This is a genomic window from Sphingobacterium kitahiroshimense (assembly GCF_025961315.1).
Taxonomy (GTDB): domain Bacteria; phylum Bacteroidota; class Bacteroidia; order Sphingobacteriales; family Sphingobacteriaceae; genus Sphingobacterium; species Sphingobacterium anhuiense.
In genome coordinates this window covers 3633307-3690977 of sequence record NZ_JAOQNK010000001.1, presented here as the reverse complement: position 1 = coordinate 3690977, position 57671 = coordinate 3633307, and the positions used below count along the sequence as shown (strand labels likewise).

General features: G+C 38.5%; 44 protein-coding genes, 6 tRNA genes and 7 rRNA genes (2 of these 57 only partly in view). 26 read left to right on the top strand and 31 right to left on the bottom strand.

What is annotated here, in order from left to right; genetic code table 11:
• From M2265_RS16385 to M2265_RS16370, 4 genes are all read left to right on the top strand, one after another.
• Window positions 1-842, top strand: the 3' portion of a protein-coding gene (locus tag M2265_RS16385; protein ID WP_132770112.1) for a tetratricopeptide repeat protein. The gene continues 565 nt to the left of window position 1, outside the view; 842 of the gene's 1407 nt are visible here — the last part of the coding sequence; its start codon lies beyond the left edge, outside the window; the stop codon is at window positions 840-842.
• Window positions 843-1586 (top strand): shikimate dehydrogenase family protein, encoded by a 744-nt coding sequence (locus M2265_RS16380; protein WP_132770023.1) that lies wholly within the window; start codon window positions 843-845, stop codon window positions 1584-1586.
• An 82-nt stretch (window positions 1587-1668) separates the two neighbouring features.
• Window positions 1669-2310: an MBL fold metallo-hydrolase gene (locus M2265_RS16375; RefSeq protein ID WP_132770025.1), complete on the top strand. Its 642-nt coding sequence runs from the start codon at window positions 1669-1671 to the stop codon at window positions 2308-2310.
• A gap of 5 nt (window positions 2311-2315) precedes the next feature.
• Complete coding sequence (locus M2265_RS16370) at window positions 2316-3545, top strand: FtsX-like permease family protein (protein ID WP_021190736.1); 1230 nt, start codon at window positions 2316-2318, stop codon at window positions 3543-3545.
• 8 nt (window positions 3546-3553) lie between these two features.
• Here the strand turns inward: M2265_RS16370 and M2265_RS16365 are convergent, their stop codons facing one another.
• A complete protein-coding gene (locus M2265_RS16365; RefSeq protein WP_021190737.1) occupies window positions 3554-4186 on the bottom strand; it encodes a hypothetical protein in 633 nt (210 codons plus the stop codon).
• A 62-nt stretch (window positions 4187-4248) separates the two neighbouring features.
• On the bottom strand, window positions 4249-4530 hold the full coding sequence (locus M2265_RS16360) for a NifU family protein (protein WP_021190738.1): 282 nt from the start codon (window positions 4528-4530) through the stop codon (window positions 4249-4251).
• A gap of 229 nt (window positions 4531-4759) precedes the next feature.
• On the opposite strand from M2265_RS16360, the gene M2265_RS16355 reads away from it, so the two are divergent.
• The 4 genes from M2265_RS16355 (at window position 4760) to M2265_RS16340 (ending at window position 7859) form a co-directional block, all read left to right on the top strand.
• Window positions 4760-5701: an outer membrane protein assembly factor BamD gene (locus M2265_RS16355; protein ID WP_132770027.1), complete on the top strand. Its 942-nt coding sequence runs from the start codon at window positions 4760-4762 to the stop codon at window positions 5699-5701.
• Entirely contained in the window at window positions 5685-6014 is a 330-nt protein-coding gene (locus M2265_RS16350) for a DNA-directed RNA polymerase subunit omega (RefSeq protein ID WP_132770029.1), read from the top strand. Before M2265_RS16355 ends, M2265_RS16350 begins: the two co-directional genes overlap by 17 nt.
• 20 nt (window positions 6015-6034) lie before the next feature.
• Window positions 6035-7246, top strand: a complete 1212-nt coding sequence (gene coaBC, locus M2265_RS16345; RefSeq protein ID WP_132770031.1) for a bifunctional phosphopantothenoylcysteine decarboxylase/phosphopantothenate--cysteine ligase CoaBC — start codon at window positions 6035-6037, stop codon at window positions 7244-7246.
• Between the two features lie 223 nt (window positions 7247-7469).
• Window positions 7470-7859, top strand: coding sequence for an SRPBCC domain-containing protein (locus M2265_RS16340; RefSeq protein WP_021190742.1), 390 nt, complete (start codon window positions 7470-7472; stop codon window positions 7857-7859).
• Window positions 7860-7896: 37 nt separating this feature from the next.
• Here M2265_RS16340 and M2265_RS16335 read toward each other — a convergent pair whose 3' ends face one another.
• The 9 genes from M2265_RS16335 to M2265_RS16295 form a co-directional block, all read right to left on the bottom strand.
• Entirely contained in the window at window positions 7897-9201 is a 1305-nt protein-coding gene (locus M2265_RS16335; protein ID WP_207902415.1) for a TolC family protein, read from the bottom strand.
• A gap of 1 nt (window position 9202) precedes the next feature.
• Entirely contained in the window at window positions 9203-12280 is a 3078-nt protein-coding gene (locus M2265_RS16330) for an efflux RND transporter permease subunit (RefSeq protein WP_132770033.1), read from the bottom strand.
• A 9-nt stretch (window positions 12281-12289) separates the two neighbouring features.
• Window positions 12290-13348 carry an efflux RND transporter periplasmic adaptor subunit gene (locus M2265_RS16325; RefSeq protein WP_132770034.1) on the bottom strand — a complete coding sequence of 353 codons (1059 nt, stop codon included), beginning with the start codon at window positions 13346-13348 and terminating at the stop codon, window positions 12290-12292.
• Between the two features lie 219 nt (window positions 13349-13567).
• Window positions 13568-13679 (bottom strand): 5S ribosomal RNA (rrf, locus tag M2265_RS16320).
• 80 nt (window positions 13680-13759) lie between these two features.
• Window positions 13760-13871, bottom strand: a 5S ribosomal RNA gene (gene rrf, locus M2265_RS16315).
• A 93-nt stretch (window positions 13872-13964) separates the two neighbouring features.
• Window positions 13965-16852: ribosomal RNA gene (locus M2265_RS16310) — 23S ribosomal RNA — on the bottom strand.
• Window positions 16853-17115: 263 nt separating this feature from the next.
• A tRNA-Ala gene (locus M2265_RS16305) sits at window positions 17116-17189 on the bottom strand.
• Between the two features lie 79 nt (window positions 17190-17268).
• Window positions 17269-17345, bottom strand: a tRNA-Ile gene (locus tag M2265_RS16300).
• Between the two features lie 125 nt (window positions 17346-17470).
• Window positions 17471-19000 (bottom strand): 16S ribosomal RNA (locus M2265_RS16295).
• Together the 16S, 23S and 5S rRNA genes with 2 tRNA genes alongside form the textbook arrangement of a ribosomal RNA operon.
• A gap of 625 nt (window positions 19001-19625) precedes the next feature.
• Here M2265_RS16295 and M2265_RS16290 point away from each other — a divergent pair.
• A complete protein-coding gene (locus M2265_RS16290) occupies window positions 19626-20651 on the top strand; it encodes a LacI family DNA-binding transcriptional regulator (protein ID WP_021191083.1) in 1026 nt (341 codons plus the stop codon).
• 22 nt (window positions 20652-20673) lie between these two features.
• On the opposite strand, the gene uxaC is transcribed toward M2265_RS16290, so the two are convergent.
• Genes uxaC through M2265_RS16275 form a run of 3 tightly spaced genes read right to left on the bottom strand, consistent with a single transcriptional unit; the run spans window position 20674 to window position 24088 of the window.
• The gene (gene uxaC / locus M2265_RS16285) at window positions 20674-22083 is read right to left on the bottom strand and encodes a glucuronate isomerase (RefSeq protein ID WP_021191082.1); all 1410 of its coding nucleotides are present in this window, start codon (window positions 22081-22083) and stop codon (window positions 20674-20676) included.
• 10 nt (window positions 22084-22093) lie between these two features.
• Entirely contained in the window at window positions 22094-23254 is a 1161-nt protein-coding gene (uxuA, locus tag M2265_RS16280) for a mannonate dehydratase (RefSeq protein ID WP_132773955.1), read from the bottom strand.
• A 12-nt stretch (window positions 23255-23266) separates the two neighbouring features.
• Window positions 23267-24088, bottom strand: coding sequence for an SDR family oxidoreductase (locus M2265_RS16275; protein ID WP_021191081.1), 822 nt, complete (start codon window positions 24086-24088; stop codon window positions 23267-23269).
• Window positions 24089-24249: 161 nt separating this feature from the next.
• On the opposite strand from M2265_RS16275, the gene M2265_RS16270 reads away from it, so the two are divergent.
• Entirely contained in the window at window positions 24250-25239 is a 990-nt protein-coding gene (locus M2265_RS16270; RefSeq protein ID WP_132773953.1) for a sugar kinase, read from the top strand.
• Between the two features lie 8 nt (window positions 25240-25247).
• Entirely contained in the window at window positions 25248-25895 is a 648-nt protein-coding gene (locus M2265_RS16265) for a bifunctional 4-hydroxy-2-oxoglutarate aldolase/2-dehydro-3-deoxy-phosphogluconate aldolase (RefSeq protein ID WP_132773951.1), read from the top strand.
• 41 nt (window positions 25896-25936) lie between these two features.
• Here the strand turns inward: M2265_RS16265 and M2265_RS16260 are convergent.
• From M2265_RS16260 to M2265_RS16230, 7 genes are all read right to left on the bottom strand, one after another.
• Window positions 25937-26010: transfer RNA gene (locus M2265_RS16260), tRNA-Pro, on the bottom strand.
• A gap of 1007 nt (window positions 26011-27017) precedes the next feature.
• Window positions 27018-27129, bottom strand: a 5S ribosomal RNA gene (rrf, locus tag M2265_RS16255).
• 93 nt (window positions 27130-27222) lie between these two features.
• Window positions 27223-30110: ribosomal RNA gene (locus tag M2265_RS16250) — 23S ribosomal RNA — on the bottom strand.
• Window positions 30111-30373: 263 nt separating this feature from the next.
• Window positions 30374-30447: transfer RNA gene (locus tag M2265_RS16245), tRNA-Ala, on the bottom strand.
• Window positions 30448-30526: 79 nt separating this feature from the next.
• Window positions 30527-30603: transfer RNA gene (locus tag M2265_RS16240), tRNA-Ile, on the bottom strand.
• A gap of 125 nt (window positions 30604-30728) precedes the next feature.
• Window positions 30729-32258, bottom strand: a 16S ribosomal RNA gene (locus M2265_RS16235).
• A gap of 141 nt (window positions 32259-32399) precedes the next feature.
• On the bottom strand, window positions 32400-32591 hold the full coding sequence (locus M2265_RS16230; RefSeq protein ID WP_264599357.1) for a hypothetical protein: 192 nt from the start codon (window positions 32589-32591) through the stop codon (window positions 32400-32402).
• A gap of 851 nt (window positions 32592-33442) precedes the next feature.
• Between M2265_RS16230 and M2265_RS16225 the strand changes: the two genes are divergently transcribed.
• Both M2265_RS16225 and M2265_RS16220 read left to right on the top strand, forming a co-directional pair.
• On the top strand, window positions 33443-33577 hold the full coding sequence (locus M2265_RS16225; RefSeq protein WP_259194733.1) for a hypothetical protein: 135 nt from the start codon (window positions 33443-33445) through the stop codon (window positions 33575-33577).
• Between the two features lie 149 nt (window positions 33578-33726).
• Window positions 33727-34338 (top strand): trimeric intracellular cation channel family protein, encoded by a 612-nt coding sequence (locus M2265_RS16220; RefSeq protein WP_132771790.1) that lies wholly within the window; start codon window positions 33727-33729, stop codon window positions 34336-34338.
• A gap of 34 nt (window positions 34339-34372) precedes the next feature.
• Here M2265_RS16220 and def read toward each other — a convergent pair whose 3' ends face one another.
• On the bottom strand, window positions 34373-34954 hold the full coding sequence (def, locus tag M2265_RS16215) for a peptide deformylase (protein WP_132771789.1): 582 nt from the start codon (window positions 34952-34954) through the stop codon (window positions 34373-34375).
• A gap of 93 nt (window positions 34955-35047) precedes the next feature.
• Here def and M2265_RS16210 point away from each other — a divergent pair, with 93 nt between their 5' ends.
• From M2265_RS16210 to miaA, 3 genes are read left to right on the top strand one after another with little or no spacing between them, the layout of a single operon-like run.
• Window positions 35048-35836, top strand: a complete 789-nt coding sequence (locus M2265_RS16210) for a hypothetical protein (protein ID WP_132771788.1) — start codon at window positions 35048-35050, stop codon at window positions 35834-35836.
• A gap of 56 nt (window positions 35837-35892) precedes the next feature.
• A complete protein-coding gene (locus M2265_RS16205; protein ID WP_132771787.1) occupies window positions 35893-37065 on the top strand; it encodes a Gfo/Idh/MocA family protein in 1173 nt (390 codons plus the stop codon).
• Complete coding sequence (miaA, locus tag M2265_RS16200) at window positions 37062-37964, top strand: tRNA (adenosine(37)-N6)-dimethylallyltransferase MiaA (protein WP_132771786.1); 903 nt, start codon at window positions 37062-37064, stop codon at window positions 37962-37964. The genes M2265_RS16205 and miaA overlap by 4 nt, the downstream gene beginning before the upstream one ends.
• A gap of 67 nt (window positions 37965-38031) precedes the next feature.
• On the opposite strand, the gene M2265_RS16195 is transcribed toward miaA, so the two are convergent.
• The 9 genes from M2265_RS16195 to M2265_RS16150 form a co-directional block, all read right to left on the bottom strand.
• A complete protein-coding gene (locus tag M2265_RS16195) occupies window positions 38032-39585 on the bottom strand; it encodes an Rne/Rng family ribonuclease (RefSeq protein WP_021189239.1) in 1554 nt (517 codons plus the stop codon).
• Between the two features lie 318 nt (window positions 39586-39903).
• Complete coding sequence (locus M2265_RS16185) at window positions 39904-40734, bottom strand: tetratricopeptide repeat protein (RefSeq protein ID WP_021189240.1); 831 nt, start codon at window positions 40732-40734, stop codon at window positions 39904-39906.
• Window positions 40735-40753: 19 nt separating this feature from the next.
• Window positions 40754-41038 (bottom strand): HU family DNA-binding protein, encoded by a 285-nt coding sequence (locus M2265_RS16180; RefSeq protein ID WP_021189241.1) that lies wholly within the window; start codon window positions 41036-41038, stop codon window positions 40754-40756.
• Window positions 41039-41315: 277 nt separating this feature from the next.
• On the bottom strand, window positions 41316-42359 hold the full coding sequence (locus M2265_RS16175) for an aminotransferase class I/II-fold pyridoxal phosphate-dependent enzyme (RefSeq protein ID WP_132771785.1): 1044 nt from the start codon (window positions 42357-42359) through the stop codon (window positions 41316-41318).
• 80 nt (window positions 42360-42439) lie between these two features.
• Window positions 42440-42901, bottom strand: coding sequence for a hypothetical protein (locus M2265_RS16170; protein WP_132771784.1), 462 nt, complete (start codon window positions 42899-42901; stop codon window positions 42440-42442).
• Between the two features lie 5 nt (window positions 42902-42906).
• Window positions 42907-43383: a hypothetical protein gene (locus M2265_RS16165; protein WP_132771783.1), complete on the bottom strand. Its 477-nt coding sequence runs from the start codon at window positions 43381-43383 to the stop codon at window positions 42907-42909.
• A gap of 223 nt (window positions 43384-43606) precedes the next feature.
• Window positions 43607-45199 carry a DNA/RNA non-specific endonuclease gene (locus tag M2265_RS16160; RefSeq protein WP_132771782.1) on the bottom strand — a complete coding sequence of 531 codons (1593 nt, stop codon included), beginning with the start codon at window positions 45197-45199 and terminating at the stop codon, window positions 43607-43609.
• A gap of 319 nt (window positions 45200-45518) precedes the next feature.
• A tRNA-Lys gene (locus M2265_RS16155) sits at window positions 45519-45591 on the bottom strand.
• Between the two features lie 225 nt (window positions 45592-45816).
• Window positions 45817-46299, bottom strand: a complete 483-nt coding sequence (locus M2265_RS16150; protein WP_165902487.1) for a helix-turn-helix domain-containing protein — start codon at window positions 46297-46299, stop codon at window positions 45817-45819.
• A 1780-nt stretch (window positions 46300-48079) separates the two neighbouring features.
• Between M2265_RS16150 and M2265_RS16145 the strand changes: the two genes are divergently transcribed.
• The 10 genes from M2265_RS16145 to M2265_RS16100 form a co-directional block, all read left to right on the top strand.
• Complete coding sequence (locus M2265_RS16145; protein ID WP_132771780.1) at window positions 48080-48892, top strand: hypothetical protein; 813 nt, start codon at window positions 48080-48082, stop codon at window positions 48890-48892.
• A gap of 12 nt (window positions 48893-48904) precedes the next feature.
• Window positions 48905-49999 (top strand): hypothetical protein, encoded by a 1095-nt coding sequence (locus tag M2265_RS16140; protein ID WP_132771779.1) that lies wholly within the window; start codon window positions 48905-48907, stop codon window positions 49997-49999.
• 153 nt (window positions 50000-50152) lie between these two features.
• A complete protein-coding gene (locus M2265_RS16135; protein WP_207902476.1) occupies window positions 50153-50761 on the top strand; it encodes a hypothetical protein in 609 nt (202 codons plus the stop codon).
• Between the two features lie 9 nt (window positions 50762-50770).
• Window positions 50771-51877, top strand: coding sequence for an aminotransferase class I/II-fold pyridoxal phosphate-dependent enzyme (locus M2265_RS16130; protein WP_132771778.1), 1107 nt, complete (start codon window positions 50771-50773; stop codon window positions 51875-51877).
• A gap of 66 nt (window positions 51878-51943) precedes the next feature.
• Window positions 51944-52555, top strand: a complete 612-nt coding sequence (bioD, locus tag M2265_RS16125) for a dethiobiotin synthase (protein ID WP_132771777.1) — start codon at window positions 51944-51946, stop codon at window positions 52553-52555.
• 16 nt (window positions 52556-52571) lie between these two features.
• A complete protein-coding gene (bioB, locus tag M2265_RS16120; protein WP_132771776.1) occupies window positions 52572-53564 on the top strand; it encodes a biotin synthase BioB in 993 nt (330 codons plus the stop codon).
• On the top strand, window positions 53549-54817 hold the full coding sequence (gene bioA, locus M2265_RS16115) for an adenosylmethionine--8-amino-7-oxononanoate transaminase (RefSeq protein ID WP_132771775.1): 1269 nt from the start codon (window positions 53549-53551) through the stop codon (window positions 54815-54817). Before bioB ends, bioA begins: the two co-directional genes overlap by 16 nt.
• A gap of 500 nt (window positions 54818-55317) precedes the next feature.
• Window positions 55318-55698 (top strand): hypothetical protein, encoded by a 381-nt coding sequence (locus M2265_RS16110; RefSeq protein WP_132771774.1) that lies wholly within the window; start codon window positions 55318-55320, stop codon window positions 55696-55698.
• Between the two features lie 256 nt (window positions 55699-55954).
• Window positions 55955-56698, top strand: coding sequence for a (Fe-S)-binding protein (locus tag M2265_RS16105; RefSeq protein WP_132771773.1), 744 nt, complete (start codon window positions 55955-55957; stop codon window positions 56696-56698).
• A 12-nt stretch (window positions 56699-56710) separates the two neighbouring features.
• A protein-coding gene (locus tag M2265_RS16100; RefSeq protein ID WP_132771772.1) for a lactate utilization protein B crosses the window boundary here: on the top strand, window positions 56711-57671 show its 5' portion. The gene runs 425 nt beyond the window's last position; 961 of the gene's 1386 nt are visible here — the first part of the coding sequence; it begins with the start codon at window positions 56711-56713; its stop codon lies off the right edge, out of view.

Sequence of the window (57671 nt, the reverse complement as noted above, 5' to 3'; positions counted from 1 at the left end):
GCGTAGAGTTTTATAAAAAATACATCGATTCAGAGCCTTACTCTTATTATGCCTGGTATAACCTAGGTAACGCATATCACAAGCTGACGCAATATCCGGAAGCTATTGATGCTTACGATTATGCTATTTTAATTAAAGAAAATTTTTCTTCAGCATACTTCAATAAAGGAAATGCTTTAGTAAACCTTGATCGTTATCAGGAGGCTCTAGAGGTCTATAAACAAACTTTTGAATATGAAAAACCTAGCGCCGACACCTATTGTGCTATAGGAGAATGCCTAGAAAAATTAGAGCAAATGGAAGAAGCTCGAGTTTTCTATAAAAAAGCAGTCAAAATGGACGGTGATTTAGCTGATGCCTGGTTTGGGATAGGCGTTACACTAGACTTTGAAGAAAGACACTTTGAATCACTCCATTTTTATAAAAAAGCACTTGAACTTGACGATGCTAATCCAGATTACTGGTTTGCAATCGCGGATGCTCGCTATAAATTAAAACAGATTGATCTTGCACAAGAAGCCTATGCTAAGGTTGTCGCATTAAACCCGTTAGATGTTGATGCCTGGTTAGATTATTCTTCGATCTTCTTTGAACAAGATAAAGTAGATGAGGCAATTGAAATTGTATCGGAGGCTATTACGAATAACCCAGAAGCTGCCGAATTATATTTTAGAATGGTAGCCTATTTATTTGCTAATGGCAAGTACAATGATGCTATAGTTTTTCTTGAATTAGGCTTGGCAACCGACCCTGAAAAACATTATATTCTTTTTGATTATCTTCCGCAATTGCAAGGAAATCATATTATTTCAGAAATCATAAAAAAATATACTCCTAAATAAATGAAGAAATTAGGACTCATCGGTTTTCCATTAGGACATTCATTTTCTAAAAAATACTATCTGGATAAATTTGATAAAGAAATTATTACAGATATTAACTATGATTTATATAGTATAGAAGACATTCGGGAATTTGAACGGATTTTTAACGATCAAAACTTTTATGGTGTTAATGTAACAATACCACATAAGATCAATGTGCTACCTTATCTTCAGGAGCTATCTCCTGAGGCCGAAGCAATTCAGGCGGTCAACTGTATTCAGATTAAACATACGCCGTCAGGACCTTACTTAAAAGGCTTCAATACGGATGTTTACGGCTTTAAAGAATCGCTGAAACCACTCCTGGAAGAGCAACATACAAAAGCATTGATTCTAGGCAATGGGGGTGCAGCGAAAGCTGTGGAGTATGCATTAAATGAACTTGGAATTACTTATAAATTTGTTAGCCGGAATAAAAGTGAAAATAATCTGATTTACAGCGAACTTGATGCCGACATCCTCAATGAACATTATATTATTATTAACTGTTCGCCTGTCGGAACTTTCCCTAATATGGAAGATGCGCCCAATATTCCCTATGAATATATTGGCAATAAGCATTTATTATACGATCTTGTTTATAATCCAGCAGAAACCGCATTTCTTAAAAAAGGGAAAAACAATGGTGCAAAAATTAAGAATGGACTGGAAATGCTAGAACTTCAGGCAGAAAAAAATTGGGAAATTTGGAATGAATTGTAATTATAATTATTCATTCACAGTGGCCTTATAGAAGATCAGTTGAATACCTTACATTCGAAATAAAACTTTATTTTTACAAATTATGTTGCAGATCAAGACTTTTACCTTTAACCCTTACCAAGAAAATACGTACGTCATTTATGATGAACAAAAAAACTGTGTCATCATTGATCCCGGCATGTATGGACCTGCTGATGAAAGAACGTTAACAGACTTCATTGAGCAAAATAGTTTAAATCCAAAGATCTTATTAAATACACATTGTCACATTGACCATGTGCTAGGTAATAGATTTATATTTGACACTTATGGTCTTTATCCCCAGTTTCATGAGGGAGAACTTCCGGTATTGATCGAGGTACAGAACTATGCTCCACAAATGGGTTTCAGGTATGATATCTCCCCGATTGGAGAAACATTTCTTACTGAAGAAAATGTGATAAAGATTGGTGATCATGAATTGAAAATTATATTTGCTCCTGGTCATTCCCCTGCTCATTTATGCTTTTATAGTGAGCCGCAAAAATTTCTGATTGGCGGCGATGTTTTATTTAAAAACAGCATTGGTAGAACAGATCTTCCAGGAGGTAACCATGATTTGTTATTAAAGAATATCAAGGAAAAAATATATATACTTCCCGATGAAGTTACTATTTATCCTGGGCATGGATCGACTACGACCATCGGTTTTGAAAAAGCGACCAATCCATTTATTAGAGGCTAATCACAATGAACTTACCATACCTTTTTGCTAAAAGATACTTATTTTCAAAAAAATCTGTTAATGCGATCAACATTATATCAGGTATTAGCATCGTTGGCGTTATGGTAAGCAGTGCGGCACTCATTATCTTACTTTCTTCATTTAACGGTATGGAAAACCTGATAATTTCCATGTACAGCCAATTTGTGCCAGAAATAAAGATAGAACCTGCCCAAGGAAAGCTGTTTGATGCAAATCAACCTCCTATCCTTGCGCTAAAGAAAGATTCCAATGTAATCGATTACACCGAAGTACTGCAGGAAAAGGTACTATTGGAATACGATAACCGCCAGTATATTGGTACTATTAAAGGTATTCAGGCAAATTCAATAGACCATAAAAGCAAAGACAGTTTATTAATAAGTGGAAGTTATACCTTGCAAACTGACAGTATTCCATCTGCCGTTATTGGAGCAGGTGTTCAAGCAAACTTGGGCGTATCTATTCACGGTGGCCTCCGTAATATTGATGTATATTCACCTAGAAAGGGAGCTAAAAATGCAGCAAATCCTGCCGATGAATTTAATATCAGATCTATACAGCCAAAAGGAATATTAAAAAGTCAACAAGATTTTGACAATTTAATTATCACCCCAATTTCCTTTGCACAAGAAGTGCTTGGAGAATATGATCGCGTTTCAGCAATTGAATTTTATATAAAAGACAAAGCAAATCTTCAACATTTCAAAAAGAAACTACAGACGGATCTTGGAGAAAAATATGTTGTAAAAAACAGGGAAGAACAAAATCCGACTCTTTATAAAAATGTTCGCGTTGAAAGATGGGCCGTATTTTTTATTTTGACATTGATCAGTATAATTGCCCTTTTCAATATTGTAGGATCATTAACCATGCTCGTACTAGATAAAAAAGAAGATATGAACATCTTAAAGAATCTCGGTGCTAACAGCTCGTTAATACAAAGAATATTTTTCTATGAAGGACTAATGATATCCTTAGTGGGTTGTGTAACGGGCTTGCTAATTGGTTACATCTTTTGTTATTTACAAATAAACTATGGTATCATAAAAGTGGAAGAGGGAGCTAATATGTTAATTGACAGCTACCCCATTGCAATCCGTTGGACAGACTTTGTCATCGTCTTCTTTACCATAACAAGTATAGCCGGATTAATTGCCTATTTTACTTCGAAAATAAGTGTACTGGAATTAAATAAATTAGAAGCGACAGAATAAAGGATAGTTTACTTCCCTTTTTTCCCTTTGGAAATTTGTTGAATTAAGCTGCCCCAAGCAAAAGGGTTTAATAGAGGATTCGCATACCGCTGATTAATAACTTTATTATTCATACTGCGATGATTATCATTTACATTATAATTATGCATCTCATCGGCAGTTCGAGGTACTCTAGCTGCCAAAGCATCTAAAGATTCCTTCGACAAATTTCGCTTCGCACGAATAATATTGTCTGAATCAACCTCCAGATTCATAAATGCAATGTTAAATTCCTCAATACTTGCCCAAGGATAAGGTGTCACCATCGGTAACTCCGTAATCAGATTTTTCATAACGATCGCAGTGGACAAACGATCACCCTGAATATTTGGAATAACATACCTTAAGGTCTCATAACCGACAGATGTAAAACGGAGCGTGTCTCCGACATGCGCTACAAAAGAGAAAAAGCCCTCGTTATTGGCCATATAGGCTTCATTGCGAAAGCTTTCATTCGTTATAGTTGTATAGCCCACAGGAAGACCAGAGCTAATCGTTTCTACAATACCACTAAACTGCAAGATTTTACGCTCTTGGGAATATGAAGCATACCCAGAGAGGATGAAAAATAGAACAAAAATAAAGTGGTAGTTGAATTTCATAGCACAAATCTAAGACATTAACAGTTACACTGCTGTTAAATTGTGTTAATTAAAGCGGTCAATTATAATGCCTTAGGTGTCGGCAAACTAGCATTAGGGTCATTCATGTCCGTAATATTAATCGCTTCCACAGCAGTAATTTCAGGCACAGCCTTTCTAATAGCTTGTTCAAGACCAGCCTTAAAAGTCATAATACTCATAGAGCATGAAGCACATGCTCCTAATAATTTCAAACGAACAACATTATCTGCAGTGATTTCTTCCACACTAACATCACCACCATCAGTTTCCAAATACGGTCTAATTGTATCCAATGCTTGTTCAACTCTTTCTTTTAATGTCATACTAAAAACAATTTGAATGTAAATATAATCAAAATTTACTAAAATGATAAGAAGACTATCCGATTGATACTGTTTTTAAACAAGCAAATGACAATAGTATTAACATTCCAGAATTTATGGTTAAAAAAAGTTAATATGATTAAATTCATTGTATAGCTTCCAATATTGCACTATATTGCAACATAAAAATTTAATTGATTAGTATTACAAATTCACTTATCTTTGTAAAATGTTTTTAAATAGGCGTATAGCGGCTTTATGTGCCGGAATTTTGTTATTGGTATCGTTCAGTAGCTGTAAGAGTAAGTTTGAGAAGTTGCGAGCAAGCAATAATATCGCTCAGAAGTACGAAGAAGCGGTAAAACTATACGAAAACAAAAAATATAGCAAGGCTTTAATATTGTTCGAAGATTTAAGAACTAAATTTAGAGGACAGGCCGAAGCAGAAAATTTATATTATTTCACAGCTTTTGCAAGCTACAGACTAAAGGATTATACCTCTGCACGTTATCATTTTAAAGATTTCGCAGATGTTTATCCCAATAGTCCTAGAGCCGAAGAATGTCGTTTTATGTCTGCATATTGTTATTATCTAGATTCTCCAAAGTCAAGTCTTGACCAAGAGAATACAAGGAAAGCAATCGATGCACTACAGTTATTTGTCAATTTGTATCCTGAATCTGAAAGGGCAAAAGAAGCTGGTGAATTAATTCAAAAGCTGCGTGATAAATTAGAGCTTAAAGCATTTTCAAATGCTAGGTTGCTCTATGACATGGGATTAAACGATGACTATAGAGCTGCTGTGATTGCATTGCAAAATGTATTGAAAGCCTATCCTGATACCAAGTATGCAGAAGAAATTGAGTACCTTACGGTAAAGTCTCAGTATAAACTTGCAACTCAGAGTAGTCCTGTCAAGCAAGCAGATCGCTTTTCTGAAGTTATTGACTATTATCGCTCTTTTGCAATGTCATTCCCGAATAGCAAATATATGAAGGAAGTTGAATCTCTTCGTGATAGCGCCGAGAAAAAAATGAAAACTGCGGCGACCTACATGGCAACTGTTAATAAAGCCATAGCCGAACAAGAAAAAGAAAGAAAAGCAGCAATAGCCGCTAAAGAAAATAAAGATAATAAAGATAATACCCAAAAAAATGAGTCAAAAAAATAACAGCACTGTAGCAACTTCAACTGTAACTCGTGATTTAAGACAATTAGACACCGTTACCGACAATATTTATGAGTCAATCGTAGTGATCAGCAAACGTGCTAATCAAATTTCTGTTGACATCAAAGAGGAGTTGAACAGCAAACTTGCAGAATTTGCTACTAACAATGATAACTTAGAAGAGGTATTCGAAAACCGTGAGCAAATTGAAATCTCAAAACACTATGAGCGTATGCCAAAAGCTACACTTATTGCGATTGATGAATTCTTACACGATAAGGTTTATTTCAGAAATCCCGCTAAAGAGCAAGAATAATTTGCTTTATCTCAGTTGATATGAGCTTAGCTAAAAAAAATATTGTGATTGCTGTATGCGGTAGTATTGCCGCATACAAAATTGCACATTTGACTAGACTGCTAGTTAAAGAAAAAGCGAATGTTCAGATCATTATGACAAAAGAAGCGGCTGAATTTATTACGCCACTCACGTTGTCAACCCTTTCAAATAACCCCGTTTTAATCGATTATTTCGATCCTAAAACAGGGGAATGGAATAATCATGTCCATATCGGATTACAAGCTGATCTGATACTGGTTGCACCAGCAACTGCCAATACTATTGGAAAACTCGCAAATGGAATCTGTGATAGCTTGTTAACTGCGGTCTACCTATCTGCAAAATGTCCTGTGTTTATAGCTCCTGCGATGGATCTAGACATGTGGAAACATCCCTCGACTCAAAACAATATCCGCTTACTCCAATCCTATGGAAACAGAATAATTCATCCAGGTAATGGAGAACTAGCTAGCGGCTTAATTGGAGAAGGAAGACTTGCAGAACCTGAAGAAATTTTAGATTTTATTACGCAAAGCTTTTCTCCTCAACTCCCTTTAAGCGGAAGGAATGCATTAGTCACTGCTGGACCTACATATGAAGCGATAGACCCTGTACGATTTATTGGGAATCATTCTAGTGGAAAAATGGGCTATGCTTTAGCAAAACAGCTTGTAGCTCTTGGTGCTAAGGTAACCTTAATCAGTGGACCTACCGCTTTAGACGCCCCGCAAAACGTAGATCGTATTCAAGTTACTTCTGCACATGAAATGCTTGAAGCTGTCGTACAACATTTTTCACAATCAGACATTATTGTTATGAGTGCTGCTGTTGCGGATTATACTCCGATCGAAGTTGCTTCGCAGAAAATAAAAAAGAAAGAAGATCAATTCTCCATTGCACTCAAGAAAACGACAGATATTCTAGCATCTATCGGAACTAAGAAAACAGAAAAACAGCTCTTAATCGGCTTTGCTTTAGAAACAAATAACGAAGTTGAGCATGCAAAAGATAAATTAATACGTAAAAACCTGGATTTCATTGTCTTAAATTCAATGCAGGATAAAGGAGCAGGTTTTGCAACAGATACCAATAAAGTAACTGTAATTGACCGTTTTCAGCATATTCAAGAATTTACATTAAAATCAAAAGAAGATGTTGCAAAAGATATTTGTCAACTGATCGTACAACACCCTATTTTAACTCAAAAATAGTACTATTAACTATAGCTTCTCCTCAAAAGCCGAACAAGATACTATTCCATCATAATTAAAACTGATCAGATATTGCACGAGCTCTTACCAAGCTGTTCCCTGTTAGATCACCCCATCATAAAACAAATAACAGTTTTCTAAATATTTTCCAAGAGCCTTTTTCATTCAAGAAAAGATTAAAATAGATGAAGGCACTCTTTCATAATTAACGTATTTTTGTGCTATGAAAGATTTCAAAAAATATTATATAATACCTGCAGAGCCAGAAGAAATATACCTAGCACTGACGACGGACATTACCATACGTCTTTGGACAGGTGATTTAGTAGAAATCGATCCTGTTATCGGTGGTGAGTTCTCGATGTGGGATGGTGCTATCACAGGAAAATTTATCGATTTGGTTCCCAATAAAACGATTGTTCAGCAATGGTATTTTGGAGAAGAAGAGGCTGATTCCATTGTTACCATCAAACTACATGAACACAAAAAAGGAACTTCAGTCGAGATAAACCACGTCAATATACCTGATGAAGCTTATGATGATATTGTTGATGGATGGGATGATCCATACATGAGCTCTTTATTAGACTTCTATACAGAAGATGGACGTTAAGAGCCCTTTTAAGGCTCTTAGCTTATTTATAAAAGAGTTAGAGGTCCAAGTTACCGACTAATTCTTTTAAACCTATCTCAGACAGCTTAGCCTGATAGCTAGCCTCTTTAAGCCTACTCATAGCATTTACATAGTTTTCTTGAGCATCTCTAAATTCAACTGCACTTATCGTACCTATCTTATACTTGTCTAAAGTTATATTTAAATTTTGCTTTGCGATTTTTTCATTTCGCTCTTCCAGTTTAGCTAAGCTGATATTTGTCACATAGCTTTGATATGCTTTCAAAATAGTGGCATTAATGAGTTCTTTGGATCTCTCAATTTGAATCGAGGCTTTTTCCACCATTTGTTTAGCCACTCGCTCACTCCTCCGTTGATTAAAACCATCAAAAATATTCATCGATGCCGTTACACCATAAGTCAAACCTCTTGCATTAGATTGAGAAACAAATCCCAAACTAGATTCTGATGACGAAAAGTTATAGCCAGAATTAAGACGAACAACAGGTAAGCGTTTCGAGCGGACATCCTTTTGCTCCAGCTCGGCCAAACGTTTATCCAATTTGATTAATTGGAGCTCGATGTTTTGATTAGTAGCCTGTTCTAGTAAAGCATTAATTTCCAAATTCTCATTGAATTGAAACTCATATTGAACCTCAAAATCTATCGTTAAATCCCGAGCCATCAATCTATTTAACTCCGTTTTCAAATTGGCAATTGTTTCCAATTTTTTTAATCGCAAGGATTGGTCCGCATTTAAGTTCACCTGTACATTGAGAACTTCCAATTTAGAAGCTTTTCCAATTTGAAAACGATTTTCTGCCGTTTTTAAACGATCAGTGGAAATAACTATTGAAGAATCTATGGTGTGCAAAAGATTCTCTTCCAGAACAATTGTATAATACATATTCAGCACATCGCCAACAGTCGTTAAAATGACCGATTTCAACTCGAGGTCACCCCTTGCTTTCAGTTGATTCAATTTCTCGTACCTCGCAAACATACCAAAGCCATCAAAAATGGTCCAGCCTAAACTAACACCATAATTCATGCTGTTATTTTTTGCGTTTTCCAACTCTCTCACCTCACCTGTACTTTGTGTTTGCTTGGAATTTTGATTACTGTTGCTCTGGCTAAAATTTGCAGTAAGATTTGGTAAGATTCCAGCATTCCCATATGTTGCATTTTCCTTAGCGATGATCACATCCTTCTTTGTCAACAATACATCAAAGTTATTTTCCATAGCTATAGCAACTGCATCGTGAGCAGTAAGTACATTTTGTGAGAAAGCACTGCCTACAGGAATAAAAAGCAAGGCTAGTAGATAAAAAATCTTATTCATATTAATCTTCAATATTCGTCAGTTCAGGATTGTGTTTCTTTATTCTAGACCACATTAAATAGATTGCAGGAATCACAAATAAAGTCAATACGAGTGAAAACATAGTTCCTCCTACGATAACAACGCCCATTCCTATACGACTTGTAGAGGCTGCTCCCAATGACAAGGCAATCGGCAATGCTCCAAGCGCGATTGCTAAAGACGTCATTAAAATCGGGCGTAATCGTCCAGCAGAAGCCTCAACAATTGCATCATATTTAGATTTCCCCTCTTCTCTTAACTGATTGGCAAATTCTACAATTAGAATACCATTTTTCGTTACCAGTCCAATCAACATAATCGTTCCAATCTGACTAAATATATTCCAAGACTGACCAAATAACCAAAGTGAAAATAATGCTCCTGCAACGGCTAGTGGTACTGTAATAATAATGACGAAAGGGTCAATAAAACTTTCGAATTGCGCTGCTAAAATCAAATAAATTAAAAGTAAAGCCAAACCAAAGGCAAACATTGTATTGGATCCACTCTCTTTAAAATCTCTCGACTCACCACCTAAATCTGTCGTAAAAGTCTCATCCAGTACCTTGGCTTTAATCCGGTCCATTGCTTCTATTCCTTCTCCTAAACTCTTTCCTGGGGCTAAACCAGCAGAAACAGTAGCAGACATGTAGCGATTATTATGATATAGCTGAGGAGGGCTGCTCCGTTCCTCAATCTTTACAATATTATCCAGCTGAATCAATTGTCCATCCTTGTTCTTAACAAAGATCGAGGCAAGGTCGAGTGGCGTACTCGTATCTTTTTTATCAAACTGACCAATAACTTGGTACTGACGCCCATTCATCATAAAATACCCAAATCGCTGTCCAGAAAGAGACATTTGTAATGTTTGAGCAACATCTAATATAGAAACACCTAAACTTAGGGCCTTTTCACGGTCAATATTGACATAAAGCTCAGGTTTATTGAATTTCAAATTAACATCAGAGATTGAAAAAGTTGGATCATCATTCACCGCGTCCATAAATTCAGGTATTTTCTCTTCCAACTTCTGAAAATTAGGAGCCTGTATAATATATTGAACAGGTAGCCCTCCTCTTCTATTCACAGAGATAGTCGGTTGTTCCATAACTGAAACCTTAGCTTCAGAAGAAGATCGCGTTAAACGGGACAAATCACGTGCTATTTCCGCCTGCGTACGCTCTCGGTCCTCCTGCTGTACAAGACCAAGACGAATCATACCACTATTAGCCGCGGCTGACCCAAATCCGGGAGAAGTAATCACCAAACTGACATCTTTTTCAGGAACTGAATCATTGACAAGAGTTGTTAATTCAGTCATAAAACGATCCATATAATCATAAGATACACCCTCAGGAGCAGTGACTCGCACTGTCAGATAGCTTCTATCGTCATAGGGAGCCGTTTCCTTTGGTAATAAGCTAAAGAAAAGATAAATAAGACCAAAACAAGCTAAAACAATTGGATAACTGATCCATTTCTTTTTCAAAAATTTTATCAGAGAACTTGCATATCCATCTGTTAGCGCCACAAAATAAGGTTCTGTCCGATCATAAAATTTAGTTTTCTTCTGTTCTCCGCCCTTCATTAAATAAGCATTCAACATCGGAGTTAATGTTAAGGAAACAAATGCTGAGATAAGTACAGCAGCTCCAATAACGATTCCGAACTCCCTAAAAAGCCGACCTACGAATCCCTCTAAAAACACGACTGGTAAGAATACAGCGGCAAGTGTAATAGAAATCGATATAACAGCAAAGAAAATTTCATTAGAACCTTTAATAGCCGCCTGAATAGGAGACATACCTTCTTCCACTTTCTTAAATATATTCTCTGTGACGACGATACCATCATCAACAACAAGTCCTGTAGCAAGAACGATCGCTAATAACGTTAACACATTAATCGAGAAACCACAGAGATACATCACAAAAAATGTAGCAATTAATGAAACAGGTATATCAATTAAAGGTCGAAATGCAATCGACCAATCCCGAAAGAATAAGAAAATGATGAGGACCACCAGTACAACAGAAATCAATAATGTTTCCGCGACTTCTAGAACAGCACGCTTAACAAAAAGCGTATTATCAAGCGCTATTTTCATGACAATATCATCAGGGAGGTCCTTTTTCAACTGATCAAATTCCTTGTAGAAACTTTTTGCAATTTCCAGATAATTCGTACCGGGCTGTGGGATCACAGCCATACTCAACATGGGTAATCCTGAGTCAGACATTTTAGTTTCGAAATTTTCAGCCTCTAGCGCAGCTTTCCCAACATCACTCAGACGGATAATACTATTTCCTGTCGATTTAATAATAATATTATTAAACTCCTCTTCCGAAGCCAAGTTACCGATGGTCTTTACTGTCAGCTCCGTGTTAGAACCCGTTAATTTACCAGAAGGTAATTCAACATTCTGTAGGTTTAAAGCAGATCGCACATCCAGAACAGTAACACCATAAGAATTCAATTTGACTGGATCTAGCCAAAGTCGCATAGCATATTTCTTCTGCCCCCAGATTTGTACCGAACTAACCCCTGGAATTGTTTGAAGACGCTGTGAAATCGTATTTTCAGCATAATCAGACAATTCCAAAATATTCTTTTCAGAACTTTGCACTGTCATGGTAATAATAGGTTCAGAGTCTGCATCAGCTTTTGATACCACAGGTGCTGCATCAATATCCTGAGGTAGACTTCGAACAGCCTGTGACACCTTATCGCGCACATCATTTGCCGCTTCCTCTAGGTTTTTACCTAGATTAAATTCCACCGTTATATTACTAGTACCTTGATTACTCGATGAGGAAATATTTCGGATCCCATCGATGGAATTAATAGCCTTCTCCAAAGGTTCCGTAATCTGAGACTCGATAATATCGGCATTAGCACCAGCGTAACTTGTCCTAACCGATATTTGAGCCGGGTCAATAGAAGGGAATTCTCGTACACCCAAGTAGGAATAACCAATGATACCAAATAAGATCAACATCAAATTCAGTACAATAGTTAATACTGGGCGTTTAATACTTGTTGTAGATAAACTCATATAACACGATTAACGTAATGTAACCTTCACTTTAACATCATTCTTCAGCGACATTACTCCTGTAGTCAAAACAGTATCACCGTTCATTAAACCAGACAATACATTCACCTTATCCTTAGTTCTTCCTCCTGTTTCTACAATCACCTCTCTTGCTTTCCCCTCTTTTACAACAAATACTTTCTTTCCATTCTGTATAGGAATTAGTGCTTCGGAAGGAACCATTAAAGCATCATCAATGCTCTCCAGTGGTAAGATCACATTCACAAAGACACCAGGAACAAATTTATTATTTGAATTATCAGCACGAGCTTTTATTAGTAAAGTTCGAGTTGTCAAATCAACAGCAGGATCAATAGCAAAAATTTCTGCTGCAAAAACCTCCTTAGATTCAGGAATTGTAAATGAAATCTTTTTACCCACCGACACTCTGCTTACATACTTTTCTGGGATCGCAAATGATAATTTAACACGATCTGACTTTACAAGTTTCGCAATAGGGGTAGTAGGAGTGATATATGCGCCTTTAGATACAGATCGCAAACCAATTATTCCAGAAAATGGTGCCCGTATGTATGTTTTAGATAATTGTGCTTCGATATATGCGATTTGCGATTTCGCCGTTCTATAATCAGCACTTGCAATATCATACTCCTCTTGACTAATCGCCTCTTTCTCCAGTAGCAGTTTTGCTCTTCGTTCATTTTCCGAAGTCAATTGCGTTCTTGTTTTAGCTTGCTCTAATTGTGCTAATAAATCTGAGGCAACGATTTTCACAAGTATAGCACCTTTGTTTACGCGACTTCCTTCAGAAAAATTTAATTGATCTATTAATCCAGAAACCTCAGAACGAATTTCCACTTGTTCATCTGGTTCAATGGTACCTGTCAGATTAAGGTTATCAGCGAACGATTCAGCAAAAATAACAGCACCATATACAGACATGGTAGCCGCTTTTCCTTTTCCGGCTGTCGGAACTTCATTCTTCTCTTTATTTGTCGTTATTCTTTGCCAGATCAAGTATCCAAATACAAGAATTAGTAGCGCAATGACAATATATTTAATTTTCATAATCCAGTATAGCATATAGAAATGCGTAAAATACATTTCAATATTCAAGTTTATAAAAATTTAACGACTAAATAAGTAGAACTTCGTAATATTGTTATGATAATAACAGAATAAATAATACCATTATAAATTCCAATTGTACAATTACAGATCTATAAAAAAGCATTATACAGCAAAAAGCCTCTAGAATATAATTCTAGAGGCTTTTTGCTGTATAAAAAAAGGCATCGACCTACTCTCCCACCTGTTACGGCAATACCATCGGCTCTGGCGGGCTTGACTTCTCTGTTCGGAATGGGAAGAGGTAGACACCGCCGATATAGACACCTAAAATATTTTGAATCAACAATGTTGATGTAAACAAATCAGATTAAAGCAAAATAGCCTTGTTAAAAGGCTATTCTGTATAAAAAAAGGCACCGACCTACTCTCCCACCTGTTACGGCAATACCATCGGCTCTGGCGGGCTTGACTTCTCTGTTCGGAATGGGAAGAGGTAGACACCGCCGATATAGGCACCTAAAATGTTTTTATGTGATATATGCTCTATAAAAAGCATTATCTATAGACAATTGAAAGAAAAACTAAAAGAGGAAGACAACAGTGTTTGCGTTGCTTGAGAAAGCTTCGGGTGATTAGTATTGCTCAGCTATGGTATTTCTACCTTTACACCTGCAACCTATCAACGTAGTAGTCTACTACGGCCCTATAAGGAAGTCTCATCTCGTGGCTAGTTTCGCACTTAGATGCTTTCAGCGCTTATCTATTCCCGACGTAGCTACCCAGCCGTACACCTGGCGGCATAACTGGTTTACCAGCGGTCAGTCCATCCCGGTCCTCTCGTACTAAGGACAGATCCACTCAAACTTCCAACGCCCACAACAGATAGGGACCGAACTGTCTCGCGACGTTCTGAACCCAGCTCGCGTGCCACTTTAATGGGCGAACAGCCCAACCCTTGGGACCTTCTCCAGCCCCAGGATGTGACGAGCCGACATCGAGGTGCCAAACCTCCCCGTCGATATGAGCTCTTGGGGGAGATCAGCCTGTTATCCCCAGCGTACCTTTTATCCTTTGAGCGATGGCCCTTCCATACAGAACCACCGGATCACTATGTCCGTCTTTCGACCCTGTTCGACTTGTTGGTCTCACAGTCAAGCAAGCTTATGCCATTGCACTCCTCGTACGGTTACCAAGCGTACTGAGCTTACCTTTGAAAGCCTCCGTTACCTTTTTGGAGGCGACCACCCCAGTCAAACTACCCACCAAACAATGTCCTCGGCATAACCGAGTTAGAAACCGAATACAGAAAGGGCGGTATTTCAAGGTTGATTCCATGACTCCTGGCGAAGCCACTTCAACATCTCCCGCCTATCCTACACATCCTGTACCCAATTTCAATGTTAAGCTATAGTGAAGGTGCATGGGGTCTTTCCGTCCCGTTGCGGGTAATCGGCGTCTTCACCGATACCACAATTTCACCGAGCTCATGGCTGAGACAGCGCCCAGATCGTTACACCATTCGTGCAGGTCGGAACTTACCCGACAAGGAATTTCGCTACCTTAGGACCGTTATAGTTACGGCCGCCGTTTACTGGGGCTTCGATTCAATGCTTCTCTTGCGATGACATCCCCTCTTAACCTTCCAGCACCGGGCAGGTGTCAGGCCTTATACTTCATCTTTCGATTTTGCAAAGCCATATGTTTTTGTTAAACAGTCGCCTGGGCCTTTTCACTGCGGCTTCTCCATCGCTGGAGGAAGCGCCCCTTCTCCCGAAGTTACAGGGCCATTTTGCCGAGTTCCTTAGCCATGATTCACTCGAGCACCTTAGGATTCTCTCCTCGACTACCTGTGTCGGTTTACGGTACGGGTTTTTATAACCTGAAGCTTAGCGGGTTTTCTTGGAAGTCTGTTTACCTGCTCTATCAGCGCCGCCGAAGCTTTGCTGTACTATTGGGTTTCAGCAGGGTCGGCGGATTTGCCTACCGTCCCTATACCTACGCCTTTTAACGAACTATTCCGTCAGTCCGCGGCAGTGTCACTACTCCGTCACCACATCGCAGTTATAAAAAGTACTGGAATATTAACCAGTTGTCCATCGGCTTACTCCCTTCGGATGCGCCTTAGGCCCCGACTAACCCTGATCCGATTAGCGTTGATCAGGAAACCTTAGTCTTTCGGTGGGCGGGTTTCTCACCCGCCTTATCGTTACTTATGCCTACATTTGCTTTTCTATCAACTCCACGGCCCATTACCAGACCGCTTCTCCGTAAATAGAATGCTCCCCTACCAGACATACACATAATGCATGAATCCATAGCTTCGGTAATACACTTGATGCCCGTTTATTATCCACGCCCGACCGCTCGACTAGTGAGCTGTTACGCACTCTTTAAATGAATGGCTGCTTCCAAGCCAACATCCTAGCTGTCTGTGCAGTCGGACCTCGTTAGTTCAACTTAGCGTATATTTAGGGACCTTAGCTGATGGTCTGGGTTCTTTCCCTCTCGGCCTTGGACCTTAGCACCCAAAGCCTCACTGCCGGCCATATCTTATAGCATTCGGAGTTCGTCTGGATTTGGTAGGATTTGACTCCCCCGCACCCAATCGGTAGCTCTACCTCTATAAGACTCCATGCCGACGCTGTTCCTAAAAACATTTCGGGGAGTACGAGCTATTTCCCAGTTTGATTAGCCTTTCACCCCTACCCTCAGGTCATCCGGAAACTTTTCAACGTTTATCGGTTCGGTCCTCCATTACATGTTACTGCAACTTCAACCTGCCCAAGGGTAGATCACAAGGTTTCGCGTCTACCTCATCTGACTATGCGCCCTATTAAGACTCGCTTTCGCTTCGGCTGCGTGGCTGAACCACTTAACCTTGCCAGACAAGAGTAACTCGTAGGCTCATTATGCAAAAGGCACGCCGTCACTGGACCTGCCAGCTCCGACCGCTTGTAAGCACACGGTTTCAGGTTCTTTTCACTCCTCTGTTCGAGGTTCTTTTCACCTTTCCCTCACGGTACTAGTTCACTATCGGTCTCTCAGGAGTATTTAGCCTTATCAGATGGTGCTGACAGATTCCCACAGGGCGTCTCCGACCCCGCGGTACTCAGGGTACTGCTAGGCTAGCATTCTATACGTGTACAGGGCTATCACCGTGTATCGCTGGGCTTCCCATCCCATTCCACTTCTGTTTGCTAATGCCACATCGCAGCCCTACAACCCCAACAATGCCGTAACATTATTGGTTTGGGCTCTTTCCCGTTCGCTCGCCACTACTTGGGAAATCATTATTATTTTCTTCTCCTACGCCTACTTAGATGTTTCAGTTCAGCGCGTTCGCGTATTTTACAACATACCTTCAGTATGCTAGGTTGCCCCATTCGGAAATCTTCGGATCAAACTCACATTTGCTAATCCCCGAAGCTTATCGCAGCTTATCACGTCCTTCATCGCCTCTGAGAGCCTAGGCATCCCCCGTGTGCCCTTATTTACTTTCTTCACCTCATAGCCCTTTTGCTACTATGGGTTGCTTTTTGATATATAACCGTGATGCTACGCATTAATCCGTTCGGCCTTGACCGAGGGTCTTCATAATACATCGAGCACATCACAGTATTGTCTCTACTGTTGTCTTCTCTTGTAATTTTTTTTCTTTCAATATGTCAAAGAACTCTTCTTTTAGATCGGAGATATCAGATCTGAGATATCAGAAACTATAAAGTGTCTAATGTCTCTTATCCTGTGTCCCACGTCTAAGGATGTGGAGAATATCGGAGTCGAACCGATGACCCCCTGCGTGCAAGGCAGGTGCTCTAGCCAGCTGAGCTAATTCCCCGTGGTGTAGATTATAGATTCCGGAACAGAGAAAGCAGACTTTACGTCTCAGATCTCATATCTGTCATCTCAAATCTAGATGGTAGTCCCGAGCAGATTTGAACTGCTGACCCCTACATTATCAGTGTAGTGCTCTAACCAACTGAGCTACGGGACTAGCTTATCATTCTATCTCTCTGGACCATCCAATTCAGGGATGGGCACATTTCTTCAAATGTTTCTTATTTGTTTCTTATATAAATCATGTGTATCCGTAACGAGCTTCAATTCCGAATGCTCTAGAAAGGAGGTATTCCAGCCGCACCTTCCGGTACGGCTACCTTGTTACGACTTAGCCCCAATTATCGGTTTTACCCTAACACGCTCCTTGCGGTTACATGCTTTAGGTACCCCCAACTTTCATGGCTTGACGGGCGGTGTGTACAAGGCCCGGGAACGTATTCACCGCGTCATTGCTGATACGCGATTACTAGCGAATCCAACTTCATGAGGTCGAGTTGCAGACCTCAATCCGAACTGTGAACGGCTTTTAGAGATTAGCATCATATTGCTATGTAGCTGCCCGCTGTACCGTCCATTGTAGCACGTGTGTAGCCCCGGACGTAAGGGCCATGATGACTTGACGTCGTCCCCACCTTCCTCACAGCTTACGCTGGCAGTCTGTTTAGAGTCCCCACCATTATGTGCTGGCAACTAAACATAGGGGTTGCGCTCGTTGCGGGACTTAACCCAACACCTCACGGCACGAGCTGACGACAGCCATGCAGCACCTAGTTTCGTGTCCCGAAGGACTGATCCGTCTCTGGATCATTCACTAACTTTCAAGCCCGGGTAAGGTTCCTCGCGTATCATCGAATTAAACCACATGCTCCTCCGCTTGTGCGGGCCCCCGTCAATTCCTTTGAGTTTCAATCTTGCGACCGTACTCCCCAGGTGGATAACTTAACGCTTTCGCTTGGACGCTTACTGTGTATCGCAAACATCGAGTTATCATCGTTTAGGGCGTGGACTACCAGGGTATCTAATCCTGTTTGATCCCCACGCTTTCGTGCATCAGCGTCAATACTAACTTAGTGAGCTGCCTTCGCAATCGGAGTTCTAAGACATATCTATGCATTTCACCGCTACTTGTCTTATTCCGCCCACTTCAAATAGATTCAAGTCCTACAGTATCAAAGGCACTGCGACAGTTAAGCTGCCGTCTTTCACCACTGACTTATAGGACCGCCTACGCACCCTTTAAACCCAATAAATCCGGATAACGCTTGGATCCTCCGTATTACCGCGGCTGCTGGCACGGAGTTAGCCGATCCTTATTCTTCAGGTACATTCAGCTTCCTACACGTAGAAAGGTTTATTCCCTGACAAAAGCAGTTTACAACCCATAGGGCAGTCATCCTGCACGCGGCATGGCTGGTTCAGAGTTGCCTCCATTGACCAATATTCCTTACTGCTGCCTCCCGTAGGAGTCTGGTCCGTGTCTCAGTACCAGTGTGGGGGATTCTCCTCTCAGAGCCCCTAGACATCGTAGCCTTGGTGAGCCGTTACCTCTCCAACTAGCTAATGTCACGCGAGCCCATCCATATCCTATAAATATTTGATCATAATCCGATGCCGGTTAATGATGTTATGCGGTGTTAATCTCTCTTTCGAGAGGCTATCCCCCTGATATGGGTAGGTTGCTCACGCGTTACGCACCCGTGCGCCACTCTCATCAGTTCGTAGCAAGCTACTCCCTGAATCCCGTCCGACTTGCATGTATTAGGCCTGCCGCTAGCGTTCATCCTGAGCCAGGATCAAACTCTCCATTGTAAAATGAAGTGTAAGATCAAGACTATTTATAATAAATAGAATTGTCTTGTATTTTAATTTCTAATTCTAAAATTGAACAGGTTGATTTTTTTAACTTTCGTTGTTTCTCAACACTACTCGTTACGTTACATGATTATATTTTTAAAGAACTTCTCTCGCTTCCGCATCTCGCTTCGGCCTGTATGATGTCGGCATTGCGCCGTTATCGATCTTGTTTCCGTTTCCCTTCGTTTCCGTTGGGACTGCAAAGGTAGAAATCTTTTTGGTTTCTCCAAAATAAATGTGAAAATTTATTTTTTTTGTTTTCCTGCTGTTTCTGCGTTTAACCTGAATTAAACCCTTCTTTTTTCAGTGCCTCCCCTTTCGGATCAGCCGTTCCTCCCTTGCGGAGTGGTGCAAAGATAGCACCTTTTTATAATCACTTCCTAATCTTTTCCGGAAATAGTTTGCCGTGAACCGGTAAACAGCTTATAACCTGACCGATAAATTTATGGTTAAACATATAATTAATAGAAAATGTATAATCTCTGCTCAAAATCGATTGTCGATTCTGTAGATTGTTTAGTGATATATCATATTTATAAATATCTTTATACATCTACAATAACCAAAATTAGTAATCAAAATGGCTAAAACTACCTTAAAAGATATCTCTAAAGCATTGAATATATCAATCTCAACAGTTTCCAAAGCTTTATCAGATAGTTATGAAATTAGTGAGAAGACCAAAAAGGTTGTTCAGGACTACGCTACAAAAATGAATTTTAGCGTTAATAAAGTGGCACAAAGTCTTAAAATCGGGAAAACAAATACTATCGGTGTCATTGTATGCGCGATTAATAATACATTTATAGCAGAAATACTAGACGGAATTCAAAAAGCATCTATAGAAACAGGCTTTGATATCATCATTATGCAGAGCAGAGAAGATATACAGGTTGAGAAATCCTGTATTGAAGTTTTAAACTCGAGAGGTATTGACGGACTTTTGATTTCACCAGTCAGCGAATCATCGAATCTGAGTTTATTGAAAGAATTACAAGAAAACGGAAAACCAATCGTTATTTTTGATAGAACAGTCAATCAATTAAAAACGGATAAAGTCGGTGCCAACAATTTCGACGGGGCTTATAAAGCTACCAAACACCTCCTCGAACAAGGACGTACAAATATCCTTCATATTACAGGACACCAATTAGGTGTTTCCAAAGACAGATTAAACGGATATAAAGAAGCTTTAAGAGAATTTGAAATTCCACTAAAGCCCTATTACTTTATTGAATGTAATATTCAAGATACCGCAATACTTGATAAACAAATCAAAAGCGCCATACAAAAAACACTAAACACAGAACATAAGCTAAATGCAATTTTTGGAGCTACCGATGTCATCACCACAAGAACACTCGGAATTCTAGCAGAACTCGGGATTAAGGTTCCAGAAGAAATCGCTGTTATTGGCTTTTCTAATATTTCTATTCCAACGTCACTCAACCCTGCATTGAGCAGAATCAAACAGCCTGCAAGTGAAATCGGACATACTGCAATGAAAAAACTCATTTATCTTATTAAGCGTCCATCACATAACGATTTTGAAACAATCGAACTAGAAACTACCCTGGAAATAAGAAAATCAAGTCTTTTGACTTGATTTTGCACCTCAGTTAGCTTTTTTACTTTTTAAAATAGGCAACCGCATTGTGATAACAAATATCCGCTATAACCTTTCCAATCATATCGACATCATGCGGAAGGTACCCCTTGATGATATCTTCTGCAAAAATATTAGCAAGCAATCTTCTAAAATATTCGTGTCGAGAATAAGACAAGAAGCTTCGCGAATCGGTTAACATCCCAATAAAACAACTGATCAAACCATAATTAGAAAGTGCATTTATCTGTTCTGTCATACCATCCAACTGATCCTGATACCACCATCCTGAACCAAATTGAATTTTTCCCTTCATATTCCCGCCCTGAAAATTACCGATCATTGAACCAAAAACAGCATTATCAGCAGGATTAACATTATATATGATTGTCTTGGCCAATTGATCCTTCGTATCGAGATAATTAAAAAAATCTGCCATACGATCAGCTTGAGGGTAGTCCCCAATAGAATCATATCCCGTATCAGCACCCAAAATTGTCAGCTTCCCTTTATTTGTATCACGCAACGGACCTAAATGAAATTGCTGCGCCCAATTTTTTGCATGGTACTTTGAGCATAATTCACTTAAAACATAAAAAACAAAGCTATCTTCCACTTCCAAAACTCCAGTATCATCTCCATTGATCACGCGAATAAAAGTAGAATTCACTTCCGCTAAATTAAATGCCCCTTTTTTAGGCAGATATTTCAACCCATGATCTGAAGCCACACAACCCAAAGAGTCAAAATAATTAATTCGTTCATCAAGTGCTTCTAATAAAGAATCCAAGTGGTGTATTTTTATTCCGCTCACATCGGATAGTTTTTGCACATAAGCTCTAAATACATCTCCTTTCGATAACTGAAAAACCTTATCTGGGCGAAACGTCGGAAGTACTTTTGTGTTAAATTCAGTATTTAAACTTAAAGCCTTATGAAATTCCAGACTATCAATTGGATCATCAGTTGTTCCCACCATCTCAACATTAAAATGGTTCAAAAGTCCCTGAGTACTAAAACTCGGTTCCTTCAATTGTTCCCTTGTTTGTTCATAAATAGCATGTGAACTTTGAATGTTGAGGAATTTGTTAATTCCAAATGGATTCTTAAGCTCCATATGTGTCCAATGATACAGCGGATTTCTCAATGTTTGAGGCACAATCTCCGACCATTTTTGAAATTTTTCAAAATCAGAAGCTTCTCCTGTAATATATTTCTCTTCAACTCCCAAAGTTCGCATAGCACGCCATTTGTAATGGTCACCATAGAGCCAAATTTGAGCAAGATTGTCAAACTGATGATTATTGCTAATCTGATCAGGGGGAAGATGATTATGGTAATCTATAATAGGAAGATCTTTTGCATAATTATGATATAGCTGTTGTGCAATATCCGATTGCAGTATAAAATTATGATTGATAAAATCTGACATTCTTTTTTGTTTATTGACCTAAAATTCCATATTCTAATCCCCTGAGTTCTGCGAGCCCTCTCAAACGACCAATTGCAGAATATCCAGGATTCGTCTTCTTATTTAGATCATCCAACATTTGATGACCATGGTCAGGTCTAAAGGAAATAGGTCTGATTCGATTTTGATTTTCAGTGATCAAAATTTTCATCACAGCATACATATTTACATCACCATCTAAATGATCAGCTTCAAAGAAACTTCCTAAAGTGTCTTTCTTTACATTTCTCAGATGCGAAAAGTAAACTCTTTCTTTAACAGCGTCCAAAATGGATGCAACATCATTCGACTGACTAGCACCAAGAGAACCTGTGCAAAAGCAAATGCCATTAAACGGCTTATTAACACCTTCAAGTATTGCTACCAGATCAGATTGATTGCTCACAATACGTGGAAGACCTAAAATTGGATATGGCGGATCATCGGGATGTATAGTCATTTTAATCCCCTCCCGTTCACAAACGTCACTTATCGATGACAGGAAATGAAGCAAATTATTTAATAATCCCGTTCGACCAAGCTGACCATACACAGCAATGCTGTTATTCAGGTCCTGTAGTGTAATATCATTTTCTCCAGGGATTCCCATCAAAACAACTTGTTCTAACGCATCAAGATCTTGCTGTGAATAAGAAGAAATTTTTTTTTCAACTCCTTCCAACATCACTGTTGTATAATCCTTGACTGCATCTATTCGCTTTAGAATATGAATATCAAATACGGCAAGATCAATCCAATCAAAATACAAAGCTTTTGAACCATCTTTCATCAATAGATCTAATTGTGTTCTGGTCCAATCTAAAACAGGCATGAAATTATAAGTAATGATCTGAATTCCACATTTCGCTAAATTCTCCAAAGACATCACATAGTTTTCAATATAATATGCGGCATCATTGCTTCCTGTTTTTATCGCCTCATGCACTGGAAGACTCTCTACGACCGACCAGACTAATCCACTATCTTCAATAATTCTTTTACGTTCTAAAATATCTTCGACAGGCCAAACATCGCCATGGGCAATATGGTGCAATGCCGTTACAATACCTGTCGCACCAGCTTGTCTTATATCATCCAAGGAAACGGGATCATTAGGCCCATACCATCTCCAAGTTTGTTCAAGTTTCTTCATACCTTAAATTTATTAAACCCCACACCATGCGTTAAACCCGCCATCAACAAAAATCGTTTCACCAGTAACCAAAGCAGAAGCATCACTTAATAAGTAGACTAAAGTTCCCTTTAGTTCATCTGGCTCTCCTAAACGTTGATAAGGCATCGCATTAATAAATTTCTGCGCCCGGTCGGAATATGTACCATCGGGGTTTATCAGTAGATTTCGATTTTGCTCTGTTAAAAATACCCCTGGTGCAATTGCATTGACACGTACCTTATCACCGTATCGTAAAGCTAATTCAACAGACATCCATTTCGTGTAGCCATCTACACCGTGTTTTGCAACCGTATACCCCAAAACTCTAGTTAATGGTCTACTTGCTGCAAGTGAGGAAATATTAACAATAGAACCCTTACCAGATTCAGCTATTACACGTCCAAAAATATGTGTCGGAATAATTGTTCCATTCAAATTAAGCTCAATTGCTTTCAGCGTATCTCTTATATCATGGTCAAAAAGATTTTGTTCAGGCTTTATTGTTGCTCCAGCAATATTACCGCCAGCGGCATTGACCAAACCGTCAATCGTACCCCATTTCGCTATTATTTCATCCTTAGCCCTTATCACGTCCTCTTCGTTCAAAACATCTACTTGTATTGCTAATGCCTCAGCACCTTTCGCCTCAATAGCCTGGACTCGTTCTTGGAGTTTTTCTTTATTCCTACCCAGTACTGCAACCTTTGCACCAGCTTCAGCCAAAGCATCTACAAAAGATTTTCCTAGAACTCCAGTTGCACCGGTAACCACAACAACGTGATTGTTCAATGAAAATTTATCCAATATCCCCATTTTATAATTGTTAGATTTAAAGTTACCAATTTTATGAAATAATTAATTCCTAAAGAAACATCCTTATAACTTTATTTACTCAAACGTTTTCGAAATTATAGACACAATCAATACAGAAATACAATTATTTATACTACTTTCGAAAAGTAAACTAATAACTTATGGATAAAAACACAGTCCTTTGCTTCGGAGAGATTCTTTATAGATTACAAGCAAAAGATGAATATTTCTTTAATGATGACCAATCGGTAGTCTATTCCTATCCAGGAGGATCAGAAGCGAACGTTGCTGTTGCTCTTGCCTCGCTATCAATACCGACTACTTACGTGTCTGTTGCTCCTGATCACTCTTTAACCAAGGAGATTTTAAACACACTCAATCACAAAAACGTCGATACCTCCAAGTTTATATTTGGTGGCGAACGCTTAGGTTCTTACATATTGCAATCGGCAAATGGTTTAACAAGCGGAGAGGTAATATACGATCGTAAGTACTCGTCATTTTCCACACTTAAAGCGGAAGATATTGATTGGGATGAACTATTTACCGACTGTTCATGGTTTCATTGGACAGCCTTAACACCTGCATTAAACGAGGAATTAGCACAGCTCATGCTAACAGCATTGAAAATAGCGCAAGAAAAGAAAATCACCATATCTGTCGACCTCAATTATAGAAGTAGGTTATGGCAATATGGAAAACAGCCTCTAGATATTATGCCTACATTAGTTTCATATTGCGATGTTATTATGGGAAATATTTGGGCTGAACACAAAATGCTTGGAACTTCTATTCATGAGCAGTTGGTCAAAAATACCTCTTGCAGCGAATATTTCGACTATTCCAGTTTAGTTGCTCAAGAAATATTTGAAAAATATCCGAAATGCAAACATATCGCTAATACGTTTAGATTTATGGACAACCCTAAACATAATCTATTTTACGGTACATATCATAGCCCTGCAGAAAATAAAATAAGTACTATTTTAGAGACAAATGACTTAATTGATCGTATTGGTAGCGGAGACGCCTTTATGGGAGGTCTAATTGCTGCTATTTATGAAGGTAAGTCTGCTCAAGAAATTATAGACACTGCGACCCAACTCGGATTCAAAAAACTATTTAACAAAGGTGATTTCATCAATTTATAATAATCAACATGCATACTATCCTATCCAAGATTGAAAGTTCTCCCATTATCCCCGTCTACTATCATGACGATATTGACCAATGTATTGCCATTTTAACATCATGTTATAATGGTGGAGTTCGCGTTTTCGAATTTGTCAATAGAGGTCCTGAAGCGCATAACAACTTTAAGGCTCTGCTTAAATACCGCGATGACAATTTCAAAGATTTAAAGCTAGGAATTGGAACCATTAAAACGAAGCAACAAGCTCTAGATTTCATAAATATAGGAGCAGAATTTATTGTTAGTCCTATTGTGAAAGCAGAAATTGCAGATGTGACCTTAAAAAATAATATACTTTGGATACCGGGTTGCATGACTCCCACTGAAATTTCAGTTGCTGAAGAATTAGGTGCACCATTAGTAAAACTTTTCCCCGGTGATGCCTTAGGAGCAAATTTTTTGAAAGGTATCAAGCCTCTATTTCAATCATTGAAATTTATGCCTACAGGTGGTGTATCATTAGATGAAGAAAATCTGTTAGCGTGGTTCCAAGCTGGAGTATCAGCAGTAGGTATGGGATCAAAGTTATTTAATGGCCCGACAGAATCAGAAGAAAATAATTATATTGAAAATAGATTACAAAAAGCTTTTCAGTATATTGAAAGCTTAAAATAGAAAAATAAAAAAAGCTCTAACTTTCGTTAGAGCTTTTTTTGTCGGGGTGGCAGGATTCGAACCTACGACCTCCTCGTCCCAAACGAGGCGCGATACCGGGCTACGCTACACCCCGAAAAGGTATCACCTTTTGTTTTATTGTGATGCAAATATACAGCGAATATTAGTAATGTCAAATTTATTTTTCACTTTACACAATAAAAGACTGATTAGCTGACAAATAAATTTCAATTAACCAAAAAAACAATCTCATATTTAAGGTGATTTATAAGATAATCTTCCTCTCCATGGTCTAAATCGATAATTTCTTAGAACATGTTTCTTCTCTAAAGAATAGCTTTTATCAGTCCATTCACTATTACAAATGCTTAAATTGATTTCAAAAAAAAACAAAAATAAGTAAATATAAACCTTTAAACTATGTAATAAATATCAATATTTTTGATTAGTTGAAAAGAGATTTACGTTCACTTGTTCCCATTTATCCTGAATAGATGTGCTATCTCTAGTTTTAAAACTAATTGTATACCTCGCCGATTTGCACTCATTCAGAAATCCTACTTATCTCCAATAGCCTGATTTCTGAATTATACAATAAGTAGCAACCATATATTTGAGCTAATTAATTTTAAAATCTAGGTTGAATTTCGATCAATTTTCAGGCTTGTAAATCCATTTTCAACAGACACAACTACATGAGTAGCTTAAATTCTAAAGGCAATAAATTCTCAGAAGGACTGCAAGTACCTTACAATTAACATTTTATATATTCTTTAGAAATGAACAATCATTTACTAAATTTTTATTTATTGAAATATTCAAGATTACACCTCTAATTAATGAGTTCTTAAAGAAGCAAGTTAGACCAATGAAATAATCCGATTATTTAGAGAAAAACATAAAAGTACTTTAACTGTTTAAAAGTGTCAAAAATTAGATATCGGAAGATATAGTGAAAGTATGCTTGTCAGATAAAAAGAGGATATGAAAGCTGAATAGGTTAAATGATAAACATGACGGGCCAGTAGAAGCTACCGAAAGAACAGGAATAGCCCTGTTCACAGCATAAAAAGGTATAAACACAAAAAAGCCTCTGCTGTATAGCAAAGGCTTCTGTATAAAAAAAGGCACCGACCTACTCTCCCACCTGTTACGGCAATACCATCGGCTCTGGCGGGCTTGACTTCTCTGTTCGGAATGGGAAGAGGTAGACACCGCCGATATAGGCACCTAAAATGTTTTTATGTGATATATGCTCTATAAAAAGCATTATCTATAGACAATTGAAAGAAAAACTAAAAGAGGAAGACAACAGTGTTTGCGTTGCTTGAGAAAGCTTCGGGTGATTAGTATTGCTCAGCTATGGTATTTCTACCTTTACACCTGCAACCTATCAACGTAGTAGTCTACTACGGCCCTATAAGGAAGTCTCATCTCGTGGCTAGTTTCGCACTTAGATGCTTTCAGCGCTTATCTATTCCCGACGTAGCTACCCAGCCGTACACCTGGCGGCATAACTGGTTTACCAGCGGTCAGTCCATCCCGGTCCTCTCGTACTAAGGACAGATCCACTCAAACTTCCAACGCCCACAACAGATAGGGACCGAACTGTCTCGCGACGTTCTGAACCCAGCTCGCGTGCCACTTTAATGGGCGAACAGCCCAACCCTTGGGACCTTCTCCAGCCCCAGGATGTGACGAGCCGACATCGAGGTGCCAAACCTCCCCGTCGATATGAGCTCTTGGGGGAGATCAGCCTGTTATCCCCAGCGTACCTTTTATCCTTTGAGCGATGGCCCTTCCATACAGAACCACCGGATCACTATGTCCGTCTTTCGACCCTGTTCGACTTGTTGGTCTCACAGTCAAGCAAGCTTATGCCATTGCACTCCTCGTACGGTTACCAAGCGTACTGAGCTTACCTTTGAAAGCCTCCGTTACCTTTTTGGAGGCGACCACCCCAGTCAAACTACCCACCAAACAATGTCCTCGGCATAACCGAGTTAGAAACCGAATACAGAAAGGGCGGTATTTCAAGGTTGATTCCATGACTCCTGGCGAAGCCACTTCAACATCTCCCGCCTATCCTACACATCCTGTACCCAATTTCAATGTTAAGCTATAGTGAAGGTGCATGGGGTCTTTCCGTCCCGTTGCGGGTAATCGGCGTCTTCACCGATACCACAATTTCACCGAGCTCATGGCTGAGACAGCGCCCAGATCGTTACACCATTCGTGCAGGTCGGAACTTACCCGACAAGGAATTTCGCTACCTTAGGACCGTTATAGTTACGGCCGCCGTTTACTGGGGCTTCGATTCAATGCTTCTCTTGCGATGACATCCCCTCTTAACCTTCCAGCACCGGGCAGGTGTCAGGCCTTATACTTCATCTTTCGATTTTGCAAAGCCATATGTTTTTGTTAAACAGTCGCCTGGGCCTTTTCACTGCGGCTTCTCCATCGCTGGAGGAAGCGCCCCTTCTCCCGAAGTTACAGGGCCATTTTGCCGAGTTCCTTAGCCATGATTCACTCGAGCACCTTAGGATTCTCTCCTCGACTACCTGTGTCGGTTTACGGTACGGGTTTTTATAACCTGAAGCTTAGCGGGTTTTCTTGGAAGTCTGTTTACCTGCTCTATCAGCGCCGCCGAAGCTTTGCTGTACTATTGGGTTTCAGCAGGGTCGGCGGATTTGCCTACCGTCCCTATACCTACGCCTTTTAACGAACTATTCCGTCAGTCCGCGGCAGTGTCACTACTCCGTCACCACATCGCAGTTATAAAAAGTACTGGAATATTAACCAGTTGTCCATCGGCTTACTCCCTTCGGATGCGCCTTAGGCCCCGACTAACCCTGATCCGATTAGCGTTGATCAGGAAACCTTAGTCTTTCGGTGGGCGGGTTTCTCACCCGCCTTATCGTTACTTATGCCTACATTTGCTTTTCTATCAACTCCACGGCCCATTACCAGACCGCTTCTCCGTAAATAGAATGCTCCCCTACCAGACATACACATAATGCATGAATCCATAGCTTCGGTAATACACTTGATGCCCGTTTATTATCCACGCCCGACCGCTCGACTAGTGAGCTGTTACGCACTCTTTAAATGAATGGCTGCTTCCAAGCCAACATCCTAGCTGTCTGTGCAGTCGGACCTCGTTAGTTCAACTTAGCGTATATTTAGGGACCTTAGCTGATGGTCTGGGTTCTTTCCCTCTCGGCCTTGGACCTTAGCACCCAAAGCCTCACTGCCGGCCATATCTTATAGCATTCGGAGTTCGTCTGGATTTGGTAGGATTTGACTCCCCCGCACCCAATCGGTAGCTCTACCTCTATAAGACTCCATGCCGACGCTGTTCCTAAAAACATTTCGGGGAGTACGAGCTATTTCCCAGTTTGATTAGCCTTTCACCCCTACCCTCAGGTCATCCGGAAACTTTTCAACGTTTATCGGTTCGGTCCTCCATTACATGTTACTGCAACTTCAACCTGCCCAAGGGTAGATCACAAGGTTTCGCGTCTACCTCATCTGACTATGCGCCCTATTAAGACTCGCTTTCGCTTCGGCTGCGTGGCTGAACCACTTAACCTTGCCAGACAAGAGTAACTCGTAGGCTCATTATGCAAAAGGCACGCCGTCACTGGACCTGCCAGCTCCGACCGCTTGTAAGCACACGGTTTCAGGTTCTTTTCACTCCTCTGTTCGAGGTTCTTTTCACCTTTCCCTCACGGTACTAGTTCACTATCGGTCTCTCAGGAGTATTTAGCCTTATCAGATGGTGCTGACAGATTCCCACAGGGCGTCTCCGACCCCGCGGTACTCAGGGTACTGCTAGGCTAGCATTCTATACGTGTACAGGGCTATCACCGTGTATCGCTGGGCTTCCCATCCCATTCCACTTCTGTTTGCTAATGCCACATCGCAGCCCTACAACCCCAACAATGCCGTAACATTATTGGTTTGGGCTCTTTCCCGTTCGCTCGCCACTACTTGGGAAATCATTATTATTTTCTTCTCCTACGCCTACTTAGATGTTTCAGTTCAGCGCGTTCGCGTATTTTACAACATACCTTCAGTATGCTAGGTTGCCCCATTCGGAAATCTTCGGATCAAACTCACATTTGCTAATCCCCGAAGCTTATCGCAGCTTATCACGTCCTTCATCGCCTCTGAGAGCCTAGGCATCCCCCGTGTGCCCTTATTTACTTTCTTCACCTCATAGCCCTTTTGCTACTATGGGTTGCTTTTTGATATATAACCGTGATGCTACGCATTAATCCGTTCGGCCTTGACCGAGGGTCTTCATAATACATCGAGCACATCACAGTATTGTCTCTACTGTTGTCTTCTCTTGTAATTTTTTTTCTTTCAATATGTCAAAGAACTCTTCTTTTAGATCGGAGATATCAGATCTGAGATATCAGAAACTATAAAGTGTCTAATGTCTCTTATCCTGTGTCCCACGTCTAAGGATGTGGAGAATATCGGAGTCGAACCGATGACCCCCTGCGTGCAAGGCAGGTGCTCTAGCCAGCTGAGCTAATTCCCCGTGGTGTAGATTATAGATTCCGGAACAGAGAAAGCAGACTTTACGTCTCAGATCTCATATCTGTCATCTCAAATCTAGATGGTAGTCCCGAGCAGATTTGAACTGCTGACCCCTACATTATCAGTGTAGTGCTCTAACCAACTGAGCTACGGGACTAGCTTATCATTCTATCTCTCTGGACCATCCAATTCAGGGATGGGCACATTTCTTCAAATGTTTCTTATTTGTTTCTTATATAAATCATGTGTATCCGTAACGAGCTTCAATTCCGAATGCTCTAGAAAGGAGGTATTCCAGCCGCACCTTCCGGTACGGCTACCTTGTTACGACTTAGCCCCAATTATCGGTTTTACCCTAACACGCTCCTTGCGGTTACATGCTTTAGGTACCCCCAACTTTCATGGCTTGACGGGCGGTGTGTACAAGGCCCGGGAACGTATTCACCGCGTCATTGCTGATACGCGATTACTAGCGAATCCAACTTCATGAGGTCGAGTTGCAGACCTCAATCCGAACTGTGAACGGCTTTTAGAGATTAGCATCATATTGCTATGTAGCTGCCCGCTGTACCGTCCATTGTAGCACGTGTGTAGCCCCGGACGTAAGGGCCATGATGACTTGACGTCGTCCCCACCTTCCTCACAGCTTACGCTGGCAGTCTGTTTAGAGTCCCCACCATTATGTGCTGGCAACTAAACATAGGGGTTGCGCTCGTTGCGGGACTTAACCCAACACCTCACGGCACGAGCTGACGACAGCCATGCAGCACCTAGTTTCGTGTCCCGAAGGACTGATCCGTCTCTGGATCATTCACTAACTTTCAAGCCCGGGTAAGGTTCCTCGCGTATCATCGAATTAAACCACATGCTCCTCCGCTTGTGCGGGCCCCCGTCAATTCCTTTGAGTTTCAATCTTGCGACCGTACTCCCCAGGTGGATAACTTAACGCTTTCGCTTGGACGCTTACTGTGTATCGCAAACATCGAGTTATCATCGTTTAGGGCGTGGACTACCAGGGTATCTAATCCTGTTTGATCCCCACGCTTTCGTGCATCAGCGTCAATACTAACTTAGTGAGCTGCCTTCGCAATCGGAGTTCTAAGACATATCTATGCATTTCACCGCTACTTGTCTTATTCCGCCCACTTCAAATAGATTCAAGTCCTACAGTATCAAAGGCACTGCGACAGTTAAGCTGCCGTCTTTCACCACTGACTTATAGGACCGCCTACGCACCCTTTAAACCCAATAAATCCGGATAACGCTTGGATCCTCCGTATTACCGCGGCTGCTGGCACGGAGTTAGCCGATCCTTATTCTTCAGGTACATTCAGCTTCCTACACGTAGAAAGGTTTATTCCCTGACAAAAGCAGTTTACAACCCATAGGGCAGTCATCCTGCACGCGGCATGGCTGGTTCAGAGTTGCCTCCATTGACCAATATTCCTTACTGCTGCCTCCCGTAGGAGTCTGGTCCGTGTCTCAGTACCAGTGTGGGGGATTCTCCTCTCAGAGCCCCTAGACATCGTAGCCTTGGTGAGCCGTTACCTCTCCAACTAGCTAATGTCACGCGAGCCCATCCATATCCTATAAATATTTGATCATAATCCGATGCCGGTTAATGATGTTATGCGGTGTTAATCTCTCTTTCGAGAGGCTATCCCCCTGATATGGGTAGGTTGCTCACGCGTTACGCACCCGTGCGCCACTCTCATCAGTTCGTAGCAAGCTACTCCCTGAATCCCGTCCGACTTGCATGTATTAGGCCTGCCGCTAGCGTTCATCCTGAGCCAGGATCAAACTCTCCATTGTAAAATGAAGTGTAAGATCAAGACTATTTATAATAAATAGAATTGTCTTGTATTTTAATTTCTAATTCTAAAATTGAACAGGTTGATTTTTTTAACTTTCGTTGTTTCTCAACACTACTCGTTACGTTACATGATTATATTTTTAAAGAACTTCTCTCGCTTCCGCATCTCGCTTCGGCCTGTATGATGTCGGCATTGCGCCGTTATCGATCTTGTTTCTGTTTCCCTTCGTTTCCGTTGGGACTGCAAAGGTAGAAATCTTTTTGGTTTCTCCAAAATAAATGTGAAAATTTATTTTTTTTGTTTTCCTGATGTTTCTGCGTTTAATCTTCATTAAACCCTTCTTTTTTCAGTGCCTATCCTTTCGGATCAGCCGTTCCTCCCTTGCGGAGTGGTGCAAAGATAGCGACTTTTTATAATCACTTCCTAATCTTTTCCGGAAATAGTTTGCCTCGAAACGGTAAACAGCTTATAACCTGACCGATAAATTTACCTATGATCTGTTCTCGGGGCTGAGAAACGGACAATCCTGGCTTTAAACTATAAAAAGGGGTAGCGGGGGAACTGTTCGTCCTGAACCGTCTTTCATGGATGCAGTATGCTTTTAGGGAATAGCCAAATGGAAATTATATCTTTTTCAGTACAGCGGCATCATCGACACTATTACTATTACTATTACTATTACTGATAAGGTGATCCATGTCTCCTCATGCTTTCCGCAGGGCCGACATCTTTACTTTATACTATATAGTATATAGTATATAGTATATACTACAAAAGGGATCCTGAGAAGTGCTGCTGTTTTGCAATAGCCAGCTATCCCCGTAAAGATACTCCGGAATAAGGCATATTATAACCTGCTCGGGAACTGAAAGGGAACTGATTATTACTTAAACTGGGATTTATAGAGAGATTACTGAGATTTTATAGGGGGTTAATAGAGCTTTACCTCTACTAACCCCCTATAAACCCCCTCTTATCCCTCTGTTATACCTCTATTATATTCGAACCAGGTACCCAGTTGCTTATAACATGGTATCACCCTGCTAACAACAATAATAGTAGGTTTCTCCAGATTCAATTGGTTTAAAGAGCTGCTTTATAATCACGCTCAAACAGCTAATCGAAAATCAATTTGCATCGAATACGTAATTTTTTCTTTCATAGATTTTAAAAATAAAATCTATGAACTATATTATAAAAGTCAGATTATGTAATAGTCGGTATCTCCAAACTTCCAAAAAAGAAGATATTGATTCTTACCATGCTGTAGACAAATTGATCAGAACTAGCGCGAAGCATTATCGTGATGTAAAATAAAAAACTATATTTACTGCTGGAATAGACGAAACATTAGATTAAGTGATCGGAAAATCATTTTTTAAATCAGGATCATAAAACGATAAAAAAGTATATTAAATACGAATCAACCTATACAACTAAGCGCCAAACCAATAGAATAAGCATAAATGACAGGACCTGATTATATATACTATACTGATTTAATGGGCACAATGCTTTTTGCCATTTCAGGAGCCATGGCAGCTAATCGGAGAAAAATTGATATTTTCGGTGCAACTTTTACAGGATTTGTTACAGCAATAGGGGGCGGTTCACTCCGGGATGTTTTTCTAAACCTTCGTCCCATTTGGGTTGACGATGGGAATTATTTAATTGCTATACTAATCGGGGTTTTTCTATCAGCAGTCCTTAACGACAAATTAGATAGATTCTCCCGAACTTTAACACTTTTTGATGCCATGGGGATCGCTTTCTTTACTATTGTTGGCTTACAGAAATCCATTACCTATGAAAGCTCTACAATTGCGGCTGTAATTCTAGGCATGTTTTCGGCTGTAATGGGAGGGGTCATCCGGGACACCCTTATGAATGAAACGCCACTAATTTTCAGAAAAGAAATTTACGCAACAGCTTGTTTATCAGGAGCTATACTTTACGTAACCTTACCTTATTTTGGACTTTCCGAGGGCATAAATGCTTTTTTAAGTGCATTGTTGATCTTTACAGTTCGGATCTTAGCCGTAAAATATAAATTCTCCCTTCCGATAGTGGGTGGATAAGGTGGAGAAATAATTAGAAAAGCGTTAATTATAACTAACGCTTTTTCTTTTGAAATGGAAATTTCATTTTATATCCAACACGGATCATCCCTTTAGAAATTGTATCCAGTTTTCCTTTCAACATTGTTTTTTTCAGTGTAGACAATTTATCAGTAAACAATTTCCCTTCGATATGATCATATTCATGTTGTACAACACGCGCTGCTAAACCGGATAAATCAATTTCGTGCTCCTCAAAGTTTTCATCCAGATAATTAATCTTAATATTCGGGTTCCTCAAAACATCCTCATTAATATCAGGAATACTTAAGCATCCTTCATTAAAGGCCCATTTCTCACCAGACTCTTCAACCATGATCGGATTAATGAAAACTTTCTTGAAAGCTGTCAACACTTCTTTTTCTTCTTCAATATCTTCAGCAAAAGGAGTTGCGTCGATTACAAAAAGACGAATTGGCAAACCAACTTGGGGGGCTGCTAACCCAACACCACTTGCTGCATACATCGTTTCAAACATATCTGCAATAAGTTGTTTCAAGTTTGGATAATCCTCATCTATTTCATCTGCTACCTTACGCAAAACTGGGTCTCCGTAAGCCACAATTGGAAGTTTCATACTTTATTTTTTTTTGAAGGACAAAGATACGTATTAAAATTCAATCGAAAACCACAGTTTGTTTCTAATAAATCATATTTTTGTTATTCGAAAATGACAGATTCATACCATCAAATAGTAGAACGCTTTTGTAATGCATTACGAAAGAGCTTCAATTCAGAGATTTTAGTCTCCGAAAAATCCCCCGTATTTACAGTAATAACGGGGGAGGAGCTTCCTTTTAAAATTCACCTTTACGGATCTAATATCACGAAGCGGGTTTCAGAAGAAAATCAAAAAATCGTACATATTGATGAAGATATATTATTTAGCAAATATGCTATCATTCTAAAAAGAATACTGGCAATCGCCTTACATCAGAAAAAAGCTTACGCTAGAAATACCGTTGTAGCTCGTGTCGATAAAAAAAATACAATCGCATTCTTGGAAGAAAACCACTTGCAGGGGGCAATGCCAGGAAAATATCGGTATGGTCTATTTTTAGAGGGTGAACTAGTTTCTCTTGCCGTATTTAGCGGAGGAAGAAAAATGCCTGAATTAAATATTGAAAACTATCGATCATTTGAACTAATTAGATTTTGCAATAAACTTGGTTATAATGTAGTAGGGGGAATCAGCAAATTGCTTAAAGCATTTATCAACGATTTCAACCCCCAGGATATTATGACCTATACGGATAAGGATTGGAATCAAGATTCTTCATTAGAAAAAATTGGTTTTGTCAAAAAATCAGAACTCGAACCCCTTAAATTTTGGGTAAATGGAATATCAAGAGTGCTCATTAGAGATGAAGATCAATATAAGAACCTACAAAAAGAATTTCCTGATGGCTACTTAAAAGAAAACTTGGGCAGTCTTAAACTGATTCTATCTATAAAATAAAATCATTTTTTGTATCTTGTCGATTAATCTAAACAGTAAATAATAAAATATATCACATGAAGAGAAAACTACGAATGGGTATGGTCGGAGGGGGCAACGATGCTTTCATCGGAGCTGTACACCGTATCGCGGCAAATATGGATGGTAAAATCGAACTTGTATGTGGTTCATTCAGCATCAATCCTGAAATCAACAAACAGTCTGCTGAAGATCTATTCATTCCAGAAAATCGTTGCTATGCAAATTATGAGGAAATGATTTTAAAAGAAAGCCAGCTTCCCGAAGGAGAGCGCATGGATTTCTTAACGATTGTTACGCCCAATTTCATGCATTATCCTCCTGCAAAAATGGCTTTGGAAAATGGTTTCAATGTTGTCATTGAAAAACCGATGACCTTAACATTAGAAGAAGCAAAATCTTTAGAAGAAATAATAAAAAGCACGAATAAAACACTTTGCTTAACACATACTTACTCCGGTTATCCGATGGTAAAACAAGCGAAAGCAATGGTTAAAGCTGGTCACTTTGGTAAAATCCGTAAAGTTGTTGTCGAATATCCTCAGGGATGGTTGAGTAAATTGACTGAGCGTGAAGGAAATGCCGGTGCGGCGTGGCGTGCTGATCCTACTAAATCTGGAAAATCTTTAGCGATGGGCGATATCGGCGTACACGCAGCTCACCTAGCAGAATATATCACAGGATTAAAAATTACAGAATTATGTGCAGACTTAACGACTTTCGTTGAGGGAAGACATCTAGATGATGACGGTTCTGTTTTATTGCGTTTTGAAGAAGGAGCAAAAGGAATGCTTTGGGCTTCACAAGTAGCAGCCGGAGAAGAGAATGCTTTACGCATTCGTATTTATGGTGAAAATGGCGGGTTAGAATGGGCTAACGAAGATCCGAATAACTTAACAATCAAAATGTTAGGCGAACCTCGTCAAGTATTCCGTACCGGAAATGCGTACAATGCTCCAAATCAGTTAAGTTCATTTGCAACACACAATACGCGTATCCCATCTGGGCATCCAGAAGGTCTATTAGAGTCATTTGGTAATATTTACCGCAATTTTGCTCAAACTGTATCTGCGAAATTAGAAGGTAAGACACCAACGGCAGAAATGTTGGATTTCCCTCAAGTACACGAAGGTGTACGCGGCATGGCTTTTATAGAAAATGTTGTCAACAACAACAATGGTTCTGAAAAATGGACTAAATTTGTTGTGTGATAACTAAACAACAAACATTACTTTCTTCTTTGGCAATCTCATCTTTGCCAAGGGAGAAAGTCATCGTTATTTTAGGCCCTACAGCTTCTGGGAAAACAGCTCTAGCAGTCCAAATAGCAAAAGAAATCGGGGCCGAAATTATCAGTGCAGATTCCCGCCAGGTCTATCGTCAAATGGATATAGGTACTGGTAAAGATCTATCCGAATACGGCGATGTTCCTTATCATCTCATCAGCATCTGTGATCCAGGAGAAAAATATCATCTAGGACAATTTATAGAAGATTTCCAACAAATCTATCAATCCCTATTGCTACAAAAAAAACGTATCATACTTTGCGGGGGAACTGGGCTCTACATTCAAAGTGTTATTCAAGGCAGTAAATATGTTAAAATTCCTAGCCAACCTGGTTTTAAAGAGGCTCTATATCAATTTGAAAAGGATGAACTTATCGATAGATTAGCTAAGTATAACAAACCCAATGATCTATTTATCGATTTATCCACTAAAAAGAGAATTATTCGCGGGATAGAAATTTTAGAATGGCTTAAGAATAATCCAGAAATGATACGTAATAATGAAAGTTTAGATTCCTTTGTAATAGGCTTAAATCCTGATGTATCCACAAGAAGAAAAAAGATCTCCAAAAGACTAGATCAAAGAATAGAGGCAGGACTTATTTTAGAGGTACAGGCATTATTGGAATCTGGTGTTAGTCATACAGAACTGCAATATTATGGTCTGGAATATAAATATATATCTAAATACCTATTAGGCGAATTAAACTACGAAGAGTTCTATAAAAAATTGGAAACAGAAATTCATCGCTATGCAAAAAGGCAGATGACTTATTTCCGTAAGATGGAAAAAGATGGTATTGTCATCAATTGGTTGGATTAAAAGTATCAGAGTTTATAAACAGAAAAAGGGTTGACCAGATGGATCAACCCTTTTTAATTTCTTTCGATTATAACTTGATTTCCTCGTCTTTAGCATTAAAGAAATGGAATTCCGTTAAATAATATGAAGTAACCGGAACAACTTTGATCCATTTTTGAAACTTCAAAAACCATTTTATTCTTTTTGAAATAAAGCCAGATTTAATAAAAGCGGCTATATAAGGATGTACACATAGTGATATTCCTTTTTCATTTTGTTCTTGAAGAATAAAACTTAAATTATTTTCAATATCATCCATCAGGACAATACTTGACCGAATCTCACCAGTACCATCACAAGCGGGACATTTCTCATTTGTAACGATATTCATTTCTGGTCTAACACGTTGACGCGTAATCTGCACTAATCCAAATTTACTTGGAGGCAAGATTGTGTGTCTCGCACGATCCGTGGCCATACATTCTTTCAAGAAGCTGTACAGCTCTTTGCGATGAGTAGGTTTATGCATATCGATAAAATCGACAACAACGATCCCGCCCATATCTCTTAAGCGCAATTGACGCGCAATTTCTTTTGCTGCTTCCATATTAACCAGGAGCGCATTATCCTCTTGGTTCTCTTTATTAGCAGAACGATTACCACTATTAACATCAACGACGTGAAGTGCTTCAGTGTGCTCGATTACGAGATAAGCACCACCTTGTAATGTAACAGTTTTTCCAAAAGCAGCCTTGATTTGTTTCTCAACCCCAAAATGGTCAAAAATTGGTTCTTTATGTTTATAAAGTTTTACAATTTTTTCTAGATCAGGAGAGATATCTTGGACATAAGATTTTGTCTCTTCATATATCACAGGATCATTTACATGAATATGTGTAAATTCATCTGTTAATAAATCGCGTAAGATGGTAGAAGCTCTATCCATTTCACCCAATACTTTTTGAGGAGGTTCTGCTGTCCGAAGTCGCTTGGTAAATATTTCCCACTTAGAGATTAGATCCAATAAATCCTTTTGTAGTTCGTCTACGCCTTTACCTTCAGACACCGTTCGGATAATAACTCCAAAATTAGGAGGTTTTATTCCTTCGACAATCTTCTTGAGACGTGTCCGCTCATTACTTCCTTTGATTCGTTTGGATATGGAAACCGCGCTTGAAAAAGGTACCAGTACGACAAATCTACCTGCAATAGATAGATCGGAGCTCAATCGAGGTCCTTTTGTTGATATTGGTTCTTTTGCGATTTGAACTGGTAAAAGCATGTTTTTGCTTAAGATATCAGATATCTTACCGGCCTTATCGATGTCCTTTTCAAGTTTTAAACTATTTAGCAGTTTCTCTTGATAACTGCCATTCTTTACTATTCGAGTAAGTTTTAGCAAAGATTGAACCTGAGGACCTAAGTCCAAATAGTGGAGAAAAGCATCTTTTTCGTATCCTACGTCTACAAATGCTGCATTTAATCCCGGCATAATTTTTTTGATTCGCCCAAGATAAATATCTCCAACTGAAAAATTATTGTTAACCGTTTCCCTATTTAGTTCAACAAGCTGCTTATCCTGTAGCAAAGCAATAGTAACTCCTTTTTCAGGAGTAGAATCGATAATTAATTCCTTTACCAACAGCTACATATTTACGATACAAATTAGCATACCCTGCTAACTTTGTTGTATCTGATTAAACCTTAAAGAACGTTTTTTTATAAAAAAAAACAATCTACACGTAATAAATTACGTGTAGATCATCAAACTTCAATGCGATTATTGCGTTATTTTCATGTCTCAACAACCTATTGGAGTCTTATACAAGAAAGACTATTTTTTCTTGTGTCTATTTTTTCTTAAACGTTTTTTACGTTTGTGAGTAGCCATTTTGTGTCTTTTTCTTTTTTTTCCGCTTGGCATAGCTAATTTTTTTTAAATGATTATAAACTAAATTAATTACTTACTCAACTCAGCGATCTTGCGATCGATAAATTGTGAAAGGGAAGGGTCAGCAGCTAGTTGTTTACTTTGTTTAAAAGCAGCAACCGCCTCACTTTTCATCCCAATATTTTCATAGCCTGTGGCTAAATAAAAGTAAGATTCCGCATCTGGTTTCAATTCAATAACTGTTTTGAAACGATCAATCGCTTTATCAAACTGGCGAGATTGTAATGAAAACAATCCCAAAGTTTTGTTTGCTTCTACATTTTTTGGATCTGCTTGAACCACTTCACGAAGTAAAGCAATTCCTGCCATCGGGTTATTAGTACCTGAAACCATAGCAGCTCCTAATCCTGTTTTCGCTTCTAAACTAGCAGTATTTAATTTCAACGCAGCTTCGTAAGAACGAATTGCATTTTGTGTTAAAGCCTGAGCTAAAGTAGAGTCTTGTAAATTTGTGTAAGCAGTACGATAAGAGTTACCCGCTTTCAACCAGTATTCATATTTTGGAGAAATTTTAGCCATTTCTTCATAAATGAATCCTTGCGGAGCTGGCTTCGCCAAATCATCCCACTTTACAGCCAACTTTTGAAGTAAAGAAATCTTTTCTTCTCCAGATGCCTTTGCAATTTGGGTCTCAATATCGGAAATATCTTTGATTAAATTTGCATCTAATCCTTGTTTTGTCATTAACGATATGTTTTCCAAATTAATTTCGGAAGAAGATTGCTCCGTTTGAGCAGATTCTTCTTTCTCGTTCACCAAACCTTTGATAGGTTGTGCCAATAGTACCGCAACTAATGCTGCAACCACGCCTACTACTATAATCTGTTTGGTTTTTGCCATTTTTAATCTGTTTTTAAGATTATTTATTGCCGTTTTTTACTTTCTCAACAAATACTTTTGCCGGTTTGAAACTAGGAACGAAATGTTCAGGGATGATGATCGCTGTGTTTTTAGAAATGTTTCTAGCAGTTTTTTCAGCTCTTTTTTTAACAACAAAGCTACCAAAACCTCTTACGTATACATTTTCTCCACCCACCATTGCGTTTTTAACCACTTTGAAGAATGCCTCAACGGTCTCTTGAACATCTACCTTCTCTAAGCCTGTTTTGTTAGAGATTTCTGCAATAATTTCTGCTTTAGTCATATCAATTTTACTGTAATTATTTATTTCTCAACCTTTAACCAAATATACTTTGGGGTTGCAAAAGTATCTCTTTAAAATGACGTTTGGAAATAATTTAAACATTTTTTTTATTTTAAAATTATTCCAAAAGAGATCATTTACAACAGCTTAGCCATATTGCATCGCTAAACTCATTTTTCAAAGAAGCACAAAAATACACTTTATTACTGAAAATCAAACCTTTAATTTTATTTTTATCATTTCACGTGAAACAAATGATAAGCCTATGACTTAAATTTTAATCACAAATTACCTGTGCTATTTTTTTTAAATCATCGGCATTATGAAGACTGCTCAGCACAATTCTGTTTAATGGTGGATCTGTTTCCAAAGGATAAGGAAAACTTGAAATCAAAAATCCCTCTTTTACTAATTTTTGATAAAGTTCAGGGTTCGTTGAACTGAAAACAGGAAAATTAGGAATATGATTTAGGCTATTGCCGATTAAGTCGCTAAATAGCTTGACATTCTGTTGGAGTTTATTGAATTCATCCGAATATATTTCCTGTGAATTTGTAAAAGCGTACATGAAAGCGGGAGAAGCAGGGGAGGCTCCAGTAAAAAAAGATGATTTACGAAACCTTTGAATCCACTTATTGGATGACAAGATGATACCCGCATCTGTTCCCATACCTTTTGCCAAAGATGCAACGACTACGACATCAATTCCTGTATTATCAAACATAGACAATTCCGTAGAAACTTTATTTTTGCGAACCACCCCGATTCCGTGCGAGTCATCCACTAAAAGCACGATCCTTTTATTGGGATCTATTTTTAGTAATGGACTAAAATCGTAGTGCTGGGGTGTTAAATTATCCAGTGCATTACTCACAATTACGAAAGACTCTTCTTTAGAGGCATTGATATGCTTTACCGCATCCTCTAGCCAAGAAGCCATAAGACCACTCACTCCTGGATTGACATCAAACCACAATGCTGGATGACTATTGGGAGCATATAGAAGTGTTCCTTGTAAAGCAAGTACCCTCACAACCAATTGTGCAGCCAAATAACCACTTGAAACTAGCATCGCATCTTCAAAGCCAAATCGTAAAGCTGCAGCCTCCTCGGCAATATCAAAAATACCAAGCTGAATATTATTATTACGGGAGGTTCCGTTATTCAGTCCATAAATAGAAATTCCTTGTTTATATACATCCATATAAGCCTCATTAACCAATAAGCCCAGATAGGAAGTTCCGCCAAAAAAGAGATACGTCCTTTCTTCATCACTGATCACCCGACCTGTTGGCTGATGCAAATGGGTAAAATCTTTCATTATCAATATTACACTTTAAAATTACCGGGAAATAGACTCTGTTATAAATAATAGGTTGTTATCTCAAATAACAAAAAACACTACATATTGAGTTTGTAGTTGAGCGGGATATTAAATCTGAGCGAAACCGTAAAACCCTTCAGTGGACGATAATCCTGCTTGTCGGCGATTGAAAATCCATATCCAAAATCCAAGTCCAAAAGAGTGGCCATTGTAACACCTACTTTTGGTGTAAAGGTATATGGAGTGAATTCTGTCCGTACAAAAGGAGCAACTACCCAGGATTCAGGATAGAAAGACAGCGCCAGCTCAGGAATTACTGCAAACTTTTTCTGTGTCCATGTAAAATTAGCGGTAACATCTGTTTTTAAAATATTTTCACCGAGAAAAGCAAATGCAAAATACCCTCCTGTTTTTACAGCACTTCCTTTTTGATATTGATAACTAATTGTAGGGCCATATAAGATCTCCTGAGCTTTTACCTGCATACTGAAGCTAAATAGCACAAGACAGATCAATTTAACAACAATATTTCTTCTCATAGAGTCTAATATAAATGAAAGTTTAAAGGAATATTGACTCCTAAGGATAAATTCACTCCTTTAATTTGTTTAAAATCTTTCTTGGTATTAATATCAAACCCATAACCTACTCCCAGATCAATGAGAGAGAAAAGACTGAGACCAACTTTTGGCGTTACCGTATAGGGGGTCAATTCGGCTTTGACAAAAGGTAATAGAACAAAATCATTGACATAATAAGTAAATCCCAACTCGGGAATTACAGTTGTTTTACCGCCCATCCAAGTGAAATTTGCACCAGCATCAATTTTCATATACTGCGACTCATTTGGTGCAAATAACCCCCAGGCAGATGCTTTCAAAAAACTTCCGCTCTGATATTGATAACCAATAGAAGGTCCAAATATCCAATTGTTATGTGCCGGTAATGGGTTCTTTTGCGCTGCCACACTTAGACAGGACAATACCCCAATAAGAATGAAAGCAAATCCTTTTATATTCATCTAGCTAAAATACAAAGTATAACCATTAATCAGTACCTCCAAAACAATTAATGTGTAAAATCGTTTGGTTTTATCATTAAAAAAGAATGGGAATCTGAGCTTAATTTTGCCTAGGTCCCCCTGATATTTCTTTTAAAAGCAATCTTCTAACAAACAACTCACCAATATATATGGTGCTGTTCAATGTCTTGTGTGTTTTTTACAATGCAATGAATGGTAAGATTTATCTCCAAATGTTTGCATCAATACTTTGTTTTTGCGTTGTATTTAAATCCGGGAACAAATTAAATCCTGTCACTTTCTCTAATTCGCTTACTGTCATTTGATACTTTTCAAACTTGTTAGAACTTGGTGTTTCATTGTCCATCTTATAGGCAATGGTATAATAATTCTTTCCCTTTTTCATTGCTAGCGCTTTAAAATAATACTTGGGTCTGGCGATTTCTATGTTTTTATTATCGATGATATATTCAATCGCTGTGTTAGATTTTGTATTTGGCATCGCTCCTGTTACCACATATAGCGTATCACATTGTGCCGTCCATGTCCGCACTTTATTTTCTAGGTTTGCCCAGACACCCTGATTCAGTTTAGATGCCTGTGCGGTCATATTTGAAAAGTAAAACGTAGTCTTATTCTGAGCATTATTAAAATTTCTGTCCGCACTTGGCAACTGATGCCCTCTATCGTAACCTGAAGTACCAAAACCTTTAAATAAAGTGGGCTGAAACTCCATTGCTATAGCCGGGTCGTATTGCCAGTCATCGGTACGTTTGGCATTACCGAGATAACTACTGTGCAACGGGTAGGCAACCCAATAGGCCATTTTTTTCACCTTATCGTACAGCATGGTGTAATTACGGCGTTTCGGATCATCAGGTAAAAAGTGCTGAATAAAAACCTCGTCCTTTTTCAACTTCGTTATTCCTGGAATTTCTAAGTAAGGTTGCGTTGCGACAATGCCTCCATCAGAAATACCGTTATCAATTTTTACATCAAAAGAATAATGATTCGCTCTTTTCAGTTTATTTACTTTTGGTAGCTTCCAAGTAAACTTCGTGTTGTCTGAAGTTAAAAACTGTATGGTTTTTCCAGTAATATTTTCTCCTGGAAAAAGGAAGAATTCGACAAAAGCAGTCCCATCATGGTTGTTTATGACTTTTCCCTCAATATCTTTCTGGCTGTCCTTTTTAACTGCTAACTTGCCTGTTACCAGATCAAAGGAGCCAAGCGTGTTTAGTTTCGGCATTACGACTTTCATCTCTTCATACCCGTGTTCATCTATATTGGCTACCGTTAATTTAATGGATATTTTTGATAATTGACGTTCAAATATAAGTGGAATATTATTGTTCCCTTTATTGATTGCCTTTGCATTTTTTGCGTACATGAGATCTATTTTCGCCTGATTAGACTGATCCGTTATATCAAGTACATATTGATAATCGCTAATTATTTTAAAAGGATAATAAGCAATAAAATCTACCGATTTTTCAGGTAAGAAAAGTTCATCTGTAGTTTGAAATATTGATCCGTTTATAAAAAAAATATGATTATTAGTACCGTTGACAATGGAACTAGTCGATAATGGCATTCCTGACTCGATCATAAATATACCGATCTCATCTCCTTTTTGCCATGTAGTACCTATTGCTCTATTTTGATTCTCTTCAACGATCGTTGCTGTAAAGTGTACAGCGTTCTGATCTATTCTGATCTGGTTTTTACGACATGCGTATACAACCAAAAATGTTATAATAAAATAAACTACCTTCTTTAAAAATTTGGTCTTTGTAGTTCTGGTTTTTTTAATCATCCTAAAATATAGTAAGTATTAATTTTAGGGCGAAAATGGCTAATAAATTTAGATTAATGAACGTTTAGTAATGACTTTTAATCGATGAAACCACCAAAATTTTGTAGTTAATTGATTACTAGAGGTCTTAAATTAGCCGAAAAAACGATTTTAACAGGATGATTGATTCAATCACAAATGTCCAAGTTACATATGAATTGCAAAAAATGTAAAACAAATCATTTTGAGGATAAAAAAAACGAATCAATCTCAAGTATCAAAAGTCGCGAAGAATAAAAAAGCCACTTTTCATAAAGAAAAATGGCTTTTTTACAGGAGGTGACCTCGGAGGGGCTCGAACCCTCGACCCATTGATTAAGAGTCAATTGCTCTACCAGCTGAGCTACAAAGTCAAGTCTATACTCAAATGTAACTTAGATTTTTTTTATATCAAACATAAAAATGAAAAAACAAGATATATTAATATAATCTTTTTAAGACATTCATTATCAAATTGAAAATCCATAAATGAAGTATATGAATTCGATAACAAATATAGACATGAACTCAAACTGCCGTTTTTAATCGCGAGCCTCAATCAGCCAAATTACTCAGGAAGTATCAGCTTTGTGTGTTTTCTATATTTTATTCGTCTTTTTCTTATATAGCTTAAAATTTCCTTCTTTTCTATATTCTAACACATGCTCTTTACAATATCCCGTTAAATAAACGGAAAATTTATTGCTATCGTTTTTATCCAAATTCAATTCTGCCAATACCTCCGCCACACGTTTAGGTGTATTAAAAAAATCCGAGTGATAAACTAAATGATCCAACTTTTGTGTTGTTTCTATACGTCGTTTAGATTCAGGTTCGATTTTATATAGTGGCGTCAGATCCATGTTCTTCTCAAACAATGTTCTGGGCTGGATATTCAGTGCGCGGCAAATTAGCAAGAAGTTATACATAGTCGTACCTTTTCCCTTTTCTACCGCAGCAATGGTATTAATGGTAAGGTCAGTCATATGTGCAACGTCCCTTTGCGTAAAATCTAATTCATCTCGACGCTCTCGAAATTTTTGACCAATATTCAGGATAATATCTTCATTTATTCTTGACACGTAACAAATAGAGTAAATATTTGCGCAAAATAAATACAAATAAAAAGCTGATTTAATTTGCGCAATTCCTTTTTTAATATTACTTTTGTGTATATAAGGGAGAAATTACCTTTCGTCCTATGGTATATGTAACCAATTATGATCGATATGAAATATTCATCAAAACCTAGGATTCTCAAAAATTAAATGTTCTAAGGTGATATCAGCACAGCGATATATTCACGTTTTTGTTCTTTGACTTATTGGTATTGATAAAAAAGAGGCTTCTTGTGAAGCCGTAAGGCAAGGGATAGTTCCACTCGCCAAATACACTGAAAACAACTTTGTATTTTTTCTTCATTAAAAAAAGATATTAATAATATGTTGCCAATTTCTGTTTTCCAAAGTCATACTTGGTTAATAGATGGTTAGGGATCTTCTCATATTTGGTCTTGTTTGTTGTCCCTAATTATTAAGTGATACACAACTATGTTTATGTTTATTTATCCTAAGGGTTCATTAAGATTAGAAATTAATTTTTCTTATTATTCCTTTTAAAGGGCACATTATAATTTAATAATAGATTTAGACAGATATCATAAGTTTACGTACCCATCATCTACCTTGGTAAACATTACGCTCACGACCTACACTCCTTTAGTAGCCCGAGAGAAGAGGTTCCTTGTGAAACCGCAAGATGAGAGCAAATGCTGCTCATTAAGTACATGGTCTACAAAAAACTTGCAATAACCTTTGTTCATCAACTTTGTAAACTGAATTGTACATACAGCAAAGGACTATAAAATTACATGCAAAAGCTCTTACTACAGTTGGATTACAATATGGAGAAAGCTGCTCTTTTTATTGCATACGAAGTATTTTAAAGATAAAAAATAAAAGTAGTACACAATTAGGTTCTTACTAAGATAAGGAGACTTAAAATCTATAGCTGTAAATAACCTTTATAAAAACAGCCCTATAGAAGCACTGCGAAATCACTTCCATAATAAAATAGATATTAAAGACAAAATGAGGCTTCTTGTAAAGCCGTAGGGTGAGGGTTTAAACTACTCACTAAATACTTTCCAATTTATTTTTTTCAAGCTTTACAATCTGTATCAACTGTAACTTGCTAGAACAATAATGGGTTAACAATCTTTATGGGTTACTCATCCGCTTTTTATAATGATTAACATCTTTTCTCTACCCATATATTGAGGTTAACTCAATCATTAGCTCCTGAACACAAGACTATTGGTTATGTATAAACAATAAGCTGGACTAACAAAATGAATAAATTACTACGTATATACAATCATGCACTATTTATAATTATGAGGTAAGAATATCAGCTTACAAGCAGGTTATATATACGAATCAGCTATTAAAATATTTATCGAGGCTGCTTGTACAGCCGTAGGGTGAGGACACTTGTCGCTCACTAAATACCTACCAAGAATTAAATTATTCAACGAAGATAAAGCTACATGTTGCTAGGGATATACAATTGAAGGTCTGCCATTACACTAAATTTGAACCGGTTTATTCATTAATATCTTCTTGGAGCGTTTATACAATATTGAATTTTGAGTTAAAACATCTTTTCACGAACGCTTTCAACATGATAAGGTCTTCACAAATTCTTTTAAGAAAATCGCAAAACGACTAAAACAAGATTACCGTCAATACCAATAAGTTCTATTCATAAATCTTTCAACTTAGGCAGCTTCATGGTTAAAATCGCCAGAAAAGAAACTGCACGAAGTTGTCTCAAAAGTTTACCCACTAAATAAAACGAAATATGAACAAACTTTACAGTCAAAAAAACACTAAAAAACAACTTATCCAACTCAACAAAGGGATTGAAGCAGGATTAAATTATTTCTATGAGAAGTTTTATCCGTATTTCTACCTCCGCTCTAACCGTGCGACACAAGACACCTGTATTGCAACTAGTATTACTCATGAAGCTTTCTTAAGGTTATGGCTATATCGGGAAAATATTCATTCTGAAGAAGATCTTTTGCATTTCCTAAAAATGCAAATTAAAAAGGCTATTCATATTTTTTATAGCAACCCCCGGAGCCGCTTTCACCGTAGCCTCCTTCAATTAGATTCTATAGAAAATTATCAGGAATTTCTTGCTGGATATGAAGAAGATGATGACGCTCATGAAGACTTAGTTTATCTTGATAAATTAGACAATGAAAAGCAGCATCAATTAGATAAACTCAACAAAGTACTGCCATTTTTAAACCTCGAACACCAACTATTCATCAGACTCAGTCTTCAGTACAGCTTCAATTATGAGCGTATTGCCTATTACTTAGGCGGAATATCGGACTATGAAGTGAGTTTAAAAGTAGAAAAGACGATTGAAGTTCTTCGTTCAATTTTAAATAGTTATGAAAAAATAAATAAGGCAATCTCAAATAAAAAGATTGTTGCACAAGTAGAACTTACAGACGAACAGGTAGAAATTTTCCGCATGCGCTATGAATTGCAATTCTCTTTTGAACAAATATCAAAGCAATTGCATTTAAACACTACAGCTGTCAAAAAAATATTTATCGAGGCACACAGTAAAATAAAACCCCGCAAGAAAACTGCTTAAAACCCCTTTGTTATGGAAAACAACACAACTATTTTAACCCGGAAAATACAGATTTATATCGATTGTGATGATAAAAAGAAAAGAGCCACATATTACGATAGGCTATTCGATTGGCAAAATATAATATTTAGAGCATCCAATATTGTACTCTCCCATCAATTTCTGCAGGATAGCTTAAAAGATCTCATTTATCTAACTACTGAAGTGAAAGTAAAATTAGCAGACCGTAATACCGATGAAGAAGGAATATTGAATACATCAAGAATGAATACTACCTATCGGCTTCTTTCAGCTTATTTTAAAGGCGAAATACCGACCGATATCTTATCTACGCTCAATACAACATTATACAAAAATTTTCAATCGGATCGTAAAGCTTACTGGAAGGGAGAGCGCTCGTTAAGAACTTACAAAAAAGATATTCCTATTCCTTTTTCTTCAAAATCTATGAAATTAAGTAATGATGAACAAGGGCGAGATTTTAAAATTTCTTTATTTAAACTTCCTTTTCGAACTTATCTTGGTAAAGATAGGTCTGATAAACGCATACTGTTACAAAGGGTACTGGTCGGGCAGATTAAGGCTTGTTCTAGCGCTATAAAGGTTATAAAAGGTAAAATATTTCTTCTATTATCATTAGAAATGCCCCAAAAAGACCATGTTCTGCAGGAGCATCTTATTGCAGAAGCATCGCTATCTATTGAACATCCTATTTCAGTGAGTATAGATAATGATTGCTACCAAATCGGGACAAAAGAAGAGTTTTTATACCGTCGTATTGCTATTCAAGCGGCAAGACATAGACTACAAAGAGCCATAACTTATAATAGAGGTGGCAATGGCCGTAAAAGAAAACTCAAAAGTCTAGATCATTATAATCAGAAAGAAAAGAATTATGTTGATAGTAGACTACATCTCTATAGCAGAAGACTCATTGATATCTGTATCAAATCTCAGGCAGGAACACTTCTTCTAGTCAATCAATCCAACAAAGAGGAGATCGCCAAGGAGGATGAATTCTTACTCCGCAACTGGAGCTATTACGGCCTTATTGAAAAGATCAAATATAAAGCTAAAATGGCCGGTATTAATGTTATTATAGAATAGTTTACAGCCTACAGTACATTAAAAAAGAAAGAAAAATACAATCTAGAAATGTAAAAACTTACTGTGAAAACACTACCGGACTAGGCAAAATATGAAAACTGGTACACGATGAGCTTCATGCGGGACAATACCTTTGTTTCAAAATTTAAAGCTATGGATATTCAAAATGTGCTTCGTTGTATAGTGCAGCAAGATGAACTGCATGCCAGATGGTTGAATACACTTTCTTTTATGGAAAACGCTGGCGCTAGGAAAATATCGCAATGTGAACATCCTACAGAAGTTAGTATCATACAGCTAAAACATGCGGCAGAGGAGCATAGGCATGCTTATTACCTGAAAAAACAGATCGGTAAACTTGGAACAGCCATCTGCTCGACCTATGAGGATAAATATTTAATCGCTCCAGTATACACAAAACAATACCTGCATCAATTGGATATTAAATCTTGTCGCTACCTCAAAGAAACTTTTAATCTAAGCGGCGCAGCTCTTAAGCATGCCGCTTACCTATTTGTTACTTACGCCATTGAGGCCCGTGCCGACGAGCTATATCCCATATACCAGCATACGCTTGATACAATGAAAAGCAAGGTTATGGTCAAATCTATAATTCTTGAAGAGGAAGGGCATCTGGAGGAAATGATTGATCAACTGGCGCAGTTTTCTCCTCAATGGGAGCAGTATGCCAACAATGTACAGACTATAGAGCGGGCCTTACATACGGAATGGATCAGCGCAATAGAAAGTCAATTAAACTAATGTCCGGCGATGTACAGTACATGGGATAAACTGCTATTGCAAAGAAAAGAGTCCGCATCACTTCGAAAGCTCAGCATAAATGCCAGTGAGACCGATTTCCTGAGCAATGACTATTTGGGCATGGCCAGGAATAAAGTTTTTCATAAGATGATGCTAGAAACCATACAGTCAGACCCCAAAATACTTGCGGGTAGCACTGGTTCAAGACTCATTAGCGGTCACTCGGCAGAGGTGCATGAAACAGAATTCATTCTTGCACAAAAGCATCGTACCGAATCAGCTTTACTATTCGCATCGGGATATGCGGCCAACCTCACTTTATTCTCTTGTCTACCGCAGCGGCAAGACACCATTATTGTAGATGAGTATATACACCGTTCTGTACACGACGGCTGTGTTATGTCTAAAGCTATAAAATGGAAATTTAGACATAATAATCTTGAAGATCTAGAAGCCAAGTTAAAAAGAGCCAGGGGACTGTGCTTTGTGGCCGTTGAAAGCCTATATTCTATGGAAGGAGATTTTGCCCCTTTAACAGAAATCGCCAAATTGACCGATAAATATGGAGCATCTCTCATCGTCGATGAAGCACATGCATTTGGTGTATTTGGCTATGGCCTTGTCCATCAATTGGGTTTACAAAACAGCGTATTTGCAACTTTGATCACTTATGGTAAGGCTATGGGATTACATGGGGCAGCACTACTCTGCAGTAAACCTATCAAAACTTACCTCATCAATTTTGGCTCTCCCTTTATATACAGTACAGCCCTTCCAGATCTTATCTGGAGACAGATTCGTATGGGATATGAATTTATTGACAATCACCCTGCCTTAGCTTCAAATTTAAGGCACAACATTCGCCTATTCAGAACACAGCAGGTACCCACAATATCAGGCACAGATAGTCCGATACAATCGCTTATAGTTCCTGACAACAAACAGTTGTTGAACTTAAAGAACTCCCTGTCTGAAAAAGGATTACAAACCTATGCTGTTTTTTCACCAACAGTAAAATTAGGAACAGAACGTTTACGTATTTGCCTACACACATTTAATCAGAAAAACGATATTCTCTTGCTAACACAAAGCATAAAATCGAGTCTTGACTTATAGAGAAAGAAACATATCAAAATACTCGTTTTGAGTCCCAAACCAAATAGAATTAAAATAAAAAACAATATGAAAGAACAGATTTTTGTAACGGGAATTGGAACAGAAATTGGCAAAACCGTCTGTTCCGCTATATTAACTCAATATCTAAAAGCGGATTATTGGAAACCTGTCCAATCTGGAGATTTACATGCCACAGACAGCATGCGCATATATGATCTCCTTCAAGGTGATGTCCGTATCCATCCCGAACGATATAAGTTACAACTTGCTGCATCTCCACATAAGTCCGCTTTATTAGAAAACACATCGATATCGCTCGAAGATTTTAAAATTCCTGAGACGACAAATAATCTTGTTGTAGAAGGTGCTGGTGGTTTATTTGTCCCACTCAGTGACACCTGTTATATCATTGATTTAATACAAGCCTTAACAATTCCAGTCGCGCTGGTTATCAAAGATTATTTAGGGTGCATTAATCATAGTTTACTATCAATAAATGCCATAAAGCAAAGAAATATAGATTTAAAATACTTGATATTTAATGGTGGTATCGATACCGATACCGAAAGGGTGATCTCCCTCCAAATACCTGAACATACACAAATTATTCATATCCCGCAGCTAGAAACTGTAACGGCAGAAGCTGTACGAAAAATAACCGATCCATTTAACTCTTAAAGCAGTTTAATAACAGATGAAAACTACAATCCGAAATAACTGGACCAAGGAAGAAATTCAACAGATCTATGACCAACCTCTTATGGAGCTCATTTATCACGCCGCTTCGGTTCACCGCGAATATCATAATGCCGCTGAAGTACAGGTGTGCACCTTACTATCTGTAAAGACAGGCGGATGTCCAGAAGATTGTTCATACTGTGGCCAGGCCGCACGCTATCACACCGATATAAAAGTACAGGCCCTCTTACCCACACAAACCGTGATCGAGCATGCTCAAAAGGCAAAAAATAATGGTTCTACCCGATTTTGTATGGCGGCCGCTTGGAGAGAAGTTCGTGACAATCGTGATTTTGACCGTATTATAGACATGGTAAAAGGCGTAAATGATCTAGGTCTTGAGGTCTGCTGTACATTGGGAATGCTAACGGAACAGCAGGCTATTCGGCTTCAGGAGGCAGGTCTACATGCCTATAATCATAACCTAGATACCTCTGAACAGTATTATGATGAGATCATCTCTACCCGCACGTTTGATAACCGCATCAATACCATCAACCATGTGCGTAAGGCTGGAATAACCGTTTGTTCAGGGGGTATCATAGGTCTAGGTGAGTCACACATAGACCGGATAGCGATGCTTTTAACATTGGCGACTATGCCCAAGCATCCTGAATCTGTACCGGTCAATGCACTCGCACGTGTTAAGGGAACCCCATTGGAAAACAATGCCAAAGTTTATATCTGGGATATGGTCAGAATGATCGCTACAGCCCGTATAGTGATGCCAAAATCAATGGTTAGGTTAAGTGCCGGCCGTATAGAGATGAATGAAACAGAACAAGCCTGGTGTTTTATGGCGGGTGCCAATTCCATTTTTACAGGTGAGCGAGAGACATTACTGGTGACTCCAAATCCAGGAGTATCTGAGGACATGAAAATGTTCCAGACACTGGGATTAAAACCGATGGTCAAACACATGAAGGACGAAGCATGCACAGCACATTAAAAGAACGGGACAAGAACGTTAACTGGCATCCTTACACGCAAATGAAGGGTGCATCGGACATCATCCCTATCATTCGGGGCGAAGGGACATATCTATATGATGATCTAGGTAACCGATATATCGATGCTGTATCGTCCTGGTGGGTAACTTTACATGGGCATGCCCACCCCTATATTGCAGCCCGTGTTTCTAAACAGTTAAATACGCTGGAGCAGGTTATATTTGCAGGATTTACACATGAACCAGCTATTCAATTAGCTGAAAACTTACTAAAACTACTTCCTAATAATCAACAAAAAGTATTCTATACCGATAATGGATCTACTGCTGTCGAGGTTGCCTTAAAGATGTGCATACAGTACCATGCAAACAAAGGTCAAAAGAAATCAAAAATTCTAGCCTTCCGCAATGCTTACCATGGTGATACTTTTGGAGCGATGTCAGTGAGTGCCAGAGGGGTATGGACAGAGCCATTCGGACATCTGCTTTTTGATGTTATTTTTATAGACGTTCCCACAAATAAAAATATTGAATTCCTACGTCAGGAAATTGATAAACACGCGACAGAGGTCGCTTGCTTCATCTACGAACCGCTGGTACAGGGGGCAGCAGGAATGTTGATGCATGAACCAGAAGACTTGAGTACATTAATGAACTATTGCCGTTCTAAGGGAATCTTAATGATTCAAGATGAAATTTTTGTCGGTTTTGGCCGCACAGGAAAACTGTTTGCGGCAGATTATCTGTCTGAATCACCAGATATCATGTGTTTTTCCAAAGGTTTAACAGGTGGAACTATGCCATTGGGCATGACAACTTGCTCCAATACGATCTATGAAGCTTTCTATTCGGATGAAAAACAACGGGCCTTATTTCACGGCCATTCTTTTACCGCCAGCCCTTTAGCTTGTACAGCGGCACTGGCAAGCATGGAGTTATTATTAAATAAAGAAACTTTAGCCCGTATTGCAAACATCACAAGGAAACACAGCATCTTTCTTTCTAAGATCAAAAATGAGCCTAAGATCAAGCATGTCAGACAAACGGGAACAATAATGGCGATCGAATTACAACAGCGTGAAGAAACATCTTATTTTAGTAATATAAATGAAATTGTATATCCCTATTTCTTACAGCGAGGTATATTAATAAGACCATTAGGCAATATTATTTACCTTGTTCCTCCTTACTGCATTAGCGACGCGGATCTTGATTATATTTATGAAGTCATTACCGATGCTTTATCTTTATAAATCAGATATTAAAAGCGAAAAGAACGAATTGCAATCTTTTTACTTTTGAGTCACTTATTTCCCAATATGTCCAAATTTTGATAAATAAGAAGGTGAAAATTTTCACCTTCTTATACAAATATAACCCCAATTTGTCCTTCTGTCTCCAGTAAAAGCCAATTAATATTGGAATAGTATCGTCAAGTAAATCTTACGAATATGGCATATAAGGCCCTTCTAATAGCTCTATTCGCTCTGATCATATACCGATAATACACAGATCGTATCAATTCATTCTTAGTCTGCACAAGAAATAATTCCATGCGATGCACTGCTAACTATGGTATGAATAACCGATGCTTTTGTCAGCTAATTCATTGATGAGGTCTATTTTTCAAAAAATAAGTTATAATATTTCATACTATTATAAACTTAAAATTGTATGTTTGCACGCATAAAAAAAGGCGATAGTATGAGTATATCATCTATCCCCTAACAAAAGCATAAACAACCCAAACAGCATGTCCATTACATACAACGAACGTTTCTTTCTCTTGTTTGAGGATCTAAAGAAAAAAGGTGAATTAAAAACATACGTAGAACTTGGTAAATTAATCAATGAATCGAAAGTTGGAATCAATGATTTAAAAACCGAACGAAAAAAAGTGAGTATTCAGCATATTCATGATATGAAAATATCATACAATTATATCAATACAGACTACCTGATCGGAGCAAGTAATCAGCTATATTTATCGGCTAACGAAACCTTGCAATTAACCTCAGCGACAATTCCTGACAACTCTGGACAGCAAGAAACTATTCTAGCGCTCAAAGAAACGATCGAAGCAAAAAATGAAACAATCGCGGTTCTTAAAGCATTGCTCGCACAGAAAAAATAGATTCCTATTTTTTTTAGCAAACAAGTAAAAAAGATAAGAGCTTTTTTATTTTGGAAAAAAGCTCTTTTAAGTTTTTCATCGTTTCTTAAAAATATTTGTGCATTGGCAAAAAATACAGATACCTTTTTCAATTGTTACCAATAGTGTTTTATAAAAATTCAAGCAATTAAGTAATTTTATTGCTACTCCATGATAGTTAAGAACAGTAAATTCGAATTTTATTTGTAAACTTAGCCCATCAATTTAAATCAACAATATGCGTGTAGGATTATTTATTCCTTGTTATATCGATGCGATCTATCCCGAAGTAGGAATTGCAACACTAGAACTGTTGGAGCGCCTCGGAGTAGAAGTGGTAGTGCCATTAAATCAAACCTGTTGCGGCCAGCCGATGGGCAATGAAGGTGATCAAAAAAATGCGGCTTCATCAGAGCAGCTTTTCTGCGATAATTTTGAAGGTTTTGATTACATCGTTGGTCCGGCAGGAAGCTGTGTAAAACACGTACGCATGCACTTCGATGCTATTCCACAAACCGAAAAAGTAAAGCATGTACGCAAAACAACTTACGAGCTTGTTGAGTTTCTAACAGATATATTAAAGGTTAAAGAGTTCCCTTGGGCTTCTTACAAACATAAAGTGGCCATTCATAATAGTTGCAGCGCTATACGGGGTTTACATATACAATCTCGCTCTGAGTGGCAAGAACCCTACTTTAATAAAACGGAGCAGCTATTAACGATGGTAGAGGGGGTGACCATTAAACAGATTACCCGCCCAGATGAGTGCTGTGGATTTGGGGGCACATTTTGTGTTACTGATGAAGCTGTCAGTGTCAAAATGGGGCAGGATAAAGTTGCTGATTACCTGAATCACGAAGTAGATTGTATCGTCTCACCTGATATGTCTTGCTTGATGCATCAGGAAGGGATTGCTAAACGCGGAAAAGCACCTTTAAAATTTGTACACATCGCTCAAGTTTTAAATAATGGTCCTTTTTAAAAGAAAATCAAAATGAGTAAAGTTAGAGTTGACCAAAATGCGGCAGATTTCATCTACATGGATGACATCCACCAGCCTACACACGATAAAAACTTATGGAATGCCCGCATGAAACGGGATCTTGCCGCATCTGGAATTCCTGAATGGGAGCAGATGCGTGATCTTGCCTCACAAATAAAAGAGCATACACTAACCCATCTGGACCAATATGTAGAACAGTTTGTGACCGAAGCGACCAAACGTGGTGTAATTGTACATTTTGCGAAAGACGATATAGAACATAATCAAACCGTATACGACATATTAAAAAGTCACAATGCCACCAAAGTAGTCAAAAGTAAATCGATGCTCCAGGAGGAATGTGAAATGGGCGCTTTTCTTGAGGCTAGAGGTATCGAAATGATCGAAACTGATCTTGGCGAAAGGATACAACAACTTTCTGGGGAAATGCCAAGCCATATTGTCATGCCCGCTATTCATAAAACGACGGCAGATGTGGCTGAACTTTTTGCAAGAACAATCGGTACGAATCCAGATGAGGATGATCCTACACAATTAACAGAAGCTATGCGAAACAATGCTCGTCCTAAATTTTTGGAAGCGCATGCAGGTTTAACGGGAGCAAATTTTGCTATCGCAGAAACAGGTGCTTTTGTAGTCTGTACAAACGAAGGTAATGCCGACCTTACAGCAAGTATACCACCGTTACACATTGCCAGTATTGGAATTGAAAAAATTCTTCCCAAAACGAGAGATCTTGCCCTATTTATCCGTTTACTGTCACGCAGTGCTCTAGGCACTCCAGCCACTCGATACACTTCTCATTTTATGGGACCTAGAGAAACAGGAACCGAAATGCATATTGTACTAACGGACAATGGAAGAAGCCGTCGTTTAGGAATGGAGGATTTCTGGAGATCCTTGAAATGTATTCGTTGTGGAGCATGTATGAATACCTGTCCGGTATACCGTA

Bases quoted from the DNA above. Each gene is read 5' to 3' on its own strand.
- M2265_RS16380 (WP_132770023.1), top strand. From the start codon at position 843: ATGAAGAAATTAGGACTCATCGGTTTTCCATTAGGACATTCATTTTCT.
- M2265_RS16375 (WP_132770025.1), top strand. From the start codon at position 1,669: ATGTTGCAGATCAAGACTTTTACCTTTAACCCTTACCAAGAAAATACG.
- M2265_RS16370 (WP_021190736.1), top strand. From the start codon at position 2,316: ATGAACTTACCATACCTTTTTGCTAAAAGATACTTATTTTCAAAAAAA.
- M2265_RS16365 (WP_021190737.1), bottom strand. From the start codon at position 4,186: ATGAAATTCAACTACCACTTTATTTTTGTTCTATTTTTCATCCTCTCT.
- M2265_RS16360 (WP_021190738.1), bottom strand. From the start codon at position 4,530: ATGACATTAAAAGAAAGAGTTGAACAAGCATTGGATACAATTAGACCG.
- M2265_RS16355 (WP_132770027.1), top strand. From the start codon at position 4,760: ATGTTTTTAAATAGGCGTATAGCGGCTTTATGTGCCGGAATTTTGTTA.
- M2265_RS16350 (WP_132770029.1), top strand. From the start codon at position 5,685: ATGAGTCAAAAAAATAACAGCACTGTAGCAACTTCAACTGTAACTCGT.
- coaBC (WP_132770031.1), top strand. From the start codon at position 6,035: ATGAGCTTAGCTAAAAAAAATATTGTGATTGCTGTATGCGGTAGTATT.
- M2265_RS16340 (WP_021190742.1), top strand. From the start codon at position 7,470: ATGAAAGATTTCAAAAAATATTATATAATACCTGCAGAGCCAGAAGAA.
- M2265_RS16335 (WP_207902415.1), bottom strand. From the start codon at position 9,201: ATGAATAAGATTTTTTATCTACTAGCCTTGCTTTTTATTCCTGTAGGC.
- M2265_RS16330 (WP_132770033.1), bottom strand. From the start codon at position 12,280: ATGAGTTTATCTACAACAAGTATTAAACGCCCAGTATTAACTATTGTA.
- M2265_RS16325 (WP_132770034.1), bottom strand. From the start codon at position 13,348: ATGAAAATTAAATATATTGTCATTGCGCTACTAATTCTTGTATTTGGA.
- M2265_RS16290 (WP_021191083.1), top strand. From the start codon at position 19,626: ATGGCTAAAACTACCTTAAAAGATATCTCTAAAGCATTGAATATATCA.
- uxaC (WP_021191082.1), bottom strand. From the start codon at position 22,083: ATGTCAGATTTTATCAATCATAATTTTATACTGCAATCGGATATTGCA.
- uxuA (WP_132773955.1), bottom strand. From the start codon at position 23,254: ATGAAGAAACTTGAACAAACTTGGAGATGGTATGGGCCTAATGATCCC.
- M2265_RS16275 (WP_021191081.1), bottom strand. From the start codon at position 24,088: ATGGGGATATTGGATAAATTTTCATTGAACAATCACGTTGTTGTGGTT.
- M2265_RS16270 (WP_132773953.1), top strand. From the start codon at position 24,250: ATGGATAAAAACACAGTCCTTTGCTTCGGAGAGATTCTTTATAGATTA.
- M2265_RS16265 (WP_132773951.1), top strand. From the start codon at position 25,248: ATGCATACTATCCTATCCAAGATTGAAAGTTCTCCCATTATCCCCGTC.
- M2265_RS16230 (WP_264599357.1), bottom strand. From the start codon at position 32,591: ATGAAGATTAAACGCAGAAACATCAGGAAAACAAAAAAAATAAATTTT.
- M2265_RS16225 (WP_259194733.1), top strand. From the start codon at position 33,443: ATGAACTATATTATAAAAGTCAGATTATGTAATAGTCGGTATCTCCAA.
- M2265_RS16220 (WP_132771790.1), top strand. From the start codon at position 33,727: ATGACAGGACCTGATTATATATACTATACTGATTTAATGGGCACAATG.
- def (WP_132771789.1), bottom strand. From the start codon at position 34,954: ATGAAACTTCCAATTGTGGCTTACGGAGACCCAGTTTTGCGTAAGGTA.
- M2265_RS16210 (WP_132771788.1), top strand. From the start codon at position 35,048: ATGACAGATTCATACCATCAAATAGTAGAACGCTTTTGTAATGCATTA.
- M2265_RS16205 (WP_132771787.1), top strand. From the start codon at position 35,893: ATGAAGAGAAAACTACGAATGGGTATGGTCGGAGGGGGCAACGATGCT.
- M2265_RS16185 (WP_021189240.1), bottom strand. From the start codon at position 40,734: ATGGCAAAAACCAAACAGATTATAGTAGTAGGCGTGGTTGCAGCATTA.
- M2265_RS16180 (WP_021189241.1), bottom strand. From the start codon at position 41,038: ATGACTAAAGCAGAAATTATTGCAGAAATCTCTAACAAAACAGGCTTA.
- M2265_RS16175 (WP_132771785.1), bottom strand. From the start codon at position 42,359: ATGAAAGATTTTACCCATTTGCATCAGCCAACAGGTCGGGTGATCAGT.
- M2265_RS16170 (WP_132771784.1), bottom strand. From the start codon at position 42,901: ATGAGAAGAAATATTGTTGTTAAATTGATCTGTCTTGTGCTATTTAGC.
- M2265_RS16165 (WP_132771783.1), bottom strand. From the start codon at position 43,383: ATGAATATAAAAGGATTTGCTTTCATTCTTATTGGGGTATTGTCCTGT.
- M2265_RS16160 (WP_132771782.1), bottom strand. From the start codon at position 45,199: ATGATTAAAAAAACCAGAACTACAAAGACCAAATTTTTAAAGAAGGTA.
- M2265_RS16145 (WP_132771780.1), top strand. From the start codon at position 48,080: ATGAACAAACTTTACAGTCAAAAAAACACTAAAAAACAACTTATCCAA.
- M2265_RS16140 (WP_132771779.1), top strand. From the start codon at position 48,905: ATGGAAAACAACACAACTATTTTAACCCGGAAAATACAGATTTATATC.
- M2265_RS16135 (WP_207902476.1), top strand. From the start codon at position 50,153: ATGGATATTCAAAATGTGCTTCGTTGTATAGTGCAGCAAGATGAACTG.
- M2265_RS16130 (WP_132771778.1), top strand. From the start codon at position 50,771: ATGTACAGTACATGGGATAAACTGCTATTGCAAAGAAAAGAGTCCGCA.
- bioD (WP_132771777.1), top strand. From the start codon at position 51,944: ATGAAAGAACAGATTTTTGTAACGGGAATTGGAACAGAAATTGGCAAA.
- bioB (WP_132771776.1), top strand. From the start codon at position 52,572: ATGAAAACTACAATCCGAAATAACTGGACCAAGGAAGAAATTCAACAG.
- bioA (WP_132771775.1), top strand. From the start codon at position 53,549: ATGCACAGCACATTAAAAGAACGGGACAAGAACGTTAACTGGCATCCT.
- M2265_RS16110 (WP_132771774.1), top strand. From the start codon at position 55,318: ATGTCCATTACATACAACGAACGTTTCTTTCTCTTGTTTGAGGATCTA.
- M2265_RS16105 (WP_132771773.1), top strand. From the start codon at position 55,955: ATGCGTGTAGGATTATTTATTCCTTGTTATATCGATGCGATCTATCCC.